52 protein-coding genes, 5 pseudogenes and 1 riboswitch (1 of these 58 running past the window's edge) are annotated in these 57,671 nt (G+C 48.1%); of the genes and pseudogenes, 18 read left to right on the top strand and 39 right to left on the bottom strand.

Translation table 11 applies throughout. The features are described from left to right. Positions 1-304, bottom strand: the start of a protein-coding gene (gene punR, locus D908_RS10745; protein ID WP_000491960.1) for a DNA-binding transcriptional activator PunR. It extends 602 nt beyond the left edge of the window; the window shows 304 of its 906 coding nt (coding positions 1-304); the start codon lies at positions 302-304; its stop codon lies beyond the left edge, outside the window. A gap of 157 nt (positions 305-461) precedes the next feature. Here punR and punC point away from each other — a divergent pair, with 157 nt between their 5' ends. Further along, complete coding sequence (gene punC / locus D908_RS10750) at positions 462-1,664, top strand: purine nucleoside transporter PunC (protein WP_005524225.1); 1,203 nt, start codon at positions 462-464, stop codon at positions 1,662-1,664. A 61-nt stretch (positions 1,665-1,725) separates the two neighbouring features. On the opposite strand, the gene glmU is transcribed toward punC, so the two are convergent. The 16 genes and pseudogenes from glmU to D908_RS10825 form a co-directional block, all read right to left on the bottom strand. Continuing rightward, entirely contained in the window at positions 1,726-3,087 is a 1,362-nt protein-coding gene (glmU, locus tag D908_RS10755) for a bifunctional UDP-N-acetylglucosamine diphosphorylase/glucosamine-1-phosphate N-acetyltransferase GlmU (RefSeq protein WP_005524220.1), read from the bottom strand. Positions 3,088-3,334: 247 nt separating this feature from the next. Further along, positions 3,335-3,757 (bottom strand): F0F1 ATP synthase subunit epsilon, encoded by a 423-nt coding sequence (locus D908_RS10760; protein ID WP_000719050.1) that lies wholly within the window; start codon positions 3,755-3,757, stop codon positions 3,335-3,337. Positions 3,758-3,775: 18 nt separating this feature from the next. Beyond that, positions 3,776-5,179 carry a F0F1 ATP synthase subunit beta gene (gene atpD, locus D908_RS10765; RefSeq protein WP_000190489.1) on the bottom strand — a complete coding sequence of 468 codons (1,404 nt, stop codon included), beginning with the start codon at positions 5,177-5,179 and terminating at the stop codon, positions 3,776-3,778. 34 nt (positions 5,180-5,213) lie between these two features. Beyond that, positions 5,214-6,080: a F0F1 ATP synthase subunit gamma gene (gene atpG, locus D908_RS10770; protein ID WP_000896518.1), complete on the bottom strand. Its 867-nt coding sequence runs from the start codon at positions 6,078-6,080 to the stop codon at positions 5,214-5,216. Positions 6,081-6,124: 44 nt separating this feature from the next. Next, positions 6,125-7,666: a F0F1 ATP synthase subunit alpha gene (gene atpA / locus D908_RS10775; protein ID WP_001176735.1), complete on the bottom strand. Its 1,542-nt coding sequence runs from the start codon at positions 7,664-7,666 to the stop codon at positions 6,125-6,127. Between the two features lie 13 nt (positions 7,667-7,679). After that, a complete protein-coding gene (atpH, locus tag D908_RS10780; RefSeq protein WP_001281806.1) occupies positions 7,680-8,213 on the bottom strand; it encodes a F0F1 ATP synthase subunit delta in 534 nt (177 codons plus the stop codon). 14 nt (positions 8,214-8,227) lie between these two features. Beyond that, entirely contained in the window at positions 8,228-8,698 is a 471-nt protein-coding gene (atpF, locus tag D908_RS10785; RefSeq protein WP_005524219.1) for a F0F1 ATP synthase subunit B, read from the bottom strand. Between the two features lie 73 nt (positions 8,699-8,771). Then, positions 8,772-9,029, bottom strand: coding sequence for a F0F1 ATP synthase subunit C (gene atpE / locus D908_RS10790; protein WP_000450922.1), 258 nt, complete (start codon positions 9,027-9,029; stop codon positions 8,772-8,774). A gap of 43 nt (positions 9,030-9,072) precedes the next feature. Further along, positions 9,073-9,885: a F0F1 ATP synthase subunit A gene (gene atpB, locus D908_RS10795; protein ID WP_000729879.1), complete on the bottom strand. Its 813-nt coding sequence runs from the start codon at positions 9,883-9,885 to the stop codon at positions 9,073-9,075. 8 nt (positions 9,886-9,893) lie between these two features. Next, positions 9,894-10,282 (bottom strand): annotated as a pseudogene (locus D908_RS0119305) (F0F1 ATP synthase subunit I). A gap of 189 nt (positions 10,283-10,471) precedes the next feature. After that, a complete protein-coding gene (locus D908_RS10800) occupies positions 10,472-11,353 on the bottom strand; it encodes a ParB/RepB/Spo0J family partition protein (RefSeq protein ID WP_005524218.1) in 882 nt (293 codons plus the stop codon). A gap of 23 nt (positions 11,354-11,376) precedes the next feature. Further along, the gene (locus tag D908_RS10805) at positions 11,377-12,150 is read right to left on the bottom strand and encodes a ParA family protein (RefSeq protein WP_005524217.1); all 774 of its coding nucleotides are present in this window, start codon (positions 12,148-12,150) and stop codon (positions 11,377-11,379) included. A 14-nt stretch (positions 12,151-12,164) separates the two neighbouring features. Further along, positions 12,165-12,797 carry a 16S rRNA (guanine(527)-N(7))-methyltransferase RsmG gene (gene rsmG / locus D908_RS10810; RefSeq protein WP_001068955.1) on the bottom strand — a complete coding sequence of 211 codons (633 nt, stop codon included), beginning with the start codon at positions 12,795-12,797 and terminating at the stop codon, positions 12,165-12,167. Further along, a complete protein-coding gene (gene mnmG, locus D908_RS10815) occupies positions 12,797-14,692 on the bottom strand; it encodes a tRNA uridine-5-carboxymethylaminomethyl(34) synthesis enzyme MnmG (RefSeq protein WP_005524215.1) in 1,896 nt (631 codons plus the stop codon). Before mnmG ends, rsmG begins: the two co-directional genes overlap by 1 nt. A gap of 477 nt (positions 14,693-15,169) precedes the next feature. Next, positions 15,170-15,604, bottom strand: a complete 435-nt coding sequence (gene mioC / locus D908_RS10820) for an FMN-binding protein MioC (RefSeq protein WP_000581310.1) — start codon at positions 15,602-15,604, stop codon at positions 15,170-15,172. A 164-nt stretch (positions 15,605-15,768) separates the two neighbouring features. After that, positions 15,769-16,623, bottom strand: a complete 855-nt coding sequence (locus D908_RS10825) for a LysR family transcriptional regulator (RefSeq protein WP_235047352.1) — start codon at positions 16,621-16,623, stop codon at positions 15,769-15,771. Between the two features lie 222 nt (positions 16,624-16,845). Between D908_RS10825 and D908_RS10830 the strand changes: the two genes are divergently transcribed. The 3 genes and pseudogenes from D908_RS10830 to D908_RS0119300 all read left to right on the top strand — a co-directional run bounded on the left by D908_RS10830 (position 16,846) and on the right by D908_RS0119300 (position 19,400). Further along, positions 16,846-17,532: a type 1 glutamine amidotransferase domain-containing protein gene (locus tag D908_RS10830; protein WP_005524213.1), complete on the top strand. Its 687-nt coding sequence runs from the start codon at positions 16,846-16,848 to the stop codon at positions 17,530-17,532. A gap of 2 nt (positions 17,533-17,534) precedes the next feature. Further along, positions 17,535-17,828 carry a DUF1330 domain-containing protein gene (locus D908_RS10835; RefSeq protein ID WP_005524212.1) on the top strand — a complete coding sequence of 98 codons (294 nt, stop codon included), beginning with the start codon at positions 17,535-17,537 and terminating at the stop codon, positions 17,826-17,828. A 116-nt stretch (positions 17,829-17,944) separates the two neighbouring features. Further along, a pseudogene (locus D908_RS0119300) lies at positions 17,945-19,400 on the top strand (NAD-dependent succinate-semialdehyde dehydrogenase). A gap of 96 nt (positions 19,401-19,496) precedes the next feature. On the opposite strand, the gene mnmE reads toward D908_RS0119300, so the two are convergent. From mnmE to D908_RS10875, 8 genes are all read right to left on the bottom strand, one after another. Next, complete coding sequence (mnmE, locus tag D908_RS10840) at positions 19,497-20,858, bottom strand: tRNA uridine-5-carboxymethylaminomethyl(34) synthesis GTPase MnmE (RefSeq protein ID WP_005524209.1); 1,362 nt, start codon at positions 20,856-20,858, stop codon at positions 19,497-19,499. Positions 20,859-20,951: 93 nt separating this feature from the next. After that, the gene (yidC, locus tag D908_RS10845) at positions 20,952-22,577 is read right to left on the bottom strand and encodes a membrane protein insertase YidC (protein WP_005524199.1); all 1,626 of its coding nucleotides are present in this window, start codon (positions 22,575-22,577) and stop codon (positions 20,952-20,954) included. A gap of 2 nt (positions 22,578-22,579) precedes the next feature. After that, the gene (gene yidD, locus D908_RS10850) at positions 22,580-22,837 is read right to left on the bottom strand and encodes a membrane protein insertion efficiency factor YidD (protein WP_001886301.1); all 258 of its coding nucleotides are present in this window, start codon (positions 22,835-22,837) and stop codon (positions 22,580-22,582) included. Beyond that, positions 22,804-23,127, bottom strand: coding sequence for a ribonuclease P protein component (gene rnpA, locus D908_RS10855; protein ID WP_000957258.1), 324 nt, complete (start codon positions 23,125-23,127; stop codon positions 22,804-22,806). The genes yidD and rnpA overlap by 34 nt, the downstream gene beginning before the upstream one ends. Positions 23,128-23,172: 45 nt before the next feature. Continuing rightward, a complete protein-coding gene (gene rpmH, locus D908_RS10860; RefSeq protein WP_000044781.1) occupies positions 23,173-23,310 on the bottom strand; it encodes a 50S ribosomal protein L34 in 138 nt (45 codons plus the stop codon). Positions 23,311-23,551: 241 nt separating this feature from the next. Beyond that, positions 23,552-24,289, bottom strand: a complete 738-nt coding sequence (locus D908_RS10865; RefSeq protein ID WP_000561078.1) for an amino acid ABC transporter ATP-binding protein — start codon at positions 24,287-24,289, stop codon at positions 23,552-23,554. Beyond that, positions 24,286-24,957, bottom strand: coding sequence for an amino acid ABC transporter permease (locus D908_RS10870; RefSeq protein ID WP_000505209.1), 672 nt, complete (start codon positions 24,955-24,957; stop codon positions 24,286-24,288). The genes D908_RS10865 and D908_RS10870 overlap by 4 nt, the downstream gene beginning before the upstream one ends. 77 nt (positions 24,958-25,034) lie before the next feature. Then, positions 25,035-25,781 carry an amino acid ABC transporter substrate-binding protein gene (locus D908_RS10875; protein ID WP_000683490.1) on the bottom strand — a complete coding sequence of 249 codons (747 nt, stop codon included), beginning with the start codon at positions 25,779-25,781 and terminating at the stop codon, positions 25,035-25,037. Between the two features lie 311 nt (positions 25,782-26,092). On the opposite strand from D908_RS10875, the gene dnaA reads away from it, so the two are divergent. From dnaA to D908_RS10910, 6 genes and pseudogenes are all read left to right on the top strand, one after another. Next, positions 26,093-27,496, top strand: a complete 1,404-nt coding sequence (gene dnaA / locus D908_RS10880; protein ID WP_000099213.1) for a chromosomal replication initiator protein DnaA — start codon at positions 26,093-26,095, stop codon at positions 27,494-27,496. Positions 27,497-27,554: 58 nt separating this feature from the next. Beyond that, positions 27,555-28,655: a DNA polymerase III subunit beta gene (gene dnaN / locus D908_RS10885; RefSeq protein WP_000673170.1), complete on the top strand. Its 1,101-nt coding sequence runs from the start codon at positions 27,555-27,557 to the stop codon at positions 28,653-28,655. A gap of 18 nt (positions 28,656-28,673) precedes the next feature. Next, positions 28,674-29,765, top strand: coding sequence for a DNA replication/repair protein RecF (recF, locus tag D908_RS10890; protein ID WP_005524193.1), 1,092 nt, complete (start codon positions 28,674-28,676; stop codon positions 29,763-29,765). Between the two features lie 20 nt (positions 29,766-29,785). Beyond that, entirely contained in the window at positions 29,786-32,203 is a 2,418-nt protein-coding gene (gene gyrB / locus D908_RS10895) for a DNA topoisomerase (ATP-hydrolyzing) subunit B (RefSeq protein ID WP_000070030.1), read from the top strand. 458 nt (positions 32,204-32,661) lie between these two features. Continuing rightward, positions 32,662-33,082, top strand: a pseudogene (locus tag D908_RS10900) (transcription elongation factor GreAB); the annotation flags it as partial. 400 nt (positions 33,083-33,482) lie between these two features. Then, a complete protein-coding gene (locus tag D908_RS10910) occupies positions 33,483-33,920 on the top strand; it encodes an Hsp20 family protein (RefSeq protein WP_001261063.1) in 438 nt (145 codons plus the stop codon). A gap of 87 nt (positions 33,921-34,007) precedes the next feature. Here the strand turns inward: D908_RS10910 and D908_RS0119295 are convergent. The 3 genes and pseudogenes from D908_RS0119295 to glyQ form a co-directional block, all read right to left on the bottom strand. Next, a pseudogene (locus D908_RS0119295) lies at positions 34,008-35,265 on the bottom strand (valine--pyruvate transaminase). Between the two features lie 244 nt (positions 35,266-35,509). Next, complete coding sequence (gene glyS / locus D908_RS10915) at positions 35,510-37,576, bottom strand: glycine--tRNA ligase subunit beta (RefSeq protein ID WP_005524189.1); 2,067 nt, start codon at positions 37,574-37,576, stop codon at positions 35,510-35,512. Positions 37,577-37,590: 14 nt separating this feature from the next. Beyond that, positions 37,591-38,508, bottom strand: a complete 918-nt coding sequence (gene glyQ / locus D908_RS10920) for a glycine--tRNA ligase subunit alpha (RefSeq protein ID WP_001174901.1) — start codon at positions 38,506-38,508, stop codon at positions 37,591-37,593. Positions 38,509-38,721: 213 nt separating this feature from the next. Beyond that, positions 38,722-38,832, top strand: a riboswitch (yybP-ykoY riboswitch). Between the two features lie 92 nt (positions 38,833-38,924). Here glyQ and D908_RS10925 point away from each other — a divergent pair. Both D908_RS10925 and D908_RS10930 read left to right on the top strand, forming a co-directional pair. After that, positions 38,925-39,479, top strand: coding sequence for a TMEM165/GDT1 family protein (locus D908_RS10925; RefSeq protein WP_005524187.1), 555 nt, complete (start codon positions 38,925-38,927; stop codon positions 39,477-39,479). Positions 39,480-39,596: 117 nt separating this feature from the next. Then, positions 39,597-39,854, top strand: coding sequence for a hypothetical protein (locus tag D908_RS10930; protein ID WP_000957996.1), 258 nt, complete (start codon positions 39,597-39,599; stop codon positions 39,852-39,854). A 45-nt stretch (positions 39,855-39,899) separates the two neighbouring features. Here the strand turns inward: D908_RS10930 and tusA are convergent, their stop codons facing one another. After that, complete coding sequence (gene tusA, locus D908_RS10935; RefSeq protein ID WP_000143761.1) at positions 39,900-40,148, bottom strand: sulfurtransferase TusA; 249 nt, start codon at positions 40,146-40,148, stop codon at positions 39,900-39,902. 136 nt (positions 40,149-40,284) lie between these two features. Here tusA and D908_RS10940 point away from each other — a divergent pair, with 136 nt between their 5' ends. Then, complete coding sequence (locus D908_RS10940; RefSeq protein ID WP_000958280.1) at positions 40,285-40,470, top strand: hypothetical protein; 186 nt, start codon at positions 40,285-40,287, stop codon at positions 40,468-40,470. Between the two features lie 134 nt (positions 40,471-40,604). Beyond that, on the top strand, positions 40,605-41,561 hold the full coding sequence (locus tag D908_RS10945) for a LysR family transcriptional regulator (protein WP_000418088.1): 957 nt from the start codon (positions 40,605-40,607) through the stop codon (positions 41,559-41,561). Positions 41,562-41,579: 18 nt separating this feature from the next. Here D908_RS10945 and acuI read toward each other — a convergent pair whose 3' ends face one another. From acuI to ilvG, 6 genes are all read right to left on the bottom strand, one after another. After that, positions 41,580-42,560: an acrylyl-CoA reductase (NADPH) gene (gene acuI, locus D908_RS10950; protein ID WP_005524186.1), complete on the bottom strand. Its 981-nt coding sequence runs from the start codon at positions 42,558-42,560 to the stop codon at positions 41,580-41,582. 168 nt (positions 42,561-42,728) lie between these two features. Further along, complete coding sequence (gene ilvA, locus D908_RS10955; RefSeq protein ID WP_005524185.1) at positions 42,729-44,261, bottom strand: threonine ammonia-lyase, biosynthetic; 1,533 nt, start codon at positions 44,259-44,261, stop codon at positions 42,729-42,731. Between the two features lie 3 nt (positions 44,262-44,264). After that, positions 44,265-46,106, bottom strand: a complete 1,842-nt coding sequence (gene ilvD / locus D908_RS10960; RefSeq protein WP_005524184.1) for a dihydroxy-acid dehydratase — start codon at positions 46,104-46,106, stop codon at positions 44,265-44,267. 9 nt (positions 46,107-46,115) lie between these two features. Then, the gene (ilvE, locus tag D908_RS10965; RefSeq protein ID WP_005524183.1) at positions 46,116-47,054 is read right to left on the bottom strand and encodes a branched-chain-amino-acid transaminase; all 939 of its coding nucleotides are present in this window, start codon (positions 47,052-47,054) and stop codon (positions 46,116-46,118) included. Positions 47,055-47,065: 11 nt separating this feature from the next. Continuing rightward, complete coding sequence (gene ilvM, locus D908_RS10970) at positions 47,066-47,350, bottom strand: acetolactate synthase 2 small subunit (RefSeq protein ID WP_001190201.1); 285 nt, start codon at positions 47,348-47,350, stop codon at positions 47,066-47,068. An 11-nt stretch (positions 47,351-47,361) separates the two neighbouring features. Beyond that, positions 47,362-49,008: an acetolactate synthase 2 catalytic subunit gene (ilvG, locus tag D908_RS10975; protein WP_005524182.1), complete on the bottom strand. Its 1,647-nt coding sequence runs from the start codon at positions 49,006-49,008 to the stop codon at positions 47,362-47,364. A 534-nt stretch (positions 49,009-49,542) separates the two neighbouring features. On the opposite strand from ilvG, the gene D908_RS10980 reads away from it, so the two are divergent. Together D908_RS10980 and D908_RS0119290 are read left to right on the top strand one after the other, a co-directional pair. Beyond that, complete coding sequence (locus D908_RS10980; RefSeq protein WP_000521794.1) at positions 49,543-51,066, top strand: YifB family Mg chelatase-like AAA ATPase; 1,524 nt, start codon at positions 49,543-49,545, stop codon at positions 51,064-51,066. 90 nt (positions 51,067-51,156) lie between these two features. Next, a pseudogene (locus D908_RS0119290) lies at positions 51,157-52,037 on the top strand (acyltransferase). A 61-nt stretch (positions 52,038-52,098) separates the two neighbouring features. Here the strand turns inward: D908_RS0119290 and D908_RS10985 are convergent. The 4 genes from D908_RS10985 to D908_RS11000 form a co-directional block, all read right to left on the bottom strand. Next, positions 52,099-52,713, bottom strand: coding sequence for a thiol:disulfide interchange protein DsbA/DsbL (locus D908_RS10985; protein WP_005524181.1), 615 nt, complete (start codon positions 52,711-52,713; stop codon positions 52,099-52,101). A gap of 31 nt (positions 52,714-52,744) precedes the next feature. Continuing rightward, entirely contained in the window at positions 52,745-53,731 is a 987-nt protein-coding gene (locus D908_RS10990; protein WP_005524180.1) for a serine/threonine protein kinase, read from the bottom strand. A gap of 47 nt (positions 53,732-53,778) precedes the next feature. Beyond that, entirely contained in the window at positions 53,779-55,203 is a 1,425-nt protein-coding gene (ccoG, locus tag D908_RS10995) for a cytochrome c oxidase accessory protein CcoG (protein WP_005524178.1), read from the bottom strand. A gap of 263 nt (positions 55,204-55,466) precedes the next feature. Then, entirely contained in the window at positions 55,467-55,733 is a 267-nt protein-coding gene (locus D908_RS11000; RefSeq protein ID WP_000649658.1) for a YihD family protein, read from the bottom strand. A 559-nt stretch (positions 55,734-56,292) separates the two neighbouring features. On the opposite strand from D908_RS11000, the gene D908_RS11005 reads away from it, so the two are divergent. Together D908_RS11005 and trhA are read left to right on the top strand one after the other, a co-directional pair. Further along, positions 56,293-57,084: a sporulation protein gene (locus D908_RS11005; RefSeq protein ID WP_000008139.1), complete on the top strand. Its 792-nt coding sequence runs from the start codon at positions 56,293-56,295 to the stop codon at positions 57,082-57,084. Between the two features lie 82 nt (positions 57,085-57,166). Further along, positions 57,167-57,671, top strand: a 505-nt coding sequence (trhA, locus tag D908_RS11010; RefSeq protein WP_005524176.1) for a PAQR family membrane homeostasis protein TrhA, incomplete at its 3' end; no start/stop codon positions are given.

The raw sequence follows: 57,671 nt of genomic DNA, 5'->3' as shown, positions 1-57,671 counted from the left end.
CTACGTTATCGAGTGTTACTTTTAAGGTTTTACGCCAACCATGCGCAGCGCGTTTGGTTTGCGCACGGATCTCCTCCATCTGGCGCAATAACTGCCTTGCTTCAAGCATAAACAGCTCACCCGCCGGAGTCAGTTCCACCTTACGTGGCAAACGCTGAAACAGCACAACACCAAGCTCGCTCTCAATCTGGCGCACACTGTAGCTGATCGCCGAAGGCACTTTGTGCAGCACCTCTGCCGCCGCAGTAAAACTGCCCAAACGCGCCACAGCGTCCAACATTTCCAAAGAGGATTTAGAAAACATCACTCACCACCTATCAAATTTTTTGAATGATAACCTAAAAATTTGCCGTTTCTCTTCATCATCAGACAAAAATAGAATGTGAGTACAGTAAAATCCTGGCTCACGCCAATGGATACTGAAAAAACATGTGTGAATAATTTTGATGGATATTAAACAAATGAAAGTCTCCTTCTTCCAGTTGGTTTATCTCTCGGCACTCTCCATGCTCGGTTTTATCGCAACCGACATGTATCTGCCTGCGTTTAAAATGATGGAAACCGCTTTTGCCACCGGCCCAGAACAAATCGCCTTATCCTTGACGGTGTTCTTGGTTGGTATGGCTCTCGGGCAATTGATGTGGGGGTTAGCTTCTGACAAATTTGGCCATCGCAATACGCTGATTGCTGGATTGTTAGTCTTTACTATAGCCTCTGCCGGACTCGCTTTCTGCACCACGGTATGGCAACTATTGCTGCTGCGCTTTATCCAGGCTATTGGTGTATGTGCACCAGCCGTCATTTGGCAAGCTATGGTGATCAAACGTTACCCAAGCTCGGTGAGCCAGCAACTGTTTGCCACCATCATGCCACTGGTGGCGCTGTCTCCAGCACTGGCACCACAATTGGGTGTGGTACTGGCGGATCACTTTGGCTGGCACAGCATCTTTTTAACCTTAACCTTGATGGGTATTGTTTTGGTGGTGAGTACGAGCTTACAAACCAATGAGGTGGCAGAGCCAAAAACCACTTCCATCGCGCAAGACATTAAAGGTTTACTGAAAAGCAAAACCTATCTGGGCAATGTGATGATGTTTGCTTGTGCATCGGCAGCATTTTTTGCCTACCTGACCGGGATGCCAGAAATCATGGCGCAGCTTGGCTATCAAGCGCGTGATATTGGCTTGAGCTTCATTCCACAAACCATTGCTTTCATGGTCGGTGGTTATCTAGGTAAGAAAGCGGTACAAAAATACGGTGATGAGTTGGTGCTCAAGCAGTTGATTGCACTGTTTACTCTCTCAGCCGCGATGATTTTTGTCGCGTCACAATGGACGCTCAGCTCGATTTGGCCAATTTTGGCTCCATTCTGCTTGATTGCAGTAGCCAATGGTGCGCTTTACCCGATTGTGGTTAACCGTGCTTTATCCAGTGCCAAACAAAGTCCAGCAACGGCAGCAGGATTACAAAATAGCTTACAGATCAGTGTCAGCAGTTTATCCAGTGCTCTGGTAGCGGCAATGGCCAGCCAAGCTCAGCCAGTAACGGGTATTGCTATTGTGCTTTGTACTGGTGGTTTGTGGTTAGGCTATGTACTTTCCAACCGTACATTGCGCGAACAGTTCACTACGCCGGATAATTCACGCGTTGTCAGTGATGAATAAAATAGAACTCTGAGTAATACAAAAAGAGCCGCGAATGCGGCTCTTTTTTCAATCAGTTCAATTATTTCTTTTTCACCGGACGCTGCCAGCCAGCAATTTTACGCTCTGGTGCGCGAGTGATAACTAACTCCCCCTCAGCCACATTCTTAGTCAGGGTAGTACCAGCACCAATGGTCGCACCGTTACCAATCGTCACAGGCGCAACGAGCTGACAATCAGAACCTACAAACACATCATCACCAATCACGGTTTTGTGTTTATTTGCACCATCGTAGTTACAGGTGATCACACCTGCGCCCACATTCACGCCTTTGCCAATTTCAGCATCGCCAAGATAAGTCAGGTGATTGGCTTTTGAACCTTCACCAAGACGGGCATTTTTCATCTCAACAAAGTTGCCGACATGAGCGTCATCGTGCAGCTCTGCTCCTGGACGTAGACGAGTAAACGGCCCAACCGTACAGTTTTCACCGACAGTCGCGCCTTCAATTACGCTGTATGGGCGGATCACAGTGTTATCGTCAATCTCACAATCTTTGAGAATTGAGCCCGCGCCAATCACCACGTTGTTGCCGATCGAAACATTACCTTCGATGATCACGTTAACATCGATTTCCACATCTGAGCCGCACTGCAAAGCACCACGCAGATCAAATCGTGCCGGATCGCGCAACATCACACCTTGCTCAAGCAGCTTCTTCGCCTGACGAGCTTGGAAAGCACGCTCAAGACGAGCTAACTGAATGCGATCATTCACCCCTTCCACTTCAATTGAGTGTGAAGGGTGTACCGCTTCAACCGCGCGGCCTTCATCGTGTGCTGCAGCAATCACGTCGGTCAGGTAGTATTCACCTTGCGCGTTATTATTGTTTAAGCCTGCCAGCCAACGCTTGAGATCACGGCCTGTAGCCACCAACACTCCGGTGTTGACTTCTTTGATCAGCTTTTGCTCTTCGCTGGCATCTTTTTGCTCAACGATCGCCACCACAGGGCCACGTTTACGTACGATACGGCCATAACCCGTTGGGTCATCAAGCACAACCGTCAATAGAGCAATACCATCGGTTGGTTGCGCTTCAAGTAAACTTTCAATAGTGTCTTCTGAAATCAGCGGAACATCACCGTACAGAATCAAGATTTTTTCATCATCTTGGAAGTGCGGAGAGGCTTGATCCACAGCATGACCAGTACCGAGTTGCTGCGCTTGCAAAACCCAATTGACGTTCTCATTCACCAGAGCTTGCTGCATCTGGTCGCCACCATGGCCATAAACCAGATGAATATTTTGCGCACCTAAGTTGTTACACGTATCAATAACGTGTTTCACCATAGGTTTACCAGCTAATGTATGCAGCACCTTCGGCATATTAGAGTGCATACGAGTTCCTTTCCCTGCCGCGAGAATTACCGTACTGAATTTCATTTGTTATCTACCTAGTCATTTTTCTGCGTCGTATTCTAAACAGCAAACCTAAAATAGTTAATTGCCGATTATCTCGAAAATAAGAAGAGCGATTATTTTCATAGAAAATAGGGTTTATTTACTGGTAATCACTCAATAACGGGACGAAAAACATCCCATAACATCACAATATCTCGCACAATTGCTATCAAAAAAGAGACAAAAAAGCCTGACACATGTCAGGCTTTTTATCAGCTTATTTGCATAATTAACGACGTTTTTTCGTCAGTTCAATCACGCGAAGCTGTGCGATGGCTTTAGCCAGTTCACTGGCCGCTTGTGCAAAGTCCATATCGCCATGCTGGTTGAGAATACGCTCTTCCGCACGACGTTTGGCTTCTTCTGCCTTAGCTGCGTCCAGATCTTCTCCACGAATTGCGGTATCTGCCAACACAGTTGCTGTGCCCGGCTGAACCTCAACAATACCACCAGAGACATAAATGTACTCTTCGTGGCCGTGCAGTTTCACAATACGCACCATACCAGGCTTGATAGCGGTCAGCAGCGGTGTATGGCCGTGGAAAATACCCAGCTCACCTTCGCTACCGGTCACCTGAAACGTTTCAACCAAGCCAGAGAACAGTTTTTTCTCTGCGCTCACAACGTCCAGATGAAAGGTTATTGCTGCCATATCGCCTCCTAGTCAGCCTTATAGCTTCTTCGCATTCTCGATAGCATCGTCAATCGTACCGCAGTACATAAACGCTTGTTCTGGAATGTCATCGTAGTCACCTGCCAGCAGACCTTTGAAACCACGTAGGGTTTCTTTCAGAGATACGTATACCCCTGGATCGCCAGTAAAGACTTCTGCTACGTGGTAAGGCTGAGTCAGGAAACGTTCGATCTTACGCGCACGAGCAACCACTTGCTTGTCCGCTTCAGACAGTTCGTCCATACCTAGAATCGCGATGATGTCTTTCAGCTCTTTATAGCGCTGTAGAGTCGCTTGAACGCCACGCGCCACATCGTAGTGCTCTTGACCAACAACCAATGGATCCAATTGACGTGAAGTCGAATCCAGTGGGTCGATCGCTGGGTATAGACCCATAGCTGCGATGTTACGGTTCAGAACAACGGTTGCATCCAAGTGAGCAAACGTGGTTGCTGGTGATGGGTCAGTCAAGTCATCCGCAGGTACGTATACCGCTTGTACAGAAGTGATAGAACCTTTCTTGGTTGACGTGATACGTTCTTGCAGAACACCCATCTCTTCAGCCAGTGTTGGCTGGTAACCTACCGCTGAAGGCATACGGCCAAGCAGAGCAGATACTTCCGTTCCCGCTAGGGTGTAACGGTAGATGTTGTCGATAAACAGCAGTACGTCACGGCCTTCATCACGGAATCGTTCCGCCATAGTCAGACCAGTCAGTGCTACACGCAGACGGTTGCCTGGTGGCTCGTTCATCTGACCGTAAACCATCGCTACTTTCGACAGTTCTGGTTGTTCAACGTTTACAACGCCCGCTTCCTGCATTTCGTGGTAGAAGTCGTTACCCTCACGAGTACGCTCACCTACACCAGCAAATACTGACAAACCTGAGTGTTGAAGCGCGATGTTGTTGATAAGTTCCATCATGTTAACGGTCTTACCTACACCCGCACCACCGAACAGACCGATTTTACCGCCTTTCGCAAACGGACAGATCAGGTCGATAACCTTAACACCCGTTTCCAGCAGTTCAGTTGCACTAGACTGTTCTTCGTAGCTTGGTGCAGCACGGTGAATTGAATACACCTCTTCTGCGCCAATGTCGCCACGTTCGTCAATCGCATCACCAAGCACGTTCATGATACGACCTAGGGTTTTAGTACCTACTGGTACTGAAATTGGAGCGCCAGTGTTTTGTACTGTCATTCCACGACGTAAACCATCCGAGCTACCCATAACGATAGCGCGAATCACGCCACCGCCTAGCTGCTGTTGAACTTCCAGAACCAGACGTTCTTTGGAATCCACAACATTCAGAGCATCGTAAACACTTGGTACTTCGCTCTGTGGGAACTCTACGTCGACTACCGCACCGATGATCTGTACGATCTTACCTGTAGCCATCGTTAATCCTCTAAACTGTTTGTTTTACCTAAGCTTAAACCGCAGCCGCGCCGCCTACGATTTCCGACAATTCTTGTGTAATCGCAGCCTGACGGGCTTTGTTGTACACAAGTTGTAAATCATCAATCAGGTTGCTCGCGTTATCGGTAGCAGCTTTCATCGCAACCATTCGGGCTGCTTGCTCACACGCTAGGTTCTCTACAACACCTTGGTAAACCTGTGACTCGATGAAGCGCAGTAAAAGCGCATCCAACAGAGGCTTCGGTTCTGGTTCGTAGATGTAATCCCACATGTGACCACGCTGCATATCTTCGCTGTCCGATTTTGGCAAAGGTAGCAATTGATCGATCTTTGGTTTTTGCACCATGGTGTTCACAAACTGGTTGAACACCAGATAGAGGCGATCTAATTCGCCTTTATCGTATTTCTTCAGCATCACGCCAACCGAGCCGATCAGATCTTCTAAGCTTGGGCTATCACCCAAACCAGAAACCTGAGCCGCTACTTTCGCGCCGCTGTTGTTGAAAAAGGAGGTTGCTTTAGAGCCGATAATCGCCAACTCAATTTGCGCACCTTTTTCTTTCCAGGTTTGCATATCGGTGATCGCTTTTTTGAACAGGTTAATGTTCAAGCCACCACACAAACCGCGGTCTGTAGAAATAATGATGTAACCAACTCGCTTCGCTTCACGCTCTTCTAGATACGGATGACGATACTCTAGACTTGCGTTGGCGACATGACCGATCACTTTACGTATTGTTTGTGCGTAAGGGCGTGATGACTCCATTGCGTCCTGTGAACGACGCATTTTAGAAGCAGCCACCATTTCCATCGCTTTCGTAATCTTCTGAGTGCTTTTCACACTCCCGATCTTAGTACGTATCTCTTTTGCGCCGGCCATCGTTACTCTCCGTTAGTTGGTGGCAGAAACTGCCACCGACCTCATTACCAAGTTTGGGTTGCTTTGAAATCGTCAACCAGCTTCTTCAGCTGAGCTTCGATCTCATCGTTGTAAGCACCCGTCTTGTCGATTTGCGCTGCCAATTCAGCGTAATGAGCACGAGCATACGATAGTAGAGCAGCTTCGAAGTCGAGAACCTTATTCAGGTCTACGTCTGTCAGATAGCCACGTTCCGCAGCAAAGATAACCAGTGCCTGATCAAATACAGACATAGGCGCATACTGTTTCTGTTTCATCAGTTCAGTTACTTTCTGACCGTGAGTCAGCTGACGCTTGGTCGCTTCATCCAAATCAGAAGAGAACTGAGCAAACGCCGCCAGTTCACGGTAAGCAGCCAGAGCAGTACGGATACCGCCAGAGAGCTTCTTAACGATCTTGGTTTGCGCTGCACCACCTACACGAGAAACTGAGATACCTGGGTCAACCGCTGGACGTACGCCCGCGTTGAACAGCTCAGTTTGTAGGAAGATCTGACCATCAGTGATCGAGATTACGTTAGTCGGTACGAATGCCGATACGTCACCTGCTTGAGTTTCGATGATTGGCAGAGCAGTTAGAGAACCAGTCTTACCTTTCACTTCACCCTTAGTGAAACGCTCTACGTACTCTTCATTTACACGAGCAGCACGCTCTAGCAGACGAGAGTGGAGGTAGAATACGTCGCCAGGGAAAGCTTCACGACCTGGTGGACGACGCAGAAGCAGTGAGATTTGACGGTAAGCAACAGCCTGTTTAGACAGGTCATCGTACACAATCAGAGCATCTTCACCGCGATCGCGGAAGTATTCACCCATCGCACAACCTGAGTAAGGTGCGAGGTATTGCAGTGCAGCAGATTCTGACGCAGATGCCACCACAACAATGGTGTTTTTCAGTGCGCCGTGCTCTTCCAGTTTACGAACCACGTTCGCAATAGTTGAAGCTTTCTGACCGATAGCAACATAGATAGAGTAAATACCAGAGTTTTTCTGGTTGATGATCGCGTCAATCGCCAAAGCAGTTTTACCTGTTTGACGGTCACCGATGATCAGCTCACGCTGGCCACGGCCGATTGGGATCATCGAGTCAACTGATTTGTAACCAGTCTGAACAGGTTGATCAACCGATTTACGATCGATAACACCCGGTGCGATAACTTCAACAGGTGAAGTCAGTTTTGCACCGATTGGGCCTTTACCATCAATAGGCTCACCCAGTGTGTTAACTACACGACCCAGCAATTCAGGACCAACAGGAACTTCCAAAATACGGCCAGTACCTGTTACTTTCATGCCTTCACGCAGGTCAGCGTATGGACCCATTACTACCGCACCCACCGAGTCACGCTCAAGGTTCAGTGCCAGTGCATAACGGTTGCCCGGTAATTCAATCATTTCACCTTGCATAATATCTGCAAGACCGTGAATACGAATGATACCGTCGCTTACCGATACGATAGTACCTTCGTTGCGAGCTTCACTAACAACATTGAAAGATTCAATACGTTGTTTGATCAGATCGCTAATTTCCGTGGAATTAAGTTGCATGCTCCAATCCCCATCAAGACTGCAATGCATCGCTCAGACGCTTCAAACGTCCGCGTGCTGAGTTATCGATGACTAAGTCTCCGGCTCGAATAATAACCCCGCCAAGCAGAGTCTCATCTACACTGCAATTCAGCTGAACTTTGCGCTCTAAACGCTGCTCAAGCTTGCTGCCAATTTCTGAACGCTGTTGTTCACTGAGTTCAGTGGCGGAAATCACTTCCACATCCACTTTCTTCTCATGTTCCTGCTTTAGCACAGCAAAGTGCTCATAAAGCGCAGGAACTGCCAACAAACGACCATTTTCTGCCATTACCTTAATCAGGTTTTGGCCATGACCATCAAGCTGTTCGCCACAAACTGCAATAAAAATCTCAGCCAATTTACTAGCTGAGCCCGAGCTGGTTAACAGCTCGTGCATTTGTTCGTTTTTTGCGACTTCAGCGGCGAAAGCAAGCATCTGGTTCCAATTGTCCAGTTGCTGTTTTTCTACCGCAAAATCAAAGGCTGCTTTAGCGTAGGGGCGTGCGATTGTAGTCAAATCCGACATATGCGCCCCCTCCGTTAAAGTTTTGCAGTAATGTTGTCGAGAATATCTTTATGCGCATCTTTATCGATTGAACGCTCAAGAATTTTCTCAGCACCAGCAATTGCCAGAGTTGCAACCTGTTTACGCAGCTCATCACGAGCACGGTTACGTTCTGCTTCAATCTCGGCGTCAGCTTGAGTCAGGATTTTCTGGCGTTCTGCCTGAGCTTCCTCACGCGCTTCGTCGATGATTTGCGCTTTACGTTTATTCGCTTGCTCAATGAGCTCAGTTGCTGTGCGTTTTGCTTCTTTCAATTGATCAGAAGCATTAGCTTGTGCCAGGTCTAGATCTTTCTTTGCACGCTCAGCGGCTTGCAAACCATCAGCAATTTTCTTCTGACGATCTTCAATTGCTTTGATAATTGGTGGCCACACATACTTCATGCAGAACCACACAAACATACCAAAGGCAATTGCTTGACCTAGCAGAGTTGCGTTCATATTCACAACAGCTACCCCCTAAAGTGGACTTAGTGTTAATCAACGACAAATCTTATCGATTTGTCAGGACAAAGCTTGATTAACCAGCTAGCTGACCAACGAATGGGTTTGCGAATGTGAATAGCAGAGCGATTACGATACCGATCATTGGAACCGCGTCCAGCAGACCTGCGATGATGAACATCTTAACTTGCAGCATAGGAGCCATTTCAGGTTGACGAGCAGCGCCTTCCAAAAACTTTCCGCCTAATACAGCGAAACCAATCGCAGTACCAACCGCACATAGACCAACAATAATAGCTACAGCGATTGCAGAGAAGCTCAATACAGTTTCCATCTAATTTCTCCAAAGATTCAATGGGTATTAAAAATTCAATTTATTAATGATCGTTATCTTCATGAGCCATTGACATATAAACAATGGTCAACATCATAAATACAAACGACTGGATCAAAATAACCAAGATATGGAAGATAGCCCAAGGCAGGGATCCCATCCATTGCAGGTACCATGGCAGCATGGCCGCACATAGAATAAACACTACTTCACCTGCGAACATGTTACCGAACAGACGCATACCAAGTGACAGAGGCTTCGCCAGCAGCGAAACAACTTCAATCAGCAGGTTGAACGGGATCATGATCCAGTGATTAAACGGGTGTAGTGCTAACTCTTTTGCAAACCCGCCCAGACCTTTCACTTTGATGCTGTAGTAAATCATCAGAGCAAATACGCCTAGAGCCATAGCCATGGTGATATTCACATCAGCAGACGGCACCACCTTCAGATAAGGGATACCAAGCCAATGCTGTGCTGGGTAAGGTAAGAAATCGATAGGCACTAAGTCCATCAAGTTCATTAAAAATACCCAACAAAAGATAGTGAGTGCCAAAGGAGCAATTAGTGGATTGCGACCATGGAAAGTATCTTTGACGTTTTTGTCAACGAACTCTACCACCATCTCAACAGCACACTGCAGCTTACCCGGAACACCCGCTGTCGCTTTTCTGGCTACTGCACGAAATACTCCAAGGAATATCAGTCCAGTTAAAACAGAGAAGAACAGGCTATCGATGTGTACATTCCAGAAACTCGACTCTTCCGCCACTAACCCCAACTTGTAAGTTGAAAGGTTAGAAAGGTGGTGAGTGATATAACTGGAAGGTGTGAGCGCTTCACCTGGCGCAGCCATAACTCATCCTATTTTTTGTTGTTAATGAATAGCACTGGCGCACAGATATTGATACCTAGAGCCAGCAAATAGGTTAGCTTCAGTGGAACAAGTTCCAACTGCATATACATGTAGGCAACGGAGAACAGGACTATGGTGATCAGAATTTTCAGAGCTTCGCCCGTGTAAAACGAGATCGCGACCATTTTTAACGCCCTAGCCCCTGCAAACAGGAAAGCACAACACGCAAAAACAGCGTTAGCAATGACAAAAATACCACCACCAACCAAGGCTGAAAGCCCCAATCACCATTCACAGCCACTGTAAACGCAGCTGCCGCAACCATAACCGCACTGAACTGGATCAATAACAATCGCTTTGCAAGCTCTCGTCCTTGCCTCGCTAGCACAGCTACCATGTATTCTTACCTCTAGTAATCACCACAGCTCGAACCGCTTTTTCGGACTGGGGAATTGGCGAAAATTATACGGTGGCATCAACTGATTGCAATGAAAACACCGCAAAAAGTTACAATTTTGCATACAATCCGACAACTTCCGCATAAACAATGTGATTTATCACAATTGATTTAAATCAATTATCTCACTTAGTTTTGTAGCTTGGCAATCAGTAGCTCTAATTTGTGAGGTTCATCAAGACTAATCGTCACTTTCGATTTACCGTTTAGAGATCTCACTATAGAGACTTTTGCTGCCAATTTTTCACTTAAATTTTGTGACATTTGCTGTATTTCTAGGTCTTCTGACACGTTTTTTGTGTCAGAGGGGTCAGTTAAGCATTTTTTTACAAGCTGTTCGGTCTGACGAACTGTCATCTGCTTCTTCGCCACCTGCTGGGCTACTTCAACTTGTTGCTCACCTTCTAGCATAAGCAGGGCACGAGCATGGCCCATTTCCAGCTGTTTAGTTTCCAGCAAACGCTTCACGTCATCACTCAATTGGTTAAGACGCAGTAGGTTAGTCACTGTTGTACGTGACTTACCAATCACCTCAGCCACTTGTTGGTGGGTGAGGCTAAATTCGTTTTGCAAACGCTCTAAGGCTTGCGCTTCTTCCATCGCATTCAGATCTTCACGCTGAATGTTCTCGATCAAGGCCATGGCGATCGCTGCACGATCTTCTATTTGCTTGATCAAACAAGGCACTTGCTTTAAGCCTGCTTGCTTGGCTGCACGCCAACGACGTTCACCGGCAATGATCTCATAGCCTCCCGTTGACAAGTGGCGCACAACAATCGGCTGAATAATGCCTTGGGATTGAATAGAGGCAGCCAGCTCTTCTAGAGCTTCTGGCGAGAGATCTTTACGCGGCTGATAGATACCGGGTTTAAGGTTAGAAATGGACAAATCAGCCAGCTCACCTTCAGTCGACATCGACTGACTCAGTGAAGCCACTTGTTGTTTTTCGCGAGCTAACGAACTGGTTGCCAGCAGTGCATCCAGTCCCTTTCCTAAACCACGTTTAGTCATGTAAACGAATTCCTATAGTTGTTTTATGCGGGAATCTCTTCGCGACGTAACATCTCGCCAGCTAATGCCAAATAGGCCTTAGCCCCTGCCGATTGCTTATCGTAATACATCGCTGGCTTACCATGACTTGGCGCTTCCGCCAAACGAACATTACGTGGAATAACCGTACGATAGACTTTACTACCGAAGTGTTTTTTCAATTGATCAGACACTTCATTGGCTAAGCGATTACGTGGATCGTACATTGTACGCAATATACCTTCTATCTTGAGGTTATCGTTCACCACGGCTGCTAATTTGCTGATCGTATCCATCAATGCAGTTAAACCTTCCAACGCAAAATACTCACATTGCATAGGAACCAGCACAGAATCTGCTGCTGCCATGGCATTGATTGTAAGAAGGTTTAAAGAAGGCGGACAATCAATAAAGATGAAATCATAGTTATCACGCACTGACGCCAAAGCATTTTTTAAGCGCACTTCACGGGCAAAGACTTCCATCAATTTGATTTCGGCGGCGGTCACATCACCATTGGCCGCAATCAAATCGTAATGTCCGGTTGTTTTGCGGCATACCACTTGGTCAAACGGTGCACCCTCAACCAAAAGTTCATAAGCAGTGGAATCAACCTGATATTTATCGACCCCACTAGCCATAGTGGCATTACCTTGCGGGTCAAGATCCACGACAAGTACTTTGCGTTTGGTCGCGGCCATAGAGGCCGCCAGATTAATACAAGTTGTTGTTTTCCCAACTCCGCCTTTCTGATTGGCGATTGCTACGATTTTACCCACGGTATGCCTCGCTATTATCCCTTGCGCGATAAGATTACAAGATGACGCTCACCTTCCAACTCAGGAACTTGCAAAGCTTTGATATCGGTCACAGAACACCACTCTGGGAGTAGGGTGATTTCATCGTCAGGTCGTACGCCTTTAAGTGCTAAAAACACTCCACCGTTCGGTTTAGGCAGATGCTGGCACCAATTAACCATATCGGTCATGGAAGCAAAGGCTCGACTCAGCACACCATCAAAACCTTGCTCAGGATCGAATTCTTCGACTCGGCTCTGAACAGGTAAAACATTGTTGATCTTGAGTTCGTGGATCACTTGTTTCAAAAAACGGATCCGCTTACCGAGGCTATCAAGCAACACAAATTGTTTATCCGGATGCATGATCGCCAGAGGGATCCCAGGTAACCCTGGTCCAGTTCCAACATCAATAAAGCGTTCACCTTCAAGATGCACACTCACTACCAGACTATCGAGAATGTGTTTCACCAGCATTTCCATTGGATCACGCACAGACGTTAGGTTGTACGCTTTGTTCCATTTATCGAGCAGTTGCACATAACCGACTAACTGCTCACGTTGCTGCTCCGTCACCGATAGCGTGGTGTTACTGATCAGGGCGTCTAATTTGACTCGTAACGGATTCATTACGCCGCTTCTCCCTTCTTCAGCATGCCGTGTTTTTTCAGGTGAACCAACAAAATGGAAATCGCCGCTGGAGTGATGCCGGAGATGCGTGAAGCAATACCAATAGTTTCTGGCTTAGCCGTACTTAACTTCAGAACCACTTCGTTAGACAGTCCTTTAACTTGCTTGTAATCCAGATCTATAGGCAACTTGGTGTGTTCGTGGCGCAGTGATTTTTCAATTTCATCTTGCTGGCGTTGAATGTAACCATCGTATTTCACTTGAATTTCGACTTGCTCAGCGGCTTCGCTATCTTCCAATGCTGGAGTGAATGCTGGCAAAGTGGTGAGCAATTCATAGGTCATTTCAGGGCGACGCAACAAATCTTCACCGCTGGCCTCACGCGACATTGGTGTTTTCAGCAAAGCATTGAGCTGTTCTACGCCAACAGAATTTGGATTCATCCAAGTTTCTTGCAGACGCTGACGCTCTTTCGCCATGTTGTCGATTTTTTGGTTGAAACGCGCCCAACGCTCATCATCCACCAAACCCAGTTCGCGGGCTTTTTCCGTCAAACGCAGATCGGCGTTGTCTTCACGTAGCAGCAGACGATATTCAGCACGAGAAGTGAACATGCGGTACGGCTCTTTCGTCCCCATTGTTGAGAGATCGTCAATCAACACACCCATGTAGGCTTGATCGCGACGTGGGCTCCAGCCTTCTTTGTCTTGGCTGTACAAACTTGCGTTTAAACCCGCCATTAAGCCTTGTGCCGCCGCTTCTTCGTAACCCGTCGTACCGTTGATCTGGCCTGCAAAGAACAAACCATGGATAAATTTGGTTTCGTAAGTCTGCTTCAAATCACGCGGATCGAAGAAATCGTATTCAATCGCGTAGCCCGGACGAACAATATGTGCATTCTCAAAACCTTTCATTGAACGCACGATTTGCACTTGTACATCAAATGGCAAGCTGGTGGAAATTCCGTTCGGATAGAGTTCGGTGGTGGTTAAACCTTCTGGCTCGATAAAGATCTGATGGCTGTTTTTATCTGCAAAACGCATCACCTTATCTTCGATCGATGGGCAGTAACGAGGGCCGATCCCTTCGATGATCCCAGCATACATAGGGCTGCGATCTAGGTTTGCGCGGATCACATCATGGGTACGCTCATTGGTATGCGTGATGTAGCACGGAATTTGGCGTGGATGATGCTCACGTTTACCCATAAATGAGAAAACAGGGGTTGGATTGTCACCGTGCTGCGCTTCCAGAACCGAGAAATCAACACTATTGGCGTCAATACGTGGGGGGGTGCCTGTTTTTAATCGATCAACACGAAATGGCAGTTCACGTAGACGGTGTGCCAAAGCGATCGATGGAGGATCCCCTGCGCGACCACCCGCGAAGTTTTCTAGACCAATGTGGATCTTACCGCCAAGGAAGGTACCTACAGTCAATACCACCGCTTTGGCATGAAACTTCAGCCCCATCTGGGTGACTACACCGCGAATATGATCATTTTCGACGATCACATCATCCACGGCTTGTTGGAACAGAGTGAGATTCGGTGTGTTTTCCAGAACGCTACGCACATAAGCTTTATAGAGCGCACGATCAGCCTGCGCACGCGTAGCGCGAACAGCTGGGCCTTTCGAGGCGTTCAGCGTTCGGAATTGAATACCTGCGTGATCGATAGCTTGTGCCATCAAACCGCCCATCGCATCCACTTCTTTGACTAAATGTCCTTTGCCGATCCCGCCGATAGCAGGGTTACAGGACATTTGGCCTAAGGTATCAATATTGTGAGTGAGAAGTAACGTACGCTGTCCTGTACGTGCTGCAGCGAGTGCGGCTTCCGTTCCTGCGTGACCGCCACCAACCACAATGACGTCAAATGTTTCGTGATAAAGCATGAACGACCTCAGGTATTCATTGAGACTATGGGTTAACAAAAGAGGCGTATTCTAACCTCTTTCGGTTGGCTAGAAAATCGCTTTCCTGCTTTTTCGATCGTGAGAGGCAATTAAATATATATAAAGATCTATATAGAGATCTTTTTATTAGATCTACTATTAAGGAGCATGATCCTTGTGGATAAGTAAAAAATGATCAACAAGATCATGCAATTTGAAAGGATCAGATCATGTGATCAAGCACTGATCTGATCAAGGATTAGCTGGGATCAAAATCCTATGTTATACACAGGCACTTGGAGATCTAAAACTTATTATATGGATAACTATAGGAAGATCACCGGATAATAGTGTAGTTATCCACATACTGATTGCTTAAAAAATCAGCATTTGATTTTCCATATTGCTCTTGTTTATCCACAGAGCATAAAAAAGAGCGGCATATTCGCCGCTCTTGGTATCGATTCGATTGCTTGCTTAGAAGCGGTTGATGACGCGTTTTAACCAAGCTTCAGCGGCATCTTCTGGTACGGGATGTTCTTGAATATCGATAGTGAAGCAGTTGGCCAGTGGTTTTGCTCCAATATCAGCCAAAAGATGATAAGCGTGTTTACCTGCAGCACAGAAGGTATCGTAGCTGGAATCGCCAATTGCGACGACGGCATAACGCAGCGCAGAAGTGTTGGGTGGCGTATTCTGCAGTGCCTGAATGAAAGGTTGGATGTTATCTGGGTATTCGCCAGCACCGTGTGTCGACGTGATGATCAACCAAGTTCCTTTTGCCGGAATGTCATTGAAGTTGGGCTGATTGTGAATTTTGGTATCAAATCCTTGTTCTTGCAGTAGATCGCTGAGGTGATCACCCACATATTCCGCACCGCCTAGGGTGCTGCCAGTAATGATATGAATCATAGCGTTACTCTATTTCCCCAATACAGAAAGTCTTTATAGAACCAGCCATTTGTATGCGACCAGTACCCATTTACTCACCAAAGGCATAGATATTCTCTCAGCTATGTACTGAAAGCAATGGCATGGTTTAATCATTGTGGGTATCAACCAATATCAAGATAGTCCTATTCGGTTTTTGAAGTTATCTCTTTGGCTAACGCTTCGATCATCGAGCGTAACCATTTATGGGCAGGATCATGGCGATAACGAACATGCCATCCCATTTGTACGGGAAAAGTACCGAGATCAACGGGAGCTGGCAGTATCTTCAGTCGTGGGTCTCGCTCAAGGCTTTTACCTATGAGTTTCGGGAGTGTTGCACAGTAATCCGTCACTGCCAGCATTTCTGGTACAGCGAGAAAATGAGTGACAGAAACCGCTACTTCTCGTTTGAGGTGCTGCTGCTCCAAGGCTTGGAAAAGGCCTGCCCGTAATTTGCCTGGAGGGAGTACGTTTACGTGCTTGAGTTTCTCATACTGCTCTCGGGAAATGTGGTCTTGAATATAAGGATGATCTTTACGCACCACACAGGTGAGTCCATCGTCCATAAGATGTTGAACCACAAAATTATCTGGAGGGGACACGATCCTGCCCAGTACTAATGCTGTGGTGCCAGAAATGGCTCCGGTTTCGGTCAGATCATTGCCAAATGGAGTCATTCGGAACTTGATCTTGGGGGCTAGTGCCCGAGCTTTTGCAATAAGAGCTGGCATTAATACCAGTTCCACATAGCTGTTGGGCGCAAGTGTGAATAGTCGCTCCGCGTTTTCAGGTTGAAACTCTTGCTGGTTTACTATTAGCTCATCCAACTGCGCCAGCGAGGCTGCAATCGTTGGCGCAATTTCCTCAGCCAGCGGTGTTGGTTTGATGCCATACCTCTCTCGGATAAATAGCGGATCTTGAAAAGTATCTCTCAGACGGTTCAGAGAATTGGACAATGCAGGTTGGGTTATCCCCAGTCGGTCTGCAGCCCGAGTCACGCTTCGCTCCTCCATTAACATCAGAAAACAGGGAGCAGATTCAGATCGTATCTCATCCAGATATAGCCTCATGTGTATATCTAAAATTATAGAAGTAAATTTCTGAAATATATCGGCAGGAGTCATTATCGTCTTACCGACAAGCTGACACGGCAAGTCTAAATCCCAATATCGACAGCTACCTATCTCTAGCGTGGCATTTTTTGACAGAAGGATCCTAAGATGAAAGTTCTAATCATACTAACTTCCCACGATACGCTCGGTAACACAGGCAAGAAAACGGGTTTCTGGCTTGAAGAGCTGGCCGCTCCTTATTACGTATTTAAAGATGCTGGCGCAGATATTGTATTGGCTTCCCCTCAAGGTGGGCAGCCTCCACTCGACCCTAAAAGTAACGAACCTGCGTTTCAAACTGATGATACTCACCGTTTCACAGCAGATGAACAATCCAAAGCTCAACTTGCAGCAACCGTGCGTTTGGATAGCGTGAATCAAGCTGATTTTGATGCTGTGTTTTATCCTGGTGGTCACGGTCCACTCTGGGATTTGGCTGAAGATAAACATTCGATCTCGCTGATCGAAGACTTCCTTGCGGCGAATAAACCGGTCGCACTGGTTTGCCACGCACCTGGGGTGCTGCGTCACGTCAAAAAGCCTGATGGTCGCCCTCTTGTCGAAGGCAAATTAGTGACGGGCTTTACTAATACCGAGGAAGCCGCAGTAGAACTGACGGATGTTGTACCGTTTCTCGTTGAAGATGAGCTGAAGTCTAAAGGGGGGATCTTCTCTCGTGGTAATGATTGGGCTCCGTATGTGGTGGACGATGGTCTGCTGATTACGGGACAAAATCCCGCCTCTTCGACTCCCGTCGCCACATTGTTGCTCAACCACTTGAGTGTGGGCAACTAACCATGAGTGCTTATGTGGTGATGATCCGCGAGCGCGTGACCGACCAAGCAGAGTTGGATAACTATGCTCGCTTGGCTCCACTTGCTCGTGAAGGACACAGTATAGAGCGTTTGGCCTTTTACGGTGCGTTAGACATGTTGGAAGGTGAACCTGTTGATGGTGTGGTTATCAACAAGTTCCGCACCATGGAAGATGCCCATCGATGGTATCGCAGCTCGGCCTATAGAGCGGCTCGGGTTTATCGTCATCGTGGAGCAGACTATCGTGTTTTTATCGTTGAAGGTTTAGATGCCTAGTTCGGCCTAGTTATCACGACATAACATGAGAAGCTTTGTATTGGTTCGGTATTTAAGGTTTCCGTACCAATACAGAGTCTTAACGAAATTCTCTCTAAGGATCATAGGTGATTGTAATGCTGGAATACATTCGAACGACGGACTGGTTGCGGGAAACCAATTACATTAATGGTCAATGGACGGGGGCCAATGATGGTCGTACCTTGGCTGTGGAAGACCCAGCAACGGGTAAACAGATTGGCACCATAGCTCTTTCTGGCGCTATTGAAACTCATCAGGCTATTGATGCTGCTCATGAGGCTTTTCAACACTGGTCAATGACCACTGCATTTGAGCGTGCAGAGCGGCTGCAAATGATGGCGCGACTTGTGCGCGAAAACTTGGATGATCTCGCGGCTATGCTCACTCTAGAGCAAGGTAAGCCGCTGGTTGAAGCTCGCGCAGAAATAACGTTGGGTGCTGATTACATCCAGTGGTTTGCAGAGGAAGCACGACGGATAAATGGTGAAATCATTCCATCACCTTGGAAAGATCGCCAAATTCTGGTGACTCGTGAGCCTGTTGGAGTTGTCGCGGCGATTTCGCCGTGGAATTTTCCCTTCTTGATGCTGGCACGCAAGGTTGCCCCGGCATTGGCCGCAGGTTGTACCATAGTAGTTAAACCAGCTGAATTCACTCCTTATAGCGGTTTGTTATGGGGGGTATTAGCGTGAAAAAGTGGGTATCCCAGCTGGTGTTGTAAATGTCGTAACGGGTGATGCGGCAGTGATTGGTGGTGAACTGACAGCTGATGCTCGCGTACGTAAGCTAACTTTTACCGGATCCACTCGTGTTGGTAAGCTGCTTTATGGGCAATCCGCAGACACAATGAAGAAGCTCTCGTTAGAGTTGGGTGGGAATGCTCCTTTCATCGTGTTCGAGGATGCGGATATAGACGCAGCTATCGAGGGGGCGCTTGCATCAAAGTATCGTAACAGTGGGCAGACCTGTATTTGTACCAATCGTTTTTACGTACAAGACAGTATTTATGATGAATTTGCACAACGCTTTGCCGAGCGCGTAGGCACAATTAAGGTAGGCAGCGGTTTTGAACCAGATGTGCAGCAAGGCCCACTTATCAACGTCGCCGCAGTCACTAAGATTGAAGAACATGTTGCTGATGCGATAAGCAAAGGTGGTCAAGTTCTTGTCGGTGGTAAACGTCATTCACTCGGTGCAACTTTCTTCGAACCAACAGTGATTGCCAATGCCGCTGATAATATGTTGATTGCTCATGAAGAAACGTTTGGTCCGGTGGCTGCTCTGTTTCGCTTTAAAGAGGAGCAAGAAGCTATCGACAAAGCCAATGCGACGGAGTTTGGATTAGCCTCATATTTCTACACGCGTAATTTGTCACGCATCTTCCGCGTATCGCGTGCGTTGGAGAGTGGTATGGTTGGCGTCAACGCTGGTTTGGTCACGACGGAAGTCGCACCGTTTGGCGGTGTTAAGCAAAGTGGCTTAGGCAGCGAAGGTTCTTCACATGGAATCGAGGAATATCTGCATTTTAAATACATCAATTTGGGTGCTTAATGAGCTAAGGAACAACTCTGATTAAAATAAAAAAGCACTGTTTAACTGAATAAACAGTGCCTTAGGTTCTACAGATAAACCGATAAAAACGAGATGTTATTTACCGATACAGAATGAAGAAAAAATGCGGCCAAGCAGATCATCAGAACTGAATTCACCAGTAATTTCGTTGAGATGTTGTTGGGTAATACGCAGTTCTTCCGCCAAAATTTCTCCAGCCATATAGCCTTCGAGCTGTTGCTGGCCAATATCCAAGTGCTCCGCAGCGCGCTCTAGGGCATCTAAATGGCGACGACGTGCCATGAAACCACCTTCTTGGTTGCCTGCAAACCCCATACACTCTTTTAGGTGTTGGCGTAGCGCATCTACACCTTGACCGGTTTTAGCTGATAGGCGGATCAACGTCGGTTGATTGACATGGCAGATCCCCAGCGGTTCACCCGTTTGATCCGCTTTGTTACGGATCACGGTGATCCCAATGTTCTCTGGCAATTTATCGACAAAGTCAGGCCAGATTTCTTGCGGATCAGTGGCTTCAGTAGTGGTGCCATCCACCATAAATAGCACGCGATCGGCTTGGCGAATTTCTTCCCACGCGCGTTCGATACCAATTTTTTCTACCGCATCAGAGGCATCTCGTAGCCCTGCGGTATCTATGATGTGCAGTGGCATACCATCAATGTGGATATGCTCGCGCAGGACATCACGGGTGGTACCGGCAATATCAGTCACGATGGCAGACTCTTTACCTGAAAGCGCGTTGAGTAGGCTGGATTTACCGGCATTAGGACGCCCAGCAATTACTACCTTCATTCCTTCGCGCATAATCGCGCCTTGGTTAGCTTCACGGCGCACAGCGGCGAGATTATCGATGATGGTTTGTAGATCGGCAGAAACCTTACCATCGGCCAGAAAATCAATCTCTTCCTCTGGGAAATCAATCGCCGCTTCTACGTAGATACGTAGGTGAATGAGTGACTCGACAAGCGTATGGATGCGTTTGGAAAACTCGCCTTGTAGTGATTGCAGCGCAGATTTTGCAGCTTGCTCTGAGCTGGCATCAATCAAGTCAGCGATGGCTTCTGCTTGGGTTAAGTCCATCTTGTCATTGAGAAACGCGCGCTCTGAGAACTCCCCGGGACGCGCTGGGCGGACGCCGTTGATCTGCAGAATGCGTCGGATAAGCATATCCATGACTACCGGACCGCCGTGGCCTTGCAGCTCAAGTACATCTTCACCCGTAAACGAATGAGGATTAGGGAAAAACAGCGCAATACCTTGATCGAGTTGCTGGCCATTTTCATCAGTGAAAGGCAAGTATTCGGCATAACGGGGTCTGAGCGTGCGTCCAGTCACCGTCTGTGCTACGTGGGCAGCCAGTGGGCCTGATACACGAATAATGCCGACACCACCACGGCCAAGTGCCGTAGCCTGCGCGACAATGGTATCTGTTGTCATAGTGTTACCTGAACAGGATTGAATTAGCGTCATTGTAAACAGCGACCAACAAAAAGGCGACCTTTTGGCCGCCTCTTTATCAGTTACTCCAACTTACTTGGAGTGTAAGCCTTTCTTCTCCAGCGCTTTATAAATCAGCGTTTGCTGGATAAGAGTTACGATGTTCGACACCAACCAGTACAGAACCAGGCCTGATGGGAACCACAGGAAGAAGAAGGTAAACATCACTGGCATGAAGGTCATGATCTTCTGCTGCATTGGATCAGTGATCGTCGTCGGGCTCATCTTCTGGATTACGAACATACTCGCACCCATCAGTAGCGGCAAAATGTAGTAAGGATCTTGTGCTGACAGGTCATGAATCCAGCCAAAGAAAGGTGAGTGACGCAGCTCTACCGATTCCATCAGTGCCCAGTACAGAGCGATGAAAATTGGCATTTGCAGAAGGATTGGTAAACAGCCACCAAGTGGGTTTACTTTCTCTTTCTTGTACAGTTCCATCATCTCTTGGCTCATGCGTTGGCGATCATCGCCAATACGCTCACGCATTGCTTGCAGTTTAGGTTGCAGCATGCGCATTTTCGCCATTGAGGTGTATTGTGCTTTGGTAAGCGGGTACATCGCACCACGAACAATAAAGGTTAAGCAGATGATTGCCACACCCCAGTTGCCCACAAAGCTCTGAATAAACGACAGCAACCAATGTAGTGGTTTCGCAATGAACCATAACCAACCGTAGTCCACAACCAGATCAAGGTTAGGCGCTACCGCGACCATTTGGTCTTGCAGTTTTGGACCTACCCATAGGGTAGCTTCAAATTCTGCTTTATCACCGTTAGCAATGGTTTTGTTTGGTGTACGGATACCCATATCACCTAAATTATTAATAACACGTGAGTAAAGCTGAGCTTGTGGCTCATCACGTGGGATCCATGCAGAAGCAAAGTAGTGCTGGATCATCGCTACCCAGTTTACCGTCACATCGTTTGGTACACTGAGGTTACGATCTTTCATATCGTCGAAGCTGTACTTCTTGTAACGAACATCGCTCGTTGAGTACGCACCACCACGATAAGTTGGCATGGCTAAGTTGCCACCAGAATCCAGCAGATTTTGGCGCAGGTGAGCATACATACCTAAAGTGGCTGCATTACCTGAGTTGTTGGCTACGTCAAACACCACATCCACTGCATAGCTACCACGCTTGAGGATGAAGGTTTTGGTGTAATCAATGCCATTCGCTTGATACGTCATCGGAATGCGCAATTCATCTTGGCCTTCGGCCAGAGAGAAGCTATCTGCACTCACTTGGTAAGCTGGGCGGTTATTGCTGGTAACGTCAATGCCTTGTGGGCCGACTAAACCACTTTGTGCAATAAACTGATGGCCTTGGGTGTTTTGCAACAAGACAAAAGGCTCAGACGAATCCAGTTCTTCGGAGTACTGATTCAGCTTTGCACTCACGATATCGCCGCCGAGCGTATCGATAGACAGAGTCAGCACATCACTGGTGACGGTAATGGTCTTTGCCTGCGCTGCCGCATTTGGTGCAGGCGTTGGATCTAACTCATCTGAAAATGAAGGTGCAGGAGCTGCGCCTGTGGATTGGGCCTGCTGTGTCGCTTGCGGTGCTGGGTTCTTTGCTACTTGCCATTGTTGAAACAGTAGGAAAGAAACCAATGCCAAGGCGATTAACAAGATATTACGTTGAGAATCCATCGTTATTTATCTCTGTCTTGTTTTTGGACTGGTGGAACGGGGTCAAAGCCCCCTTCGTTCAAAGGGTGGCATTTTAATAGACGTTTGGTGGATAACCAACATCCTTTTATAAAACCGTGAGCTCGCAGCGCTTCTATCGCATACGTGGAACAAGTTGGAGTGAATCGACAGCGTGGGCCGATGAGTGGACTAATGAACCACTGGTAAAGTTTTACAATACCAATGGCTAACCACGAGAAGGGCGAGAGAGGCGTTGCCATAGTTTGCCAAGCAAGTTAAACAGTTCTTCATTGCTCAAATCTTGCGCGCTCTTTTTGGCAATGACAACAAAATCTTTGTGAGCAAGTTGATTTTGATGTAAGCGAAAGCTTTCTCGACAGAGGCGTTTGAATCGATTACGGCCTACGGCAGTTTTGATCTGCTTTTTAGGAACCGCGAGTCCCAAACGAGGATGAGAAAGGTTATTAGCGCGAGCGATGATTGTGAGATGAGGAGAACCAGCACTGTGAGCTTGCTGGAAGACTTTTTGATAATGTTCGGGAGTTAACAAACGTAACTCCCGATTGAATGCGTACGTACTCAAAATAATTCGAGATTATTTTGAAAGGCGCTTACGGCCTTTTGCACGACGTGCATTCAGAACTTTACGACCGTTCGCAGTCGCCATGCGAGCACGGAAACCGTGAGTACGCTTGCGCTTCAGAACTGAAGGTTGAAAAGTGCGTTTAGACATGATGTTACCTTTACTGATCAGTAGTTTTAGGTTCTTGGTTAACCCGGCGTGGGCATTATGGTCTTCACTGAAGACGCCGACGCCTCTCAACAAAGAGGCGGAATTGTAATCACTGTCACAAAAGGTGTCAATGATTCGGTTTTCTCCAGTCCGAACTCACTCAATGAGCTTATTCATTCTGGTTGCCACTTTATTTCCGGTCGGCCGATTATACGGGCAAACAATAAAATCTCAAGGATCCTTAACGGATCCCGACTTGATTAAGGAATTTTCGTAAGCGAGGATCCTGTGGATGGTCAAAAATATCCTGTGGAGAACCTTGCTCAACAATATTTCCTTCCGCCATAAAGATCACCCGATCCGCCACCTCTTTGGCAAACTGCATCTCATGGGTGACCACCAGCATGGTCTGGTGTTGTGTCGCCAATTTTTTCATCAGTGCCAACACTTCACCGACCCATTCTGGGTCTAGGGCGGAGGTGGGTTCATCAAACAGCAGTAACTCCGGCTGTAGAGCCATGGCTCGGCCAATGCCTACGCGTTGTTGCTGGCCACCCGACAGTGCGGCAGGGTAGCTATCGCCTTTCTCTCCAAGACCAATATCATCGAGGATTTGTTGCGCCCGCTGGTGGGCTTGATCTTTTTTCCAACCTCGCACGGTGATCAAAGCTTCGGCGATGTTTTCCCGCGCAGTTAAATGAGCGAATAGCGCGTAGTTTTGAAACACAAACCCGGTTTTACGGCGCAGAGCGAGCACATCGGCTTTCGTATGCCGCTGGGTATCAACGGTGAGTTCATCGATGCTGATGGTGCCTTGATCTGCTTGTTCAAGAAAATTCACACAACGCAGTAGGGTAGATTTGCCGGTTCCGCTGGAGCCGATGATAACCACGATTTCGCCGCGCTGGATTTCGAGATCGATGCCCTTAAGCACTTCACTAGCACCAAACTGTTTGTGGATATTGTTTAGAGCGATCATCGTGCGTACGCCTTATTGAGTTTCTGTTCCGCCCAAGATTGCAGGCGAGTTAACACCAAAACCACTACCCAATAGATGAGGGCAACCGCAAGGAAGGCTTCGAAGAAGCGGAAGCTGGAAGATGCTTCCATTTGCGCTTTGGCCATGATTTCCGCCACGCCAAGGGTAAAAGCCAGCGAGGTCGATTTGATCATATCAATGAAGTAGTTCATCAAAGAGGGCAAAGCGACACGTGCGGCTTGCGGCAAGATGATCCGGCGCATTGCTTGCGAAGTGGTCATACCCACCGACAAACTGGCTTCCATCTGGCTACGATCTATACCAATGATGGCTGCACGGATGCTTTCCGCCATGTAAGCGGCAAAATGCAGGGTTAAACCGATCACCGCGGCGCTGAATGCGTCTAGTCCTACTAATAGCGGAAAAATTTGTGGCAAGCCGTAGTAAAGCAAAAAGAGCTGCACTAACAGCGGTGTTCCACGAAAGAAGCTGATGTAGAGCTGGCTGAGTGGATCCAAAACAGGCACTTTGAACACTCGAATATTGGCTAAAACCAGAGCCAAAATCAGCGCAAAGACCAATCCCCAACTTGCCATTTCGAGTGTTGTCCCCAGATATTTGAGCAATATCGGCAGCAACTCAAGCATGTAGTGAAAGTCAAAACCCATCTACTTTCCTCATTAGAATAGCGAAAGGTGGGGATACCGATCCCCACCTTTATAGAGTCTAGCTTGGAGTACTAGAATTATTGAGAGATATCTGTGCCAAACCACTTGATGGCGATTTTGCTTAACGTACCGTCAGTGCGCATGGTAGCGAGTGCTTTATTGACTTCACCTTGCAGTTGTTGACCTTTTTCGTTGTTCACAAATGGCCAAGCGTTTTCGATAGTTTCAAACGGTGAACCCGCTAGTTGTAGTGGTAGACCCGTCTTTTCAATCAGCTCAAGCGCTGAAAGACGATCCATCACGAAAGCATCAGCACGACCTAAAGCAACATCGTGTTCAATCCCAGTATCGTAGGTTTTGATGTTGATTTTGCCGTCTTTGTCATGGCTGCGTAGCAGTTGCTCGAAGTTAGAACCTAAGTTTACCGCAACCGTTTTACCCGCAAGGTCTTCAATACCTTTGATGGAGTCATTACCTTTACGTACGGTGATTTGCGCGCCATCAATTACATATGGATCAGAAAACAGATATTTGGCTTTACGTGCATCAGTGATAGTGATTTGGTTAGAAATGGTGTCGATGCGCCCAGTTTCTAGCAGGCCAAACAAACCTGAGAAGTTCGCGGTAACAAACTCCACCTTATAATCATTGCGTTTGCCAATTTCATTCCATACGTCAATTTCAAAGCCTTGCAGCTCGTCTTTTTTCACGAAAGTGAAAGGGAAGTAACGGCCAGACATGCCGACTTTGACATCAGTGGCGGCCTGAACAGTAGCAGAAGAAAGGGCTAGGGCAGCCAGAGCGATGTTAAACCAGTGTTTCATTGTGTGACTCCTGTATCATTTATGTTTATATACTACTGGTAATTAAATCATTAAAAGAAATAACCAGTAGTTATTAACAATAACTGATCAAAATCAAAAAGGTGGGGATAACTGCTAAAGATCTTTAGATATGTGGATCTTTATGTGGGTAGCACGCGTAAAATGTGTGAGGATCTTACTTATTAGCCATAAAATAATGTGAATAACTTAGATCTTATTCACTGGATCGTTGATCCAGCGCTGGCGATCTGAGTTATCAACAGGTAGAATTGCCCCTCTTTACCGATCGTTGATTTTTGAGTGAGGGAATCGTGTCATCTTCGCTATGGTTGCAATGTTTGCAACGGCTTCAGGAAGAGCTACCTGCCGCAGAATTCAGTATGTGGGTGCGTCCGCTTCAAGCGGAGCTCAATGACAATACTCTCACTTTGTTCGCCCCGAACCGCTTTGTGTTGGATTGGGTCCGCGATAAGTACCTCAACAACATCAACCGTCTGCTGATGGAATTCAGTGGCAATGATGTACCTAACTTGCGTTTTGAAGTGGGTAGTCGCCCTGTGGTTGCACCAAAACCTGCGCCTGTGCGTACGGCAGCGGATGTTGCGGCCGAATCATCGGCTCCTGCGCAATTGGCGCAGCGTAAACCTATCCATAAAACGTGGGATGATGACAGCGCTGCGGCCGATATTACTCACCGCTCGAACGTGAACCCTAAACACAAGTTCAACAACTTCGTAGAAGGTAAATCCAACCAGTTAGGTTTAGCGGCGGCTCGCCAAGTATCGGATAACCCTGGCGCGGCGTATAACCCCCTCTTTTTGTATGGCGGCACCGGTTTGGGTAAAACTCACCTGCTGCATGCGGTGGGCAACGCGATTGTTGATAACAACCCAAACGCAAAAGTGGTGTATATGCACTCTGAGCGTTTCGTGCAAGACATGGTTAAAGCCCTGCAAAATAACGCGATTGAAGAATTCAAACGCTACTATCGCAGTGTGGATGCTTTGCTGATCGACGATATTCAGTTTTTTGCCAACAAAGAGCGTTCACAGGAAGAATTTTTCCACACCTTCAACGCATTATTGGAAGGCAATCAACAGATTATTTTGACCTCTGACCGTTATCCTAAAGAGATCAATGGGGTGGAAGATCGTCTCAAATCGCGTTTTGGTTGGGGTTTAACGGTAGCGATCGAGCCGCCGGAATTGGAAACCCGCGTCGCGATCTTGATGAAAAAAGCCGAAGATCACCAAATTCATCTGCCGGATGAAGTGGCTTTCTTTATTGCTAAACGTCTACGCTCTAACGTACGTGAGTTGGAAGGCGCACTGAACCGCGTGATCGCCAACGCCAACTTTACCGGTCGCCCGATCACGATTGATTTCGTGCGTGAAGCGCTACGTGACTTATTAGCACTGCAAGAAAAGCTGGTCACGATTGATAACATTCAGAAAACCGTTGCCGAATACTACAAAATTAAGGTGGCGGATCTGCTCTCAAAACGCCGTTCGCGTTCGGTCGCTCGTCCTCGTCAATTGGCGATGGCATTAGCTAAAGAGCTGACCAACCACAGCTTGCCTGAGATTGGTGATGCGTTTGGCGGTCGTGACCACACGACTGTGTTACACGCCTGCCGTAAAATCGAGCAATTGCGCGAAGAGAGTCACGATATCAAAGAAGATTATTCGAACCTGATTCGTACGCTTTCCTCTTAATTTGCGCTATGGTTAGCGCACTTGCGTATTTCGCTTTCACTCCGTTTAAGAGAAGACTATGAAATTTACCATTGAACGTAGCCACTTGATTAAACCATTGCAGCAGGTGTCTGGCACTTTAGGTGGCCGCGCCAGCTTGCCGATCTTGGGTAATTTGTTGCTCAAGGTGGAAGAAAATCAACTGTCGATGACAGCCACCGATTTGGAAGTGGAACTGATCAGCCGTGTGACGTTAGAAGGTGAATTTGAAGCAGGCAGCATTACGGTTCCTGCGCGTAAGTTTTTAGATATTTGCCGTGGTTTGCCAGATAGTGCAGTGATCACTGTGCTGTTAGAAGGCGATCGCATCCAAGTACGTTCTGGTCGTAGCCGTTTCTCGCTCGCAACTTTACCTGCCAATGATTTCCCGAACATCGAAGATTGGCAAAGTGAAGTGCAAGTCTCACTGACTCAAGCGGAGCTGCGTGGCCTGATTGAGAAAACGCAGTTTTCCATGGCCAACCAAGATGTACGCTACTACTTAAACGGCATGCTGTTTGAAATTGATGGCACCACCTTGCGTTCAGTCGCGACCGATGGTCACCGTATGGCGGTGGCGCAAGCTCAGTTGGGTGCGGATTTTGCGCAAAAGCAGATCATTGTGCCGCGTAAAGGGGTACTCGAGCTGGTGAAACTGCTCGATGCGCCAGAGCAACCTGTGGTGCTGCAAATCGGCCACTCTAACTTGCGTGCAGAAGTGAATCACTTTGTGTTTACTTCGAAGTTGGTTGATGGTCGTTTCCCTGATTATCGCCGCGTATTGCCGCAACATACCAGCAAAACGCTACAAGCGGGTTGTGAGGAATTACGTCAGGCATTTTCGCGTGCAGCGATTCTGTCGAATGAAAAATTCCGTGGTGTGCGCGTTAATCTGGCCGATAACGAAATGCGCATTACTGCCAATAACCCAGAGCAAGAAGAAGCGGAAGAGTTGCTGGATGTGAGCTTTGAAGGCGAGCCGATTGAGATTGGTTTTAACGTCAGCTACATCTTGGATGTGCTTAACACGCTGCGTTGCGAAAATGTGCGTGTATCCATGTCGGATGCCAACGCCAGTGCCTTGGTTGAGAATGTTGATGATGACAGCGCCATGTATGTGGTGATGCCAATCCGTCTCTAAAGGTATAACCGAGTTACCATGCCGCTTTCCCGGTTAGTTATCCAACAGTTTCGTAATATTAAAGCCTGTGATATTCGCCTATCAGCAGGCTTTAACTTTCTTATCGGGCCTAACGGCAGCGGTAAAACCAGTGTGCTTGAGGCGATTTATCTGCTCGGTCATGGCCGTTCATTTAAAAGCTCGCTGACGGGGCGGATTATTCAAAATGAATGCCCAGAACTGTTTGTTCATGGTCGAATTTGTGAGCATTCTTTGACCTCTGATCAATTTGAGCTACCTGTCGGCATTAATAAGCAGCGTGACGGCTCAACTGAGGTTAAAATAGGCGGCCAAACTGGGCAAAAGTTGGCGCAATTAGCGCAGATTTTGCCGCTGCAATTGATTCATCCGGAAGGCTTTGAACTGCTGACCGATGGACCGAAACAGCGTCGTGCATTTATCGATTGGGGTGTGTTTCATACCGAGCCCGCATTTTATGATGCTTGGGGTCGGTTTAAGCGACTCAGCAAGCAGCGTAATGCGCTGTTGAAAAGTGCACAAAGCTACCGTGAACTCAGTTATTGGGATCAGGAATTAGCACGTTTGGCAGAGCAGATTGACCAGTGGCGTGAAAGTTACGTCAATCAATTGAAATGTGTGGCAGAACAACTATGTCGCACATTTTTGCCAGAATTCGATATCGACTTAAAGTATTATCGAGGTTGGGAAAAAGATCAGCCTTATCAATCGATTCTGGAAAAAAACTTCGAACGGGATCAGCAGTTGGGTTACACCTTTAGCGGACCCAACAAAGCCGATTTGCGGATTAAAGTAAACGCAACTCCGGTGGAAGATGTGTTGTCACGGGGACAACTGAAGTTAATGGTGTGTGCTTTGCGAGTAGCGCAAGGGCAGCACCTGACCGAGTTGACGGGAAAGCAATGCATTTATCTTATCGATGATTTTGCTTCCGAGTTGGATAGCCTACGTCGCCAACGTTTGGCAGATAGCCTAAAAGGGACGGGGGCGCAGGTTTTTGTAAGTTCTATTACCGAAAGCCAAGTGGCGGATATGTTGGATGAGTCCAGTAAAACATTTCATGTTGCCCACGGTGTAATAGAGCAAGGATAAACAGAGTGAGAGAGTAACTCATGTCGAACAATTACGATTCATCGAGTATTAAGGTACTGAAGGGTCTGGATGCGGTACGTAAGCGTCCGGGTATGTACATCGGCGACACTGATGATGGCACCGGTCTGCACCACATGGTTTTTGAGGTGGTAGATAACTCAATTGATGAAGCGTTGGCGGGTTACTGTAAAGACATCGTGGTCACTATCCACGAAGACAACTCAGTGTCAGTCAGCGATGACGGTCGTGGTATCCCGACTGAAATGCATCCTGAAGAGAAAGTATCTGCCGCAGAAGTCATCATGACCGTACTGCACGCAGGCGGTAAATTTGACGACAACTCCTATAAAGTCTCCGGTGGTCTACACGGGGTAGGTGTGTCGGTAGTGAATGCCCTGTCAGAAAAAGTGCTGCTTACCATTTATCGTGGTGGCAAGATTCACACCCAAACTTACCATCACGGTGTGCCACAAGCACCGTTGTCTGTAGTGGGTGAGACTGAGCGTACCGGTACTACCGTACGTTTCTGGCCTAGTGCACAGACTTTTACCAATATCGAATTCCATTACGACATTCTGGCTAAACGCCTGCGTGAGCTGTCATTCCTGAACTCTGGCGTGTCGATCAAGCTGACGGATGAGCGTGAAGAAGATAAGAAAGACCACTTCATGTATGAAGGTGGTATTCAAGCGTTTGTTACCCACTTGAACCGTAACAAAACGCCGATCCATGAAAAAGTATTCCACTTCAACCAAGAGCGTGAAGATGGCATCAGCGTGGAAGTGGCAATGCAGTGGAACGATGGTTTCCAAGAAAACATCTACTGCTTTACCAACAACATCCCACAGCGTGATGGCGGTACCCACTTAGCCGGTTTCCGTGGTGCGTTGACCCGTACTTTGAACAACTACATGGACAAAGAAGGCTTCTCGAAGAAAGCCCAAGCGGCAACCTCGGGTGATGATGCGCGTGAAGGCTTAACGGCGGTGGTTTCGGTGAAAGTACCGGATCCTAAATTCTCGAGCCAAACCAAAGATAAGCTGGTTTCTTCGGAAGTGAAATCCGCGGTTGAGTCAGCCATGAATGAGAAGCTGGCGGATTTCCTGGCGGAAAACCCAAGCGAAGCGAAAAACGTTTGTTCGAAGATTATTGATGCGGCGCGTGCTCGTGAAGCAGCGCGTAAAGCACGTGAAATGACTCGTCGTAAAGGCGCGCTAGACTTAGCTGGTTTGCCAGGCAAATTGGCGGATTGTCAGGAAAAAGACCCAGCATTGTCTGAACTCTACATAGTGGAAGGAGACTCAGCGGGCGGTTCAGCTAAGCAAGGCCGTAACCGTAAGAATCAAGCGATTCTGCCGCTGAAAGGTAAAATCCTCAACGTAGAAAAAGCACGTTTTGACAAGATGTTGTCTTCACAAGAAGTCGCGACCCTGATCACTGCATTAGGCTGTGGTATCGGCCGTGATGAATACAACCCAGATAAACTGCGTTACCACAACATCATCATCATGACCGATGCGGACGTCGACGGCTCGCACATTCGTACTCTGCTGTTGACCTTCTTCTACCGCCAAATGCCTGAGCTGATTGAGCGTGGTTACATCTACATTGCTCAGCCACCACTCTACAAAGTGAAGAAAGGCAAACAAGAGCAGTACATCAAAGATGAAGACGCGATGAACCAATACCAAGTGGCACTGGCGATGGATGGCGCAGAGCTGCACGTGAATGCCGATGCTCCTGCATTGGCGGGTGAACCGCTTGAGAAGCTGGTTCAGCAGTACAACGCTGCGATCAAACTGGTTGAGCGCATGAGCCGCCGTTACCCTTACGCGATGCTGCATGAGCTGATTTACGTACCACGCATCAATGCTGACTTGTGTGCTGACAAAGCGGCGGTTGAAGCTTGGACACAGCGTTTAGTAGAACAACTGAATGCTAAAGAAGTCGGAGCGAGCCAATACAGCGTTCTGGTTGAACACAATGCTGAGCTGAATGTGTACCTGCCAAAAGTTCAGGTACGTACCCACGGTGTGACTCATGAATACTTATTGAGCGCGGATCTGATCAACTCGAAAGAGTACGCCAAACTGGCGGATCTGTCTGAAGCGCTGGACGGTTTGATTGAAGCTGGTGCTTTCATCAAGCGTGGTGAACGTGTTCAGCCGATCAGCAGCTTTGCAGCAGCACTAGAGTGGTTGATCAAAGAATCGCGTCGCGGTCTGTCTATCCAACGTTATAAAGGTCTAGGTGAAATGAACCCAGATCAGCTGTGGGAAACCACGATGGATCCAGACACTCGTCGTATGATGCAAGTGACCATCGAAGATGCGGTAGGCGCGGATGAGCTGTTCACTACTCTAATGGGTGATCAAGTTGAACCACGTCGTGCATTTATCGAAACCAACGCACTGAAAGTGGCCAACCTCGACGTATAAGCGTTTGGTTGATTAACAATCTGCGATTAAAAAGCAGCGCTGTGGCGCTGCTTTTTTTATCCTTTTAATCCCTTTCATATTGAAGCCGCTGAAATGTTGGTGGCTCTTATCTACGCCAATTACATGACTCGTTCAGCTTTTAGGAAGCATAAAAGAGCGCAATAAAAATTTTGTGTCGAATATCTATGCTTCTTGGCCTAATGCGCTAAAAACGGGCGAGAAGTAAGGCTTTTCTATCCTGAAATTTAGTTTATTAGGCTTTCATTTTTTTCCTAAATTTCATTGAGTTGCATTCGTTTTTTTAGCCACTATAGTGGCTTGTGAACCCTTTATTATTCATCGTTTACCGACCGGAGGTCAGGATGGTTGCCTTTGTGAATTGAGCCGGGAGTGTTTTCACTCCCGGGCACACTCATCGATTTGTCATTGTTGGTAATGGAATGAGCAAAGGAAATCTCATGCTGAAACGGTTATCTCTGAATATTCGGCGTTATCTCGCCGGTTGGTGGCTACGCAGCCGCTTTTTCACCTATCAATCCCCTTTGTTGCTGCTCGAGTTGTTCGAGAAGCTTGATCAACCTCGTTCACCTACTGAGCGAGCGCCACACCGCATTAAGCTTGGGGATACGGTGAGCTTAGTGGATGCTCACCGTCAGCTTGCGTTTCAAGTCACTCTTGTCGCACCTGAACATCAGGACGAAATACATGGTGGCGTGACTTGCGACTCCTTGCTTGGTGCCGCTTTATTTGGTCGTCGTCAGCATGAAGTGTTTGAGTTGTCGATTTGGGGACAGCGCCATTGCTTTGCCATTACTCACGTTAAACACATAAGCATGGGCAATCAAACCAAGCTCTGCCCATGTCTGTTATGCCAGTCATAAGGAGTTTGTCATGAGTAAACAAGAGATGAAAAAACCGCAATTAACGCTCAAAGAGAAGCGCAAGCAGAAGCAAGAAAAAGCGCAAGAGAGTTCAGTGATTAAGCCACGCAAAAACAAAGGCCGTTAAGTTAGGATAAAGTGCATTATCCAAATTAGCCCGACTCAGTGTCGGGCTTTTTTTCAAAATTTTTTTTGGCAAAAACTTGAAATGGTTTTGAGCGACCTTATATCTGGAAATGAAGAGGATGCCGCTAGGACCTCTGAACTGGAATAACGCCCTTGCTCAATTGAGGAGCGCGTTACCTAACTGAAACTGTGCCGATTCAGGTCATAAGAATGGATCGGGCGACTTAACAAGTCATTGTTAAGACTATTGCTTAATCAAAGAGGATAGGAATATGAGAACTGTAGATTTTACTCCACTGTACCGCAACGCAATTGGCTTTGACCGTCTACTGAACATGATGGAAAGCACCGCGGCGAAAAACGCCCAAGGCGGATACCCTCCATACAATATCGAGCAAAAAGAAGACAACCAATATCGTATTACCATGGCGGTAGCCGGTTTTGGCGATGAAGAGATCGATATTACTCAACAAGAGAATACTTTGATTGTGCGCGGTGAGCGTAAACCTGAAGAGAGCAAAAACTACATCTATCAGGGCATTGCCGAGCGCGATTTTGAACGTAAATTCCAATTAGCGGATTACGTGAAAGTCACTGGCGCGACCATGGAACATGGCCTGCTGCACATTGATTTAGAGCGCGAAATTCCAGAAGCGATGCAGCCACGCAAAATTGCGATTAACGGCAAGCACCTGCTGGAAAACAAATAACTCTGCGCAGCGTTTTAACGCACTGAACGCTAGATAAAAAGAAGCCCGCAAGATTCGCGGGCTTTTTGCATTTTCCAGTTTAGGTATTTAGACGTTAGCTTGTTGATACGCTTTTTGTACTTCTTCGGCGATGATGGTAATGCCTTGCTCCATCGCTTGTTCATTCTGCACATAGTTCATGCGTAAGCACTGATGAGCGTGCGGCCACTCTTGTGGCTGGCCGATAAAGAAATATTCGCCCGGTACAATCAATACGCCACGCGCTTTCAAACGTTGGTAAAGCTCCATCGTCGTGATCGGTAGTTCGTCAAACCACAGCCAGAGGAAGATCGCCCCTTCCGGTTTATGGATGCGAAAACGCGGATCATCAATCGCACTTTGCAGCAGCTCCACCGCATGTTGCGCTTTCTGGCGGTAAAACGGCTTGATCACCTGCTCGCTTAATTTGAGCAGATCGCCTTTTTCAATCATGCGCTGCACCAGTGCTGGCCCCATACTGCCAGGCGCTAAGCTGATGATGCCATTCATGTTGGTCAGCGCTTGAGTCACTGCTTCATTGGCGATCACAATGCCGCAGCGAAGGCCGGGCAGACCAAGTTTGGACAGGCTCATGCACAAGATGGTGTTGTCGTTCCAAAACGGCTCAACGTCTTCAAAAATGATGTTAGGGAATGGCACGCCGTAAGCATTGTCGATAATTAAAGGCACACCGTTATCACGTGCTAATTGGTCGAGTTTGTGGATTTCCTCTTCGGTTAACACATTACCGGTTGGGTTGGTGGGGCGAGAAACACAGATCGCGGCCACCGACTCATCGACTTTCAGCTCAGAAAAGTCCACATGGTATTTGAAGAGTCCTTTATCGAGCAGCTCAATCTCCGGACGGTAGGAGACAAAAATATCTTCATCAATGCCTGCATCACCGTAGCCAATATATTCTGGCGCGAGGGGCAGGAGGATTTTTTTTGTGTGAACCATCGGGTTGTTTGCCGGCAAACAAGTTAAACAGGTAGAAAAAGCCACTCTGGCTGCCGTTGGTCAAGGTGATGTTTTTTTCGCTGATATTCCAGCCATAAGTCTCACGCAGCAGCGTCGCGAGAGATTTTACAAACACATCTTTGCCCTGTGGACCGTCGTAATTGGTCATGGCATTGAGTAGTGAACCATCGGCCAGCATTTCGGCGCTGGTGTTATGAAAATAATCGAGCATGGCAGGAATGGCGGCAGGATTACCTCCACCAAGCATGATCGCGCCCGGAGTGCGCAGACCATCGTTCAAATCATCCATTAACTGGGTAATACCGGAGTAGCGATTAAACTTTTCGCCAAAAGAGGAATACTGCATTGCTCGACTACCTGATCATTGATTGTGTGTTTGCGAAACGAATGTACCGGTGGAATCTCCGCCGTTTAGAGTAGTTCTTGAACATACCGCAATGTTTTTGAGAGGCAAAGCACTATTTTTGTGACGATCAAAAACAAAGCCCAACTCTTACGAGTTGGGCTTAACGTTTGGTGACTCAAAGCGGCCGTGGGTTACTGGCCACTTTGATTGATTTGCTTAGATGATGAAATTATCGTGCTGCAGATTATTTTTGCAGGAGCGAAATGTCGGCAATTTGTAGGAACAGATTACGCAGCTTGTTGAGCAGCGTTAGACGGTTCTTCTTCAGTGCTTCATCGTCAGCCATAACCATTACGTTGTCGAAGAAGGCATCGACAGGGGCGCGCAGGCCAGCAAGTTTGCTCAGGGCTTCTTGGTAGTTACCAGTTGCAAAGGCTGGTTCTAACGCTTCTGCCATGATTTCGACGGCTTCGGCTAAGGCTTTTTCCGCATCTTCTTGCAGCAGAGCCAGATCGATTTCTTCACCCAATTCGCCATCGTACTTAGCCAGAATGTTGCCTACACGCTTGTTGGCAGCAGCCAGTGCTTCGGCTTCTTCAAGAGCGCGGAAGTGCGATACGGCTTTCACACGCTGATCAAAGTCGGCGGGTTTGGTTGGGTTACGCGCCAGTACCGCTTGGATGATGTCGATGCTAAAGCCCGCATCTTGGTACCAGGTTGGGAAACGGCCAAGCATAAACTCGATCACTTCCTGCTCAACGTTGGCGTTAGTGAGGCGGTCACCAAACAGTGATTTGGCTTTGGCGATCAAATCCACCAGATCCAACTGGTAGCCGTACTCAACCAGAATACGCAGTACACCCAGTGAAGCACGACGCAGAGCAAATGGGTCACTGCCTTTCGGCGCCTGACCAATACCAAAGATACCTACGATAGTATCGAGTTTGTCAGCCATTGCGACTGCAGCTGAAACACCACGGCTTGGCAGTTCATCACCCGCGAAACGTGGCATGTACTGCTCGTTCAGCGCAACTGCAACTTCTTCTGCTTCGCCATCGTGACGCGCATAGTGCATACCCATCACGCCTTGGGTGTCGGTAAATTCAAACACCATCGAGGTCATTAGGTCACATTTTGCCAGTAAGCCTGCACGCTTAGATTTCTCCACGTCAGCACCGATCTGTTCTGCGATGTAGCCAGCCAGTTCAGTAATGCGGTCGGTTTTGTCTTTAATCGTGCCGAGTTGCTGTTGGAAAATCGCGTTTTCCAGCAGAGATAGGCGATCCACCAGTGGGCGCTTACGGTCAGTATTAAAGAAGAACTCTGCATCAGCCAGACGTGGACGAACCACCTTCTCGTTACCTTCCACAATGTGGCGAGGCTCTTTCGATTCGATGTTCGAAACGAAGATGAAGTTAGGCAGCAGTTTTTTGTTCGCGTCATAAACTGGGAAGTACTTTTGGTCACCTTTCATGGTGTACACCAAAGCTTCTGCCGGAACTTTGAGGAATTTTTCTTCAAATTTCGCAGTCATGACCACTGGCCATTCCACCAGCGAGGTCACTTCTTCTACCAGCGCATCTTCCAGATCCGCGATACCGCCGAGCTGTTTAGCCGCTTGTTGTGAGCCTTCAATGATCATCGCTTTACGAGTCGCGTAGTCAGCGATGACTTTGCCGCGCTCTTCAAGGATCGCAGGATACTGCTCAGCCGATTCGATGGTGAACTCAGGTTCGCCCATGAAACGGTGACCACGTACGATGCGGTCAGATTTCACGCCTAGGATTTCGCCTTGGATCAGTTCGCTACCAAACAGGATAGTCAGTGTTTTCACTGGGCGGATAAATTGGGTTTCTTTATCGCCCCAACGCATCGGTTTCGCAATCGGCAGGTTAGCCAGCGCTTTGGCAGCCATTTCCACGACAACAGAAGCGGTTTGTTGGCCTTGCACTTGTTCTTTGAACAGCAGCCATTCGCCTTTGTCTGTGACTAGACGTTCTGCTTGTTCCACCGTGATGCCATTGCCACGCGCCCAGCCTTCAGCGGCTTTGGTTGGCTTGCCATCGGCATCAAATGCAACGTTGACTGCTGGACCACGTTTTTCAACGACGCGATCCGGTTGGCTTTCTGCCAAATTGGCCACTTTCAGTGCCAAACGACGTGGAGTGGCAAACCAAGTTACGCCTTCATGTGCGATGTCTGCTGCGGCCAGTTCTGCCGCAAAATTTGCCGCAAAGGCTTCAGCCAGCGTGCGCAGTTGCTTTGGTGGCAGCTCTTCTGTGCCTAGCTCAATTAAAAATTCTTTTGCCATGTGACGTCTTCCCCTTACTTCTGTTCTGACTTCTTACACATAGGGAAGCCCAGAGCTTCACGGGATGCGTAATAAGCTTCGGCGACCGATTTGGTTAGGTTGCGAATGCGCAGAATGTAGCGCTGGCGCTCTGTCACTGAGATCGCTTTGCGCGCATCGAGCAGGTTGAAGGCGTGTGCCGCTTTCAAAATACGCTCGTAGGCTGGCAGAGGCAGTGGTTTTTCAAGCTCCAGCAGGTATTTACACTCTTTTTCGCACTGGTCGAAGTAAGTGAAGAGGAAATCCACATCCGCGTGTTCAAAGTTGTAAGTGGATTGCTCAACTTCGTTTTGGTGGAAGATGTCACCGTAAGTGACTTTGCCCAGTGGGCCATCGGTCCAGACCAGATCGTAAACGGAATCCACGCCCTGAATGTACATTGCTAGACGCTCAATACCGTAAGTGATTTCGCCGGTCACAGGCTTACACTCAAGACCGCCAACTTGCTGGAAGTAAGTAAACTGAGTCACTTCCATGCCGTTTAGCCACACTTCCCAGCCAAGACCCCAAGCACCTAAGGTTGGGTTTTCCCAGTTGTCTTCCACGAAGCGGATATCGTGCACACATGGGTCAACACCCAGTACGCGCAGTGAACCTAGGTACAGCTCTTGGATGTTGTCTGGTGATGGTTTGATGATCACCTGGAACTGGTAATAGTGTTGTAGACGATTTGGGTTTTCACCGTAGCGGCCGTCAGTTGGGCGGCGTGAGGGTTGAACATACGCGGTTGCGATAGGTTCAGGGCCTAATGCTCGTAAGCAAGTCATCGGGTGAGAAGTACCTGCACCCACTTCCATGTCGAGAGGTTGCACAATAGTACAGCCTTGTTGGGCCCAATAATCCTGCAGCGCGAGGATCATACCCTGAAAGGTTTTGATGTCGTATTTTTGCATAGTCAGGTTCGCGCGATTCTTCTGTCTGAATTGATAAAAAATAACACTGAAGTATACCCAGATATTCCCTGACAAAGTAGAGGAAATCTTGCTGAATTAATCGACAATAATTTCTTTTACGCTCATTTTTCCCGACTTTTGTGCCATTTTCTCTCTGAATCAGGGAAAAGTGGAGAGTGAGGGTTGCGATTCCTGATTTCGGTGGCTAGAATTCGCTCCGTCTTTGGGGAGTAGCTGGTCGCTAAGTTTTCAACTTTGCGATTCACACATCAACATATTTGGTACTCAATTACCATGGTGTGTGAGACTTGAGCCTTCAGGTTTAGCAAGACCTTAGACAAACAACACGAACTGGGATAGGGCGTGATTGTTTGTCTACGGTTTAATAATAAAATCCCTGTCCCAATGAGCATGGTATGAGCGTTTTAGCTATTTCAATCACTACGGTTGCTTTGGCGGAGATCGGGGACAAAACCCAGTTGTTATCTCTGTTACTAGCCAGCCGCTACCGTAAACCAATTCCGATTATTGCCGCGATTTTTCTCTCCACTCTTGCCAATCACGCGCTGGCTGCTTGGCTCGGTGTTGTCGTGGCTGATTATTTGTCACCAGACATTTTGAAATGGGTGGTCGTAGCCAGCTTCCTAGCAATGGCGGGCTGGGTACTGATCCCAGACAAGCTGGATGAGGAAGAGTCGATCTCCAATCGAGGTCCCTTTATCGCCAGTTTTATTGCCTTTTTTGTTGCGGAAATTGGCGACAAAACGCAGATCGCCACATCGATTCTTGGTGCTCAATACGCAGAAGCGCTGAGCTGGGTTGTATTAGGTACGACTATTGGCATGTTGCTGGCCAATGTACCTGTGGTGCTGGTGGGTAAACTCTCTGCTGATAAACTGCCACTGGCACTGATTCGTAAAGTCACGGCGCTGCTGTTTTTAGCTTTGGCCGTTGCAGCTGCTTGGTATTAATGGTTTTTCGTCATCACGATATTGTGTAACAGAACTAAACAGCGTGATCGACTGCCCATCCCGAAGGGGTGTCTCGTGCTAGGGTGTAGTTAGAACTCATGCAAAGAGGACATCACTATGCTGACACGCTATATGGGAATGAGTGCCAAAAGCCAAAGTTACTTATTCACCTTTGGCTTAGTGCTTACGCTGTTGGGTATGACATTAACCGATCTGTGGATGCCAATGGTGATTGGTGCCATTGTGATGACGGGATTAACCGTGGAATCATGGATCCGGGTGGCGCATATCATTCCTCTGCACAATGAAGTGCGTGAAATGAAAAAGCAGCTGCATAAGCTGCAAGCAGAGATTCGCAACATCGAAGAAGTGTGAAATAAATGCGATGAAAAAAGACTGCCTTGGCAGTCTTTTTTGTTTTTACGCCAGACCTTTTTTGATCAGGTACTGGTAAGGCAGTTGGTCCGTCTGCGCCGCGATTAATTGGTGATCCATAAAACGGCAGAAACTGGGGATATCACGAGTTGTAGAAGGATCGTCAGCTTTCACTAACAGCACTTCACCCTCTTGCATCGTACGGATGGTTTTCCTCACCATCATCACGGGTTCTGGGCAGCGTAATCCTTCTGCTTCTAAGGTATGCGTGGCAATGTCCGGATTAAAAGTCATGCTAAAACCTGCTGGGTGTCACAATTAAGGCGTAGATAATACTGGTGGAGAAAAAATATTCAATAATCGCTTGGCAAATGGAACATTCTGTTATAACTTCCTTAACAAGTTAGTAACAAAGTTAAGCGAGGAAATGATGTTAACCACACTCGATAGACTGACCATCTATGCTGTTTTGTGTTTCATTTCCTTATGTGCCTTGGGCTTGGGAGAAACCACACAAGCTCAGCTCATGCCTGTAGTAGGAACTGCAGCTTCTATCTTCGGTATTTGGCTGGAGATGCGTAGCGAGCAGGATGCCTCTGAGCAACCACATCGTTAACCGACCTCACTGACTACGCTCAATTACATTCCGACACTATCCCCATTTTTCTTGGGCTTCCCCGCTGAAAGGCGGGATTTTTTTTATCTATTGGTTACACTCTGGTTTATCAGCCATCAACCTCGGAATAGGGTGTGGAATTAGAAGATATCTATCGGCGCGATCTCAATCTTCTGGTCGCTCTGCGTGTGCTCGTTGAAGAGTGCAGTGTTAGCAAGGCAGCAGAGAGATTGAATTTAAGTCAATCAGCCATGAGCCGGGTTCTTGGCCGCTTGCGGCATCTGATTGATGATCCTTTATTTACACGCCATGGTCAGCATCTCATCCCGACAGAAAAAGCGTTGGCATTGAATCGTGAACTTGGCGAGCCTCTAGAAACGCTGCGTCAATTATTGTCACCAGCCGAGTTCAATCCTAAGTCTTGTGATCAAACCTTTACGATAGCGACTACCGATTATGCGATGCAGACCATTCTGCCTTTTGCTTTGCCGCGTATTTATCAGGAAGCACCAAATGTCGCATTTGAATTCTTGCCGCTGCAACATGAGCGACTTGTTGATCAGTTGACTTATGATGGGGCGGATTTAGCGATTTGCCGACCAATTCGCTCGGTGGAACCATTGCAAAGTGAGGTATTGGGGCGTGTTGGAGTGCTGTGTCTATTATCGGAACATCATCCGCTAGCCCAATCGTCAATGACACTGCAGGATTATCTCGATTATCCACACTCGATGATTGCGATCAGTGATGGTGTGAAAGCACTGCTTGAACAGGCGCTGGAGGGATTACCTGCACGTCGAATGGTTCTCAGGGCTTATCATCTGGAGGCGGCGTTGGCCATTATTGATACTATGCCGCTCATCATCACGGTTCCGGCTGACTTAGCCTATTTGGTTGCCGAGCGGTACAACCTAGTGGTGAAACCTCTACCATTTTCTTTTACACCGTTTGACTATTCGATGATTTGGCATCCGCGTTGTGAGCATTCACCCGCTCAGGAGTGGCTGCGCAGTATTGTAAAAGAAGAGTGCGGCAAGCTGATTGCCAAGCGAGTAGAAGATATGGGACTCGACAATTCAAGGCCCATATAGGGCCTTGAGTGGATGAAATTACAATTTAATCACCACGCGGCCTGTCACCTGACCATTAGTGATGTCTTCTGCATATTGCACGGCTTGCTCTAGAGTAATTTCGGTACACGCTTGCTCAAAGTAACTCGCAGGAAGCAGTTCGACCAGTTTTTCCCACGCTGCAATACGTTTTTCCAATGGGCAGTTAACTGAATCCACCCCTTGTAGGCGTACGTTACGGAGAATAAACGGCATCACTGTGGTCGGTAGATCGAAACCGCCCGCTAAACCACAAGCAGCCACTATGCCGTTGTAATCCATTTGAGCCAGTAATTTTGCTAGAACTTTGCTGCCCACAGTATCAATGGCACCTGCCCACAGCTGCTTTTCTAATGGACGAGTGGGTTCTTCAAATTCGCTGCGGTCAATGATGCGGCTAGCGCCAAGTTTTTCTAATAGCGAGCCATTTTGTTCCACTCGGCCTGTGACCGCGACCACTTGGTAACCTAGTGCTGCCAACAGGGTGACAGCGACTGAACCCACGCCACCACTGGCACCTGTGACCAAGATTTCGCCATCTTCTGGTTTGATGCCTCCATCAAGCAAGGCTTGCACACACAACATAGCGGTAAAGCCAGCAGTCCCGATCATCATGGCTTGTTTACTTGTGAAACCTTGTGGCATAGGGACTAGCCAATCTGCTTTAAGACGCGCTTTCTGCGCCATACCACCCCAGTGGTTTTCACCTACTCCCCAGCCAGTCAGTACCACTTCATCACCCGGTTGGTAGCGTGCATCTTCTGAGCTGATCACTTTACCCGCCAAATCTATGCCTGGAACCATTGGGAATTGACGAATAATTTTGCCTTTGCCAGTGATCGCTAAGCCATCTTTGTAGTTGAGTGAGGAATAGTCGACAGCGATGAGCACCTCTCCATCCGGCAACTGGGTTTCGTCAATCTGTTCGACGCTAGCTAAAGTACGTTTATCTTGCTGATTTAAAATCAAAGCTTGAAACATGGGGTTCTCCACACGTGGTAAACATTAACTCTAGTCTAGTTCTGATTGTTTTATGAATTAAATGAAACTTTAGCATTATATCTATGCTTAATGTGCATAGTGTTGGTAGGGGTGCTGTTTTTGGTTGTAGAAAGTAAGAAAAAGCCCCACAACAAGGTGGGGCGGAGACTATTTGGCGAGGAAAAAACGGTAAGCGGGGTTATCTGTTTCATCTTTATACCGATAACCAAGTTCCACTAAGTGTTCTGAGAAACGCCCTAAATCTGGTGTATCCAATTCAAAGCCACACAACACACGGCCGTAGTCTGCACCGTGGTTGCGGTAGTTGAACAAGCTGATGTTCCAGTGGGTGCCGAGCATGCTCAAGAATTTGAGTAGTGCGCCGGGGTATTCAGGAAACTCAAAGCTGTACAAACGCTCGGTCAACGGTTTGGAAGGACGCCCGCCAATCATGTAACGAATGTGCAGCTTGGCCATTTCATCATCGGAGAGATCTTGTACCGGATAGCCGGATTGGCGCAGCTCGTGAATGATGGATTTCAGCTCATCTGGGCCGCCGACTAAACGCACACCGACAAAAATATTGGCCAGTTGGTCATCACTGTAACGGTAGTTAAATTCGGTGACTGCACGGTTACCAATAATTTGGCAGAAGTCGAAAAACGCCCCTTTGCACTCTGGAATGGTCACCGCGAGTAAGCCTTCGCGTTTTTCACCCAATTCGCAGCGTTCAGAAACATAACGCAAACCGTGGAAATTGGTGTTGGCACCAGAAAGTACCGTACCCAGCTGTTTGCCTTTGAGTTGCTGCTGTTCGGCGAATTTTTTCAGCCCAGCCAGCGCCAATGCGCCAGAAGGTTCAGCGATCGCACGCGTATCTTCAAAGATGTCTTTCACCGCAGCGCAGATTTCATCACTGGAAACCGTCACGTGCCCATCAATGTACTGCTGGCAAAGGCGAAATGTTTCATCGCCAATTCGTTTTACTGCGACACCATCAGCAAACATGCTGACTTGATCCAGCACCACAGGTTTACCCGCATCCAAAGCGGCTTTGAGGCAGGCAGAGTCTTCTGGCTCAACTGCAATGACTTGAATCTCCGGCATCAACTGTTTCACCAAAACCGCAACTCCAGCGGCTAAACCACCGCCACCGACCGGCACAAAAATGTAATCCAAGTGGCCATTTTGTTGCAGCATTTCCATGCCAATCGTGCCTTGACCTGCGATCACCAAAGGGTGATCGAACGGTGGCACAAAAGTGTAGCCTTGCTCTTTAGCTAAACGTTCGGCTTCGGCTTTGGCTTCATCGAAATTGCTGCCGTGCAGCAGCACTTCGCCGCCAAATCCGCGTACCGCTTCAACTTTAATGTCCGGCGTGGTGCGTGGCATGACGATGGTGGTTTTGATGCCAAGTTTAGTCCCCGACAGCGCCATACCTTGAGCATGGTTGCCTGCGGAAGCCGCTATCACGCCCGCGGCTTTCTGTGCTTCACTCAGATGCGACACCATGTTGTAAGCGCCGCGCAGTTTAAACGAGTGCACCGGCTGGCGATCTTCACGTTTGATCTGCACTTGGTTACCAATACGCGCTGAAAGGCGCGGCATGGTTTGCAGTGGCGTGACGTTAGCCACTTCATACACCGGAGATCGCAAGATCTGGCGCAGATAATCTGCGCCAGTTTGATTGGTTAACCCCATGGCTTAGCCCTCAAGTTTGGACTTATCGCGCACTGCACCTTTGTCTGCACTGGTTGCCATGCTGGCATAGGCTTTGAGCGCCAAAGAAACGGTACGTTGGCGATCCACTGGTTTCCAGCCGAGTTTATCTTGCTCAGCACGACGAACCGCCAGCTCAGATTCGCTGACTTCCAGCGTGATCGAGCGGTTTGGAATATCAATCGCGATGCTGTCGCCACTGCGTACCAAGCCAATCGTACCGCCATTGGCGGCTTCCGGAGAGGCGTGACCAATCGACAAGCCGGACGTGCCACCCGAGAAGCGACCATCGGTCAGCAGAGCGCACTGTTTACCCAGTCCCATCGATTTGAGGTAAGTGGTTGGGTAGAGCATCTCTTGCATGCCCGGACCACCTTTTGGACCTTCATAACGAATGACCACGACATCGCCGGCTTTGACTTGGCCGCCAAGAATGCCGCTGACGGCATCTTCCTGACTTTCAAATACCACGGCAGGGCCACGGAATTTGAGGATACTTTCATCCACGCCAGCGGTTTTTACGATACAGCCATCCAGCGCCAAGTTGCCTTTCAGCACGGCAAGGCCGCCATCTTGACTGTAAGCATGCGCTTTATCACGGATACAACCCTCTTGGCGATCGTCATCTAGCGTATCCCAGCGACAATCTTGCGAGAAAGCTTGGGTGGTGCGAATACCCGCAGGACCTGCGCGGAACATAGTACGTACGGCTTGGTTTTCGCTCTGTTTCACATCGTATTGTGCAAGCTGTTCTTGCAGTGAAATACCCAGTACGGTGCGGGTTTGATCGTTGAGTAGGCCTGCACGTTGCAGCTCACCCAAAATCCCCATCACACCGCCTGCGCGGTGCACATCTTCCATATGGTATTTCTGAGTGGAAGGCGCGACTTTACATAGGTGCGGCACTTGGCGAGACATGCGATCGATATCGGTCATATCAAACGCAACATCGCCTTCCTGCGCTGCTGCCAACAGGTGTAACACCGTGTTGGTGGAGCCACCCATCGCAATGTCCAGCGCCATCGCGTTTTCAAACGCCGCTTTGTTGGCAATATTGCGTGGCAGAGCCGAAGCATCATCTTGCTCGTAGTAGCGTTTGGTCAGCTCAACAATGCGTTGCCCTGCGCTCAAAAATAGCTGTTTGCGATCGGCATGAGTGGCGAGTAGTGAGCCGTTACCCGGCTGAGAGAGACCCAGCGCTTCGGTCAAACAGTTCATCGAGTTGGCGGTAAACATCCCCGAGCAAGAGCCGCAAGTTGGACACGCTGAGCGTTCGATCTGCTCACTCTGTGCATCCGATACTTTTGGATCGGCGCCTTGCATCATGGCATCGACCAAGTCGAGCTTGATGATTTGGTCAGAAAGCTTGGTTTTCCCCGCTTCCATCGGGCCGCCGGAGACGAAGATCGCCGGAATATTGAGGCGCATCGCCGCCATCAGCATTCCCGGAGTGATTTTGTCACAGTTGGAGATACACACCATGGCATCGGCGCAGTGCGCGTTGACCATGTATTCGACGGAATCGGCGATCAGTTCACGTGATGGCAGCGAGTAGAGCATGCCGCCGTGGCCCATAGCGATACCATCATCGACCGCAATGGTGTTGAATTCTTTGGCAATGCCGCCTGCGGCTTCAATTTCGCGCGCAACCAGTTGGCCGAGATCTTTTAAATGCACATGGCCGGGAACAAATTGAGTAAAGGAGTTGACCACCGCAATGATCGGCTTACCAAAATCTTCCTCTTTGACGCCAGTGGCGCGCCATAATGCGCGCGCACCCGCCATATTACGTCCGTGTGTGGTCGTGGCGGAACGGTATTTAGGCATGGAAACTCCTTACTTCGCTTCTGGGTAAACGTAATCCAACCAGCCCCACTTATCTTCCGTGGTGCCTTTGAACAGGCCAAAGTAAGCATCTTGTACCACTTTGGTGATTGGGCCGCGTTTACCTGAGCCAACGGTGATCTTATCCACGCTACGCACCGGAACCACTTCGGCTGCTGTGCCTGTCATGAAAATCTCATCAGCCAGATAGAGTGCTTCACGGGAGATGTTGGCTTCACGTACTTCATAACCCATGTCGCGTGCCAGCGTCATGATCGAATCACGAGTAATGCCTGGTAGGATGGAGCTGGTGGTCGGAGGGGTTAGTATTACGCCATTTTTCACCACGAAAATGTTTTCGCCCGCGCCTTCAGAGAGATAACCATCAACACTCAGCGCAATACCTTCCGCGTAGCCGTGGCGACGTGCTTCACCACCAACCAGTAGAGAAGATAGGTAGTTACCGCCCGCTTTTGCCGCGGTTGGAATGGTGTTCGGTGCCGCGCGATGCCAGCTTGAAACCATGGCATCCACGCCATTTTCTAGCGCTTCTTCGCCGAGGTAAGCACCCCAAGAGAAAGCGGCAATCATCAGATCCATTTCGGTGCCGACTGGCGGACACACGCCAAGACCCACGTTACCCACATACGCCAGTGGGCGAATGTAAGCGTTATCGAGTTTATTGACGCGTAAGGTTTCGCGCGTCGCTTCCATGATGGTCTCAATCGAATAGGGGATTGGGAAGCGGTAGATTTTGGCTGAATCAAGCAGGCGCTGCGCGTGTTCGCGATGGCGGAAGATGATAGGGCCTTTTGGAGTGTTGTAGCAGCGAACGCCTTCAAACACCGAAGTGCCGTAGTGCATTGCATGGGTGAGTACGTGAACGGTCGCATTCGCCCATGGGATCATCTCGCCATTGAACCAAATATAATCAGCAGTTTTTGTTGCCATGATTGCCTTCCTTATGCGCAAATCTTTTGTTGTAAGTTGTTATTGGGCAGCTCGTCATTTCTGATCGCTGTGACTTCCACAGTACGCACATCCCACAGTTTTTCAATTTGATTGGTCAGGGTCGTGATCGGTCTGTCACTGTCGACAATGATCTCAACGCTGGCGATTTTGCTTTCATGATTTTGGGTTGCCGCGACTTGCTTGATGACAAATCCACGATGACGCGTCACGCGCAAAACGCGCTCTAATAAAACCGGTTTATCGTCCGCTTTAATATCGAGTAGATAACGTTGCATGTGGCCTCTCCCTAGGTGTTCTCAAGCATGTCAGTGTTGGATGCGCCCGGTGGCACCAATGGCCACACGTTCTCTTCTTCATCAATCAGCACGTGCAGCAGATAAGCGGTCTTGCTGGCGAGCATTTCACGCAGCGCAGGTTCCACTTCTTCTTTGCGGCTGATGGTTTTGCCGGGGATGTTGAAGGCTTTGGCCAGCATCACGAAATCAGGGTTGTCATCCAAAATGGTTTCGCTGTGGCGGCCATCAAAAAACAGCGATTGCCATTGGCGCACCATGCCCAAACGTTGGTTATCCAGCAGCACCATCTTGACTGGGATCTGGCGACGCTTCAGCGTGCCAAGCTCTTGCACGTTCATCATGAAAGAGCCATCACCGCTGATCAGGATGGATTGATCGTCAGGACGCGCAACCGCAGCACCCATAGCAGCAGGTAAGCCAAAGCCCATGGTGCCAAGGCCTGCGGACGAGATGAAGTTTTGTGGTGCGCGTGGCTGAATGTGCTGCGCTGCCCACATTTGGTGTTGGCCGACATCGGTTGAGACGATCGCTGAATCCGGCATCATGTCCGATAGCTGCTTGAGCAGCAGTGGCGCGAAAATGTTGTCGCCCGGATGATCGTAGCGCCATTTGAACCCACTACGCAGACTCTCGCTATGATGTACCCAAGGGGAGATGTCGTGGCTCAATTCCAACTGTGGCAGGATGAGGTTGATATCACCGCGCAGTGCAGCATGGGCATGGCGCAGTTTGTTAAACTCTGCCGCATCAATATCGACATGGATCACTTTGGCGTGAGGGGCAAACGTATCAAGCTTGCCAGTCACACGGTCATCGAAACGTGCACCAACCGCGATCAGTAGATCACACTCTTGTACGATCAAGTTTGCCGCTTTGGTGCCGTGCATGCCCAGCATGCCGAGATAGTGTGGGTCGTGACGCTCAATGGTTCCCAAGCCTTTGAGTGTGCTCACTGAAGGCATAGGGTTTAGGCGTAAAAACTCACGCACTGTGTCTGTTGCATTCGCCAGTTGTACACCGCCACCCACATACAATACAGGGCGTTTGCTTTGTGCAAGTAGGGCTTGCGCATTCGCCAGTTGTGTTGCATCCACGTGTGGCATGGCGGGTGGAGTAAAGCTTGGCAAAGCGGAGACCGGCGCTTTGCCGAGCTGTACGTCTTTGGCTATGTCTACCAACACTGGGCCGGGACGACCAGTTTTTGCAACTTCAAACGCTTCTGCCAGAGTTGGTGCCAGCTCGTTGATGTCGGTGACTAAGTAGCTGTGTTTGGTACAAGAGAGCGACATGCCGATCACATCCATCTCTTGAAACGCATCGGTGCCGATGTGTGAGCTGGCAACTTGCCCAGTGATGGCGACGAGGGGAACGGAATCAAGAAAGGCATCGGCCAAACCCGTAACCAAGTTGGTGGCTCCAGGGCCAGAAGTGGCCATGCACACTGCTACTTTCTGAGTTGAGCGCGCCATACCAATCGCAGCCATGGCCGCACCTTGTTCATGGCGGCAGAGGATGTGTTCGACACCTCCGTCATACAGCGCATCATAAATTGGCATGATAGCGCCGCCAGGGTAACCAAAAACGGTTTTGATGCCCTGTTGTTTTAATGCGGCAACGACTAACTGTGCTCCGGTCATCGTGCCCCCTTATGGCAACAATACGTGTCGCTGCCTTCCTGTGTGTTGTGTTTGCACTTCATGTGCTGCTCCCATTCTTCCTGCGAATTCTGAGGTTATCCCGACTTATGGTTACCGATTCGGTATTCATCAGTTGCTGGGTGTAACTTATTCAGAATGTGCTTTTTTTGGTCTGTCTGAGTTGTAAAAAAACCCCCGGACTTTTCAGTGCGGGGGTTTCTTGGATTCGGTTACTTATTTTTCGCCCACTCGCCCCCGCGTCGTCATTAGAATGACCACGATAATTAGGCTAATCAGAGAGTTAATGCGAGCGTTCAAGTTCATAGTAAATTCGTTTTTAAGGTTGAACTAATATCTTACCAATGTGTTTGCGCTTCTAGTGTTAACACACATCTTCATTACATGACAAGCAAAAACTCATTCTTTTTTCACATTCCCGTTTTATCTCGTCACGCTATATAACCTGTTCTGTGCTTTTTATCGCCATTTCATTCGGGCGATGAATGCTTTTTTGATCAAACACTAAGGGATGCAATGGGACTTGCGATCATTCACAGCCGCGCCAGTATTGGTGTACAGGCACCACCTGTCACGGTTGAGGTTCATATCAGTAATGGAATGCCGGGTTTCACCTTGGTTGGTCTGCCGGAAACTACAGTAAAAGAGTCGCGGGATCGAGTGCGTAGCGCGATCATTAACTCTCGATTTGAGTTTCCGGCGAAACGCATTACGGTCAATTTAGCACCGGCTGATCTGCCCAAAGAGGGGGGACGTTTCGATCTTCCAATTGCACTTGGAATTTTGGCCGCCTCGGATCAAATTGCGCGAACTAAGCTTGAAAATTACGAATTTATCGGTGAATTGGCGCTATCGGGTGAGATTCGTGGTGTGAAAGGGGTATTGCCTGCCGCACTCGCTGCTAATCAAGTCAATCGCTGTTTAGTGGTACCACACAGTAATGGTGATCAGGCTGCGTTGGTGGGGAGTGAACGGCATAAATCTGCGCAAAGCTTATTGGAAGTATGTGCCGATCTGTGTGGCCAGCAGAACCTGTCGCTGTTTCAAAGTGCACCAAGTGTGTTGGCGGTGCCAACTACCCGCGATTTACAGGATATTATTGGTCAGCAACAGGGTAAGCGTGCGTTGGAAATTGCAGCGGCAGGAAACCATAACCTGCTGTTTTTAGGTCCTCCGGGTACGGGTAAAACCATGCTTGCTTCGCGCCTGTGCGATTTATTGCCGGAAATGAGTGACGAAGAGGCGATGGAAACGGCATCGATCGCGTCCCTCACGCAGCAAGAAATTAACCAACATAACTGGAAATTGCGCCCTTTTCGTTCGCCACACCATTCAAGCTCAATGGCGGCTTTAGTCGGTGGTGGCACCATTCCGCGTCCCGGTGAAATTTCTCTTGCCCATAATGGTTTGCTGTTTTTGGACGAAATGCCGGAGTTTGAGCGCAAAGTACTGGATTCTCTGCGTGAACCGTTGGAATCGGGTGAGATTGTGATTTCTCGTGCGCAAGGCAAAACTCGTTTTCCGGCGCGCTTTCAATTGGTCGGCGCGTTAAATCCAAGCCCAACCGGCTATTACGAGGGCAGTCAGGCACGTGCTAATCCGCAGAGTATTCTGCGCTATTTGAGTAGGCTCTCTGGCCCTTTGTTGGATCGCTTTGATATGTCGATAGAGATCCCAGCCTTACCAAAGGGCACCTTGGCCAATGGTGGTGATCGTGGTGAATCCACCGCGGCTGTGCGTCAGCGAGTGTTGGCTGCTCGGGAGCGAATGCTTGTACGTTCTGGTAAGGTGAATGCCTTGCTGCAAAGCCGAGAAATTGAACAATATTGTCCTTTGGTCAAAGCTGATGCCGAGTTTTTGGAAAGTGCGCTCCATCGCTTGGGTTTATCTATTCGAGCTTACCACCGCATCATCAAAGTGGCGCGAACCATTGCTGATTTGCAAGGTGAAGCGCAGATTGCTCGGCCACATCTGGCGGAGGCGTTAGGTTATCGAGCGATGGATAGGCTACTCAAGCAATTGAGTGCGCAGAATGTCTAGTACTCTGACCTGCGTTGTTCATGTTTCATTACGATGACAAGCTTGTATAATCACACGCTGTTTTTTTACCCACTCCAGAACACAAGAATTATGTTGGCTTACTTACTCCTCGCACTGAATGTGACTTTAGTGGTGATGAACTCTGCATTCCATTCACTGCTGATCTGCTTTATTGCTTTGATTAAACTCTTACTGCCATTCGCTGCTTGGAAAGCGCTGGCTACGCAAGCCGCCAACTGGGTGATGTGGTCATGGGCGAGTGTCAACGCTTGGGTTTTGCAGCTTTCGAATCGGGTTGAGTGGGATATTCAAGGCGGTGAAACCTAAGTAAGCAGGGTTGGTATCTGCTGATTTCCAATCACCTGAGTTGGACGGATATCGTGGTGCTGTGCTGTGTGTTTAAAGACCGCATCCCGATGCCGAAATTTTTCCTCAAGCAGCAACTGTTGTATGTGCCATTCATTGGCATGGCATGTTGGGCGCTGGATATGCCGTTTATGCGCCGCTATTCGCGTGAGTATCTGTTGCGTAACCCGCATAAGCGCGGCCAAGATTTAGCCACCACGCGTCGCTCATGCGAAAAATTCCGTTCCGTTCCCACCACAGTAGTGAACTATGTGGAAGGGACGCGTTTTAACCCACAGAAGCAGCAAGGTAGCAATGTGGGTTATCAGTATTTATTGCAGCCGAAAACCGGTGGCATTGCCTACACATTAGCCGCAATGGGCGAGCAGTTCGAGCATATTATCGATGTGACTTTGGCTTATCCCGATAACCGTGCAAAACCCTTTTGCGACTTGTTGATGGGGCGCATGCAGCGCATTGTGGTACACATTGATTTGCTACCAGTTGATGAACAGGTGCAAGGTGATTACTTCAACGACAAGCAGTTTAAGCGTCAGTTCCAGCTTTGGTTGAGTGATGTTTGGCAGCGTAAAGATCAGCGTTTAGAGCAGATTTACAAGTCTTAATGAAACAGAAGGGAGCCATTGGCTCCCTTCTGTTTTATACCACTTCAAGTGGGCTAGTGAATTACTGCTTTTGGGTCAGCAGGAAGTTCACCAGTTCGAAATATTCATCGAGAGATTTTACTGACTGGCCTTGTACCAGATAGCGGTTGTTAACAACTACCGCTGGTACACCAGTTAAACCGCTGTCTTGGAACTGTTTGTCAAAACGGCGCACCATAGAGTCAACCGCAAAGCCGTTGTAGGCTGCATCAAACTTCGCTGCATCAACGCCTTCATCTAGGAAAATTTGGCGCAGTTCTTGTTCATCTTTTGGTGGCTTACGTAGAGTGTGGATGCGGTTAAACATCACAGGAACCATTTTATCTTCCACTTCCAGAGCAATCATAGTCGCGTAAGCTTTGCTCATTGCTTTACCCATGTTGCCACCCATGAAGGATACGTGGTTTTTCTGGAACTTAGCCCCTTCAGGCAACTGCTGTTTCAATTGAGCAATGATAGGTTCGAAGGTATTACAGTGTGGGCAGTAGAATGAGAAAAATTCACTCACGACTGGGGAAGAAGATATTGGTGTTTTAAGAACTTGGTAATGCTCACCTTCTTTAAATTGAGCGGCATAGGCTGAAACGCTTAACATCACGGTTGCAACCAGTGCAACCAGTGCAAACAGCTTTTTCATGTTTTTCTCCATTGAATTTTATTGTGTTTGCTTACCACTGCGGTTGCAGTGACAGCGTGGGTTCTTGTAGAGCGGCAATCTGCTCTTTGAACGCGAGAACCTGATTTTCCCAGTATTTCGCATCATTAAACCAAGGAAATGCGACTGGAAAAGCCGGATCTTGCCAGCGTTTTGCGAGCCATGCCATGTAGTGCACCATGCGTAGACCACGCAAAGGCTCAATTAGTTTCAATTCTTGATGATTAAAATCGCAAAACTCTTGGTAGCCTTCAAGCAAGATGTCCAATTGCAGCAATTTTTCTTGTCGATCACCATGCAATAGCATCCATAAGTCTTGAATTGCTGGGCCGTTACGCGCGTCGTCCAAATCGACAAACATTGGGCCATCACGCCACAGAATGTTGCCAGGGTGGCAGTCTCCATGCAGGCGGATTTGTGGCTGAGTTGCCGTCCAGTGCTGTTTTATTTCAGCGATCAGTAAATCGAGATCGTGAAAGAACACTCGCTGCAAATGGGCTGGAATACAGTTACTGTACTCAAGAATATGCCTCGGTTGATGTAGATACTCATCAAGCGACATGGTTGGGCGGTGGATAAATGGCTTGCTGGCGCCCACTTTGTGAATACGGCCAAGAAAACGGCCGACCCACTCTAAATGCTGCTCGTTATCCACTTCGTATTGGCGTCCGCCCATGCTGTTAAACAGAGCAAAACGGTAGCCTTGGTGGTGATGTAGGGTGGCACCATTGATGGTCAGTGGCGGAACGATAGGGATCTCGTCTTGCTCTAGTTCTAAAGCGAAATCGTGCTCTTCTTGGATCTGCTCGTTAGTCCAACGCTGTGGGCGATAGAATTTCACCACAAAGCGACGGCGATCTTCATCGGTAAATTGGTAAACACGGTTTTCGTAGCTGTTGAGTGGCAAAAAGCCCGACTCTGCACGAATACCAATACTTTCCAGCGCATACCAAATCAGATCTGGAGTCAAAGCATCAAAGTGAAAGGTGGCTTGGGTCATCGAATAAAAAGGGCTCATTACTGAGCCCTTTACCATGCTGGTGATTGTCAGAGCTTTTGAATAAATCGGCTCTCGACTTCAAGGGTAAATTGGTGGCTTTCATCGTGCAGTATAAACTGAATTGTCGCTACCGCAGAGCTGAGATTTTCCGGTTTAACCCCAAGACTCATCGGAAGGTTGAGAACTTCACCCGGCTGAACAACCACGGTTTGCTTGCCGTACCAAGAGACTTGATCGAGCCCTTTTACCGAGAGTTGGTAGGTTTGAGGTTGTTGAGTTTTGTTGATCACTTTTAAGTTGTAAGTGTTCTCAATCTCACCAGAGCTGTTGGTTCTAAACAGCTGAGTACGGTCACGTAAGACAGATAAACCCACAGGATCAACGGCTGCTACTTGGGCAAAGAACAACCCAATCATCACCAATAATACGGCACCATAACCAAGCAGTTTCGGGCGCATTACTTTGGTGTGTTTGCCAGAAAGACGATGCTCGGTGGTGTAATTGATGAGCCCTTTCTCATAGCCCATACGTTCCATAGTGTTATCACAAGCGTCGATACATGCCCCGCAGTTAATACATTCGTACTGCAAACCATCACGAATATCGATACCTGTTGGACACACTTGAACGCAGAGGTCACAGTCAATACAGTCACCTAACCCAAGTTCTTTAGGATCGGCTTTACGAGAGCGTGGGCCGCGTTGTTCTCCTCGTGCTGCATTATAGCCAACGATAAACGTATCTTTATCGAACATGGCCGACTGGAAGCGAGCATAAGGGCACATATGGATACACATAATTGAGCGCATCCATCCCGCATTACCGTAGGTACATACAGCAAAAAACATTACCCAGAACACAGGCCAGAAAGTGGCATTGAAGGTAAAGAAATCGATCACTAATGCACGAATTGGCACAAAGTAACCGACAAAAGTGAAGCCTGTGACCAAAGCAATTGCAAACCACGCGAGGTGTTTGAGGGTTTTACGTGCAGCAAGTTCGGCGGTCATTGGGCTGCTGTCTTGCTTGCGTCTTTTGTTGGCATTGCCTTCCAGTTTTTCTTCAAACCAAATGTACATAAAGGTCCACACGGTTTGCGGGCAGAGATAGCCACACCAGACTCGGCCTAAAAAGGTGGTGATAAAAAACAGGCCAAAGGCGGCGATCACAAACAGCAGTGCGAGCAGGGTAAGATCTTGTGGGTAGAGGGTAGTTCCAAAAAAGTTAAATTGCTGGTGGCCAATATCCAATAAAATGGCCTGACGTTCGCCGTAAGAGATCCAAGGGATTAATCCAAACAACAGGAGCAGAAACCAACCGCCATAGCGACGCAGTTTCTGATAGGTACCTTTACTTTCTCGAACATAGATGCGATTACTTGGATTAAAGCGATCTCCACCTTGGCCTTTATGGGTCTTGGGATTAAACACTTTAGGAGTCACATCTTTTATATCGATTTTATCCTGACTCATGACACTATCCTTTTCAGGCATTCGGTGTGATTTCTGTTGTTCACACTCAAATACATTGCTCATTCCCTCTTTTGGGCAAAATGATAAGAGGGGGCTGATTACTTTTTAGTCCGTAATTATAGCGTTAATCACAGGTTTATTTCTTTAAGGCAATCAACCTTTAACAACAAATTTCCTTACATTTCTTCACCCTATTAACCAAGTGATAAAAAAGCGGCTTGCGCCGCTTTCACTATTTTAGTGCTGATAAAGCCATCTAGTACTTATTTGATCACGCCACGTGCGCGCAAAATGGCGGTTTTGAAATCATCTTCATAATCTTTTTTCAGTCCCGGGATCACTTCATCTTTAGCGCTATTACGCATTTTCAGATGGTAGATCAGCACATCGTCAGTTAGTTCTTCGAGCGCGCCTTGATAACCTGCTTCTTGGGCAAGTTTAAGCAGAAATTGAATGAGGTTGAGTTCGGAATCTTTGTGCCACTCAGGCTCAAGCAGCTGCAGTAGTTCTTCTACGCGATGGCATTTCATGACTTTCTCCACAATTTTTATAGTGATTTGTGGCTAAAGGTACCAAAAGCGCTGAGCAATACCAATTCATCGACAAGAAAAAAGCGCAGGATTACTGCGCTTTCTAATTAAGCTGCCTGAACCACTTTGGTTTCGGGGGATGCGGTCAACGCATTTCTTTCAACCAGCGTGGGGGCTGTTGCTGTTTTTCTCGCAACGGGAGCCACTGCAAAACCACTGCGGCGACGCATTGCACTACGGTTTGTATTTGAAAACCTGACGGTTGTTGGGCGCATTACATAACCTAACTGTCAGGCATATCCATTGCCGATGCTAAACCCTGAATCATTATGAGTGGATCTTGATGACAGGACGTGACCAAGATTCGCTCTTTTGGCGATTGCCGATCCGAACAATGAGACAGGAATAATGATATGGATTCATATCGCAGATAGAGTAGCACCAGTTGCTAAAATGATCGATAGTTGACCAATTTTGAGTCATGTTTATTTTCAATTACGTGGATTGAGTGAGATAAGGTTTAGCCTTTACTATGCAATTCTCACAACAGGAGGTGTATATGTCGTTTATCAAGAAAACCCTCGCCAGTTTTGGGATTGGCTCCGCTAAGGTTGATTCGGTGTTACAGCAAGAAGTGCTCTACCCCGGCCAATCCGTTAAGGTCACCATTCATGTTTATGGTGGCGCAACAGAGCAAGCGATCGATAACATCGAGCTCAAACTCTGTTGTCGCTACATTGCCGAAGTGGCCTCCGATCGCGGTCAGCAGCAGGGTCAGCAAATTCGCCGCGTTCCCCATACGCATACTCTCGCCAGTTGGTCACTGCCGTATGCATTTACGATTGAAGCAGGGGAAACACGCGATTTTCAGATCGAGCTAGAAGTGCCTTGGAATACCCCGGTGACGATTGGTGATGCCAAAGTGTGGCTCGAAACGGGGTTGGATATTGCCATGGCTCTGGATCCCACAGACAAAGATATTCTCACAGTACGCCCCGATCCTTTGATGGATGGGATATTTAATGCTCTAGAAGCACAAGGTTTGCGTTTACGTCAGGTGGAGTGTGAGCAAGCTAAAGGCTTTGCTTTGCCCTTTGTTCAAGAGTTTGAATTTGTGCCGACAACGGGGCCTTTCCATGGGCGCTGGCGTGAAGTAGAAATTGTAGCTTACCGTGATAAAGAGTCATTACAGCTTTGGTTTGAAGTGGATCGTTATCAACGAGGCGCATCGGGCATGTTGGCTAACCTGCTCGGTCGGGGAGAGTTAAAGCGGCGTTTAACGTTGTCTTCACACACGTCACCGCATGAAGCAGGTGAGCAAGTACTCGCATTTCTCGATCAAAATTGCTGATTTATGTGCCATAATTTTAGCTAACACATGTACGCTCAATATGCGATACTAACGCCAAGTATCAGGCTCAGGTTGGGTGTGTATGTCGAATAGTTATGGTTTTAAGGAAGAAGTGGCCAATGCGATTAGCCATGGCGTTGGCCTTATTTTAGGGATTGTTGGCTTAGTACTGTTGTTAGTGAAAGCGGTCGATCAGCAAGCGGATGCGTTGACGATTACCAGCATGAGCATTTATGGCGGCAGCATGATTGCTCTATTCTTGGCCTCTACGCTTTACCACGCCATTCCTTATCAGCGAGCCAAGCGTTGGCTAAAAACCTTTGACCACTGCGCTATTTATCTATTGATTGCGGGTAGCTACACGCCGTTTTTATTAGTGAGTTTAAGAACGCCACTTGCGGTTGGATTAATGATAGTAATTTGGTCCATAGCGTTAATCGGCATCTTAATGAAAATTGCTTTTGTCTACCGATTCAAAAAACTGTCTTTGGTTACTTATCTCACCATGGGGTGGTTATCGCTGATTGTGATCTATCAGTTAGCGATTCATCTGGATGTTGGTGGTTTAACGTTGTTGGCGTGCGGTT

This window comes from Vibrio mimicus CAIM 602 (assembly GCF_000338875.1).
Taxonomy (GTDB): Bacteria; Pseudomonadota; Gammaproteobacteria; order Enterobacterales; family Vibrionaceae; genus Vibrio; species Vibrio mimicus.
Note: the sequence above shows the minus strand (reverse complement) of the source record. Positions and strands in the feature narration are given on the sequence as shown.

Excerpts from the sequence above, each read along its gene's own strand:
- punC (WP_005524225.1), top strand. The coding sequence starts at position 462 with ATGAAAGTCTCCTTCTTCCAGTTGGTTTATCTCTCGGCACTCTCCATG.
- glmU (WP_005524220.1), bottom strand. The coding sequence starts at position 3,087 with ATGAAATTCAGTACGGTAATTCTCGCGGCAGGGAAAGGAACTCGTATG.
- D908_RS10760 (WP_000719050.1), bottom strand. The coding sequence starts at position 3,757 with ATGGCAGCAATAACCTTTCATCTGGACGTTGTGAGCGCAGAGAAAAAA.
- atpD (WP_000190489.1), bottom strand. The coding sequence starts at position 5,179 with ATGGCTACAGGTAAGATCGTACAGATCATCGGTGCGGTAGTCGACGTA.
- atpG (WP_000896518.1), bottom strand. The coding sequence starts at position 6,080 with ATGGCCGGCGCAAAAGAGATACGTACTAAGATCGGGAGTGTGAAAAGC.
- atpA (WP_001176735.1), bottom strand. The coding sequence starts at position 7,666 with ATGCAACTTAATTCCACGGAAATTAGCGATCTGATCAAACAACGTATT.
- atpH (WP_001281806.1), bottom strand. The coding sequence starts at position 8,213 with ATGTCGGATTTGACTACAATCGCACGCCCCTACGCTAAAGCAGCCTTT.
- atpE (WP_000450922.1), bottom strand. The coding sequence starts at position 9,029 with ATGGAAACTGTATTGAGCTTCTCTGCAATCGCTGTAGCTATTATTGTT.
- atpB (WP_000729879.1), bottom strand. The coding sequence starts at position 9,885 with ATGGCTGCGCCAGGTGAAGCGCTCACACCTTCCAGTTATATCACTCAC.
- D908_RS10800 (WP_005524218.1), bottom strand. The coding sequence starts at position 11,353 with ATGACTAAACGTGGTTTAGGAAAGGGACTGGATGCACTGCTGGCAACC.
- rsmG (WP_001068955.1), bottom strand. The coding sequence starts at position 12,797 with ATGAATCCGTTACGAGTCAAATTAGACGCCCTGATCAGTAACACCACG.
- mnmG (WP_005524215.1), bottom strand. The coding sequence starts at position 14,692 with ATGCTTTATCACGAAACATTTGACGTCATTGTGGTTGGTGGCGGTCAC.
- mioC (WP_000581310.1), bottom strand. The coding sequence starts at position 15,604 with ATGATTCATATCATTACTGGCAGCACCCTAGGCGGTGCGGAATATGTG.
- D908_RS10830 (WP_005524213.1), top strand. The coding sequence starts at position 16,846 with ATGAAAGTTCTAATCATACTAACTTCCCACGATACGCTCGGTAACACA.
- D908_RS10835 (WP_005524212.1), top strand. The coding sequence starts at position 17,535 with ATGAGTGCTTATGTGGTGATGATCCGCGAGCGCGTGACCGACCAAGCA.
- mnmE (WP_005524209.1), bottom strand. The coding sequence starts at position 20,858 with ATGACAACAGATACCATTGTCGCGCAGGCTACGGCACTTGGCCGTGGT.
- yidC (WP_005524199.1), bottom strand. The coding sequence starts at position 22,577 with ATGGATTCTCAACGTAATATCTTGTTAATCGCCTTGGCATTGGTTTCT.
- yidD (WP_001886301.1), bottom strand. The coding sequence starts at position 22,837 with ATGGCAACGCCTCTCTCGCCCTTCTCGTGGTTAGCCATTGGTATTGTA.
- rpmH (WP_000044781.1), bottom strand. The coding sequence starts at position 23,310 with ATGTCTAAACGCACTTTTCAACCTTCAGTTCTGAAGCGCAAGCGTACT.
- D908_RS10865 (WP_000561078.1), bottom strand. The coding sequence starts at position 24,289 with ATGATCGCTCTAAACAATATCCACAAACAGTTTGGTGCTAGTGAAGTG.
- D908_RS10870 (WP_000505209.1), bottom strand. The coding sequence starts at position 24,957 with ATGGGTTTTGACTTTCACTACATGCTTGAGTTGCTGCCGATATTGCTC.
- D908_RS10875 (WP_000683490.1), bottom strand. The coding sequence starts at position 25,781 with ATGAAACACTGGTTTAACATCGCTCTGGCTGCCCTAGCCCTTTCTTCT.
- dnaN (WP_000673170.1), top strand. The coding sequence starts at position 27,555 with ATGAAATTTACCATTGAACGTAGCCACTTGATTAAACCATTGCAGCAG.
- recF (WP_005524193.1), top strand. The coding sequence starts at position 28,674 with ATGCCGCTTTCCCGGTTAGTTATCCAACAGTTTCGTAATATTAAAGCC.
- gyrB (WP_000070030.1), top strand. The coding sequence starts at position 29,786 with ATGTCGAACAATTACGATTCATCGAGTATTAAGGTACTGAAGGGTCTG.
- D908_RS10910 (WP_001261063.1), top strand. The coding sequence starts at position 33,483 with ATGAGAACTGTAGATTTTACTCCACTGTACCGCAACGCAATTGGCTTT.
- glyS (WP_005524189.1), bottom strand. The coding sequence starts at position 37,576 with ATGGCAAAAGAATTTTTAATTGAGCTAGGCACAGAAGAGCTGCCACCA.
- glyQ (WP_001174901.1), bottom strand. The coding sequence starts at position 38,508 with ATGCAAAAATACGACATCAAAACCTTTCAGGGTATGATCCTCGCGCTG.
- D908_RS10925 (WP_005524187.1), top strand. The coding sequence starts at position 38,925 with ATGAGCGTTTTAGCTATTTCAATCACTACGGTTGCTTTGGCGGAGATC.
- D908_RS10930 (WP_000957996.1), top strand. The coding sequence starts at position 39,597 with ATGCTGACACGCTATATGGGAATGAGTGCCAAAAGCCAAAGTTACTTA.
- tusA (WP_000143761.1), bottom strand. The coding sequence starts at position 40,148 with ATGACTTTTAATCCGGACATTGCCACGCATACCTTAGAAGCAGAAGGA.
- D908_RS10940 (WP_000958280.1), top strand. The coding sequence starts at position 40,285 with ATGTTAACCACACTCGATAGACTGACCATCTATGCTGTTTTGTGTTTC.
- acuI (WP_005524186.1), bottom strand. The coding sequence starts at position 42,560 with ATGTTTCAAGCTTTGATTTTAAATCAGCAAGATAAACGTACTTTAGCT.
- ilvA (WP_005524185.1), bottom strand. The coding sequence starts at position 44,261 with ATGGGGTTAACCAATCAAACTGGCGCAGATTATCTGCGCCAGATCTTG.
- ilvD (WP_005524184.1), bottom strand. The coding sequence starts at position 46,106 with ATGCCTAAATACCGTTCCGCCACGACCACACACGGACGTAATATGGCG.
- ilvE (WP_005524183.1), bottom strand. The coding sequence starts at position 47,054 with ATGGCAACAAAAACTGCTGATTATATTTGGTTCAATGGCGAGATGATC.
- ilvM (WP_001190201.1), bottom strand. The coding sequence starts at position 47,350 with ATGCAACGTTATCTACTCGATATTAAAGCGGACGATAAACCGGTTTTA.
- ilvG (WP_005524182.1), bottom strand. The coding sequence starts at position 49,008 with ATGACCGGAGCACAGTTAGTCGTTGCCGCATTAAAACAACAGGGCATC.
- D908_RS10980 (WP_000521794.1), top strand. The coding sequence starts at position 49,543 with ATGGGACTTGCGATCATTCACAGCCGCGCCAGTATTGGTGTACAGGCA.
- D908_RS10985 (WP_005524181.1), bottom strand. The coding sequence starts at position 52,713 with ATGAAAAAGCTGTTTGCACTGGTTGCACTGGTTGCAACCGTGATGTTA.
- D908_RS10990 (WP_005524180.1), bottom strand. The coding sequence starts at position 53,731 with ATGACCCAAGCCACCTTTCACTTTGATGCTTTGACTCCAGATCTGATT.
- ccoG (WP_005524178.1), bottom strand. The coding sequence starts at position 55,203 with ATGAGTCAGGATAAAATCGATATAAAAGATGTGACTCCTAAAGTGTTT.
- D908_RS11000 (WP_000649658.1), bottom strand. The coding sequence starts at position 55,733 with ATGAAATGCCATCGCGTAGAAGAACTACTGCAGCTGCTTGAGCCTGAG.
- D908_RS11005 (WP_000008139.1), top strand. The coding sequence starts at position 56,293 with ATGTCGTTTATCAAGAAAACCCTCGCCAGTTTTGGGATTGGCTCCGCT.